The sequence below is a fragment of the Ancylobacter sp. 3268 genome, from assembly GCF_031456575.1.
In the GTDB taxonomy this organism is placed as follows: domain Bacteria; phylum Pseudomonadota; class Alphaproteobacteria; order Rhizobiales; family Xanthobacteraceae; genus Ancylobacter.
The window spans coordinates 1-56,205 of the sequence record NZ_JAVDUX010000011.1 but is presented as its reverse complement, the minus strand read 5'-3'; the positions used below and the strand labels follow the sequence as shown (position 1 = coordinate 56,205).

Genomic DNA, 56,205 nt, shown 5'->3' with positions numbered 1-56,205 from the left:
CGCGCGAGCGGGCGGCGCTGCTGATCCACGACATGCAGGGCTATTTCGTTGCCGCGTTTGCTTCCGCCGAGGCACCGATCGCGCCTGCCATCGCCCATATCGCCGCGCTGGCGGATGTGGCGCGTGCCGCCGGGATACCGGTGTTCTATACGGCGCAGGAGGGCAACCAGGATCGGCGCGATCGCGGCCTGCAGGCCGATCTCTGGGGGCCGGGCATGAGCGCGGCGCCGGAGCACCAGCCGATCATCGCCGAACTGGCGCCGAAGCCGGGCGACTTCGTGCTGGTGAAGCACCGTTACAGCGCCTTCCAGCGCTCCAACCTGGAGACGCTGATGCGCGTGCGCGGCCGCGACCAGCTCATCATCACCGGCATCTATGCCCATATCGGCTGTCAGCTCACCGCCGCCGACGCGTTCATGCGCGATATCGAGCCGTTCTTCGTTGCCGACGCGCTCGCCGATTTCTCCCGGGCGAAGCACGAGGCCGCGCTCAGCTATGTCGCTTCAACCTGTGGCATCGTCACGCCCGCCGCCGCGCTGATGGAGGCGCTGCGATGATCGATCCCACCCAGATCCGCCGTATCGCCGAGCCAAGCGGGCCGCTGACGCTGGAGCGCATGCGCCGCGACATTGCTGCGATGCTGCATGAGGATCCCTCCGAGATTGGCGCGGACGACAGCCTCCTCGATCTCGGCCTCGATTCCATGCGGGCGATGAACTTGGTGCTGCAATGGAGCCAAGGCGGGCTTGATCTCGAATTCTCCGAATTCGCCGAAGACCCGACTCTCGCGGGCTGGTGGACCATCGTCGCACGGCGACAGGCGCAGCGTGGCTGATCGCAATGCCGGTATCGCCCGATAGCCCCGGCTGGCCGCTGACCGAGGCGCAGAGCGGCCTGTGGTATGCGCAGCGGCTCGATCCGGCCAATCCGCTGTTCAATACCGGCCAGTATATCGAACTCACCGGCGCGCTGGACCTCGACGCCTTCCGGTCTGCCGTGGCGACGGCGGTGGAGGAGGCCGAGGCGCTGGCACTGTGCATGGTCGACGCTGTCGATGGCCCGCGCCAGCGTCTCGACCCCGCCCGGCGGCCACAGTTGGAGGTGATCGACCTCTCGGATGCGGTCGATCCGCTCGCCGCCGCCGAGGCCGACATCGCCCGCGACATGGCGACTCCGACCGATCCGACGCGGAATCCGCTCGCGGCCGAGCGCCTGTTCCGCCTCGGCCCGGAGCGCTTCGTCTGGCAACAGCGCATCCATCACCTCGCCATCGATGGCTACGGCATGATCCTGCTCACCCAGCGGGTAGCGGATCTTTACAACGCAGGCCGGCGTGGCTCCGCAGCAGGGCCGGCATTGACGGGGCTCGACGCGGTGCTGACCGAGGACGCCGCCTATCGTGCCTCGGACAAGCGCAAGGCCGATGCGGCCTACTGGCGCGAAGCCTTTGCCGGCCAGCCGGAAGTGGCGAGCCTCGCGGCGGGTGCGCCGGTGAGCGCTTTCAGCTTCCACCGCAAGGCGGTGGAGATCGATTCGTCCGCCATCTCCCGCCTGCACGCCCTGGCGCAGGAAAGCGCCATTCCCTGGCCCGATCTCCTTACCGCCTTCTGCGCGCTCTATTGCCAGCGCCATACCGGCACGGCGGAAGTGGTGCTCGGGGTGCCGCATATGGGCCGGCTCGGCAGCAAGGCGGCGCGGGTGCCGGCGATGCTGATGAACGTACTGCCGCTCCGGGTGGCGCCGGCGCGGGAGGCGACGCGGGCGGATTTCCTCGCCTCGGTGGCACGCAGCCTAATCAAGGCCCGCCGCCATGGCCGCTATCGCAGCGAGCAGCTGCGCCGCGATCTCAAGCTGATCGGTCGTCAGCGCCGCCTGCACGGGCCGTTGGTCAACGTGCTGCCCTTCGACGAGACGCCGCATTTCGAAGGGCTCGATGCCCGTCTGGAGGTGCTGAGCGCCGGGCCGGTGGACGACATCACTTTCACCTTCCGTGCGCATGGCGCCAAGGGGTTGCGGCTCGAAATCGATGCCAATCCCGATCTCTATTCCGCCGACGCGGCGCTCGCTCATGCCCATCGGCTCAAGGCCTTCATCGCGGCGGCGCTTACGGCCGAGCGGCTCGACGCGGTGCCGACCGCCACGCCCGAAGAGGCGCGCCGTCATCTGGTGGAGATGAACGCCACCGCGCACGAGGTGCCGGATGTCACGCTTGTCGACCTGATCGAGGCGACCATGCGCCGGCAGCCGCAGGCGCCGGCCGTGCGTTTCGACGGCATCGAACTCAGCTATGGTGAACTCGACCGGCGCAGCGCCGCGCTTGCCGGGCGGCTGGCGGAGGCGGGCGCCGGGCCGGGTGGCATCGTCGCGGCGGCCCTCCCGCGGTCGCTCGAGCTGATCGTGGCGCTGGTGGCGGTTCTCAGGGCCGGCGCCGCCTATCTGCCTCTCGACCTCGCCCATCCCGACGAGCGGCTCGCCCGCATTCTCGGCTCGGCCAAGCCTTGTGCCGCCCTCGCTCTCGGAAGCGATGCGGGTCGGTTGCGGCCGCATGTGGCCGTGCTCACGCCGGATGCCTGGCCGATCGCACCCAGAAGCCCGCTGCCGAGGCCGCCCGAGCCCGGCGATGCGGCGTATGTCATCTACACTTCCGGCTCCACCGGCGAGCCGAAGGGGGTGGTGATCGAGCACCGCGCCATCGTCAACCGCCTCGCATGGATGCGGCAGCATTACGGCATCGGGCCGGATGCGCGCATCGTGCAGAAGACGCCGGCCACCTTCGATGTCTCCGTGTGGGAGTTCTTCCTGCCGCTCATTTCCGGCGCGCTGCTGGTGGTGGCGCCGCCCGAGGCGCATCGCGATCCCGTGGCGTTGGTGCGGCTGTTCCGCACCGAGAAGGTGACGATCGCGCATTTCGTACCTTCCATGCTGGCAGCTTTCCTTGCCGAGCCCGCGGCGCGGGGGCTGGAACTGCGGCAGGTCTTCTGCTCCGGCGAAGAATTGCCGGCCGATCTGCGCGATCGCTTCCATCGCACCTTGAACGCCGAACTGCATAATCTCTATGGACCGACCGAGGCGGCGGTAGATGTCAGCTACTGGCCGGCAAGCGCCGACGACCGCGCCCGGCCGGTGCCGATCGGCTTTCCGGTATGGAACACCCGCCTCTATGTGCTCGACGAGGCGATGCGTGCGCAGCCGCCGGGCGTACCGGGCCATCTGTTCCTTGCCGGGGTGCAGTTGGCGCGCGGCTATCTCGGCCGCCCGGACCTGACCGGCGAGCGCTTTCTCGACGATCCCTTTGTGCCAGGCGAGCGCATGTATCGCTCGGGCGACCTCGCCTATTATCGGCCGGACGGGGCGGTGGTGTTTCTCGGCCGCTCTGATCACCAGATCAAGATCCGTGGCCTGCGCGTCGAACTCGGCGAGATCGAGGCGGCGATCATGCAGAGCGGGTTGGCCCGGCAATGTGCCGTCATCGCTTCCCTCGATGCGGTGGGCGCGCAGCGTATCCTTGCCTACCTCGTCGGCGTCGCGGATGTGGCGGCTGTGCGCGAGCGGCTGGCGGCGCGCTTGCCGGACTATATGGTGCCTTCCGCCTTCATCGTGCTCGACGCGCTGCCGGTGACGGCGAACGGCAAGCTCGACCGCGCGGCGTTGCCGGCGCCGGAATTTTCCGCCACGCAAGGGCGCTCGCCGGAGACGCCGAGCGAGCGGCTGGTCGCGGGACTGTTCCGCGAGGTGCTGGGGCTGGCCGCCGAACCTTCGGCCGAGGATGATTTTTTCGCGCTGGGCGGCGATTCGCTGCAGGCGGTGGCGCTGCTGCTGCGGCTGCGCGAGGCCGCGGGGTGGGATCCCGGTCTCGGCGCGCTTTTCGCCGCACCGAGCGTGGCGAGCCTGGCGGCGGCGCTGGACGAGCAGGGTGCGCCGGCTGATTTCGGCCTTGAGCCGATCGTTCGGCTCACGGAGGGCGATCCCGATCTGCCGCCGCTCTTCGCCATCCATCCGGCCGGTGGACTTTCCTGGTGTTATGGCGGCCTCGCGCGGATGCTGGCGCCGCGCCGGAGCGTCTACGGCCTGCAGGCGCCGGCACTGTCGCCGGACCAGCCTTTGCCGCCAAGCCTCGCCGATCTCGCCGCCGACTATTCCGGACGTATCCGGGCGGTGCGGCCGAACGGCCCCTATCATCTCCTCGGCTGGTCGGTCGGCGGCATCCTCGCACAGGCGGTTGCGGTGGAACTGCGCCGGCAGGGCGTCGAGGTTGGCGTCGTGGCGCTGCTCGACGCCTATCCGAGCGATTGCTGGCGTGCGGAACCAGAACCCGCGCCCGACGCGGCGCTGAAGGCCTTGCTGGCGATTGCCGGCCATGATCCCGATCGTCTGCCTGGGCTGGCCCTTAGCCGCGCCTCGGTCGTCGCCTTCCTGCGCGCCTCCGACAGCCCGCTCGGCATGCTCTCCGATGCCGCTCTCGACGGCGTGGTACGGGTGGTCGCCGGCAATAATCGGCTGGTGCGTGGCCACCACCATGCCGGTTTCGACGGCACGCTCACTTTCTTCCGCGCCGCTTTGGACCATGAGGGACGCGATCTCACGCCTTCCAAATGGGCACCCTATGCCGCCCATATCGACGTCATCGACATAGCAAGCCTGCACGCGCATCTCACCGGTCGGGAGGCGAGCGCCGCCATCGCGCCGGTGCTGGCTGCCGCACTGGCCACCTGCGAGCAAGCGAAGGAAAACACATGCGCGACAATGGCCTCAGGGGACGCATCGCCTTCGTCACCGGCGCGGGCGGAGGTATAGGTAGGGCGGTCGTCCGGCTGCTGGCGGAGGAAGGCGCGCGCGTCGTCGCCACCGATCACGATGCCGCGCTGCTGGCGCCCATCGTCGAGGAGTTCGGCGCCGGGGTGCGGACGGAACTTCTCGATATGCGCTCCACCGAGGCGGTGGAGGCCGTGGTCGCGCGCATCGAGGCGGAGGAGGGGCCGATCGATCTCGGTGCCAGTGTCGCCGGCGTGCTGTCCTGGCAGACGGTGGTCGAGACCTCCGACGATGAATGGGACCGGGCGTTCGACGTCAACACCAAGGGCGTATTCCGCCTCGGGCGGGCGCTGGCTCGCCGCATGCAGCCGCGCCGGCGCGGGGCCTTGGTGACGGTGGCCTCCAATGCGGCCGGGGTACCACGCCACGCCATGGCCGCCTATGCGGCTTCCAAGGCGGCGGCGGCGATGTTCACCCGCTGCCTCGGGCTCGAACTCGCCCCGCACGGCATACGCTGCAACATCGTGGCGCCGGGCTCGACACTGACGCCGATGCAGACCGGCATGTGGGCGGATGACGATGGTGCGAGCCAAGTCATTGCCGGAGCACCGGAAATCTTCAAGGCCGGCATCCCGCTCGGCAAGCTGGCGACGCCGGAGGACGTGGCGGAGGCGGTGGTGTTCCTGCTCTCCGCCCGCGCCGGGCACATCACCATGTCCGACCTCTATGTCGATGGCGGCGCTACCTTGAGGGCATGAGATCAGCCGCCCGGCGCCGAGCCATCCCTGACCGCGTCGACCATCACCTGCACGAAGCCGTGCGAGCAGCGCTCGACACGGGCCTCTACGCCATATACGCCGGCCAGCATCGCCGGGGTGATGGCCTGGGCCGGCGCGCCGTCGGAGACAATATGTCCCTGAGATAAAACGACAATCCGGTCGCACCAGCGGGCGGCGAGGGCGATGTCGTGCAGCACTACCACCACCACGATGCCCCGCTCGCGGGCGACCTCGCCGGCCAGCTTCATCACGGTGAGCTGGTGGCGGATGTCGAGCGCGCTGGTGGGCTCGTCGAGCAGCAGCACCCGGGGCTGGCGCACCAGGCATTGGGCGAGACCCGCGAGCTGACGCTGGCCGCCGGAGAGCTCGTCGAGGCCGCGCATGGCGAGATCCGCAATGCCGAGACGGCGCAGCACGGCGAGAGATTTCTGTTTTGGATCAGGGTCTTGCGCGGAAGGTGTCGACTGCAGCGCGCTCAGCGTCGCTTCGAACACCGAGAGCGAGACGCGCGGCGGCAGCGTCTGCGGCATATAGGCAACCTCGCGCGCATAGCTGGCCGGATCGAGGCCGGACAGCTCGCGGCCATCGAGCCGGATCGAACCGCGGGATGGAATCAGCCCGGCCATGGCGCGCAGCAAGGTGGTCTTGCCGGCGGCGTTCGGTCCGACCAGTGCGGTGACCGATGAGGCCAGAATGCCGCTCAAGTCCAGCCCGTCGATGATCCGGCGCGCGCCATAGCCGACGGCGAGGCCGGCGAGGTCCAGTCGCGAGGCGGCCGCCATCACAACCGCTCCCGCCGCGACAGGACGAGTGCTATGAAGAAAGGTATTCCGATAAGGGAGGTGACGATGCCGACCGGCAGCAGCGTGCCGGGCACGATCAGCTTGCTGGCGACGGAGGCGAGCGACATCAGCCCGGCGCCGGTCAGCGCGCTCGCCGGCAGGTGGAAGCGGTGATCCTCGCCGACCAGCAGCCGGGAAATGTGCGGAGCGACCAGCCCGATGAAGCCGATGGTGCCGACGAAGGCGACGCAGGTGCCGGCGAGCAGGCTCACCCGCAGCAGCGAGGCGAAGCGCAGGCGGCCGAGCGCGATGCCGAAGCTGCGCGCCCGGTCCTCGCCGAGGCGCAGCGCGGTCATCCGCCAGCTGTCGCGCAGGGCGAAGGGCACGACGATGGCGAGCACCACCGCCAGCACGCCGAGCTTGGCCCAGGTGGCGCGGGCGAGCGAGCCCATCGACCAGAACACCAGCTGCTGCAGCGCTTCCTGGCTGGCGACGAACTGCACCAGCGCCACCAGCGCATTGAAGGTGAACACCATGGCGATGCCGAACAGCACCAGCGTCTCCACCCCGGTGCCGCGCATGCGGGCGAGCGCCTGCAGCAGCAGCACCGAGCCGAAGGCGAGCAGGAAGGCGAAGAGCGGCAGGTTCCAGTTTCCCGGCAGGCCGGGAATGGCGAGGCCGAGCACGATGGACAGCGCGGCGCCGAAGGCGGCGGCAGAGGAGACGCCGAGGGTGAAGGGGCTGGCCAGCGGGTTGTTGAGGATGGTCTGCATCTCGGCGCCGGCAAGCGCCAGCGCCGCGCCCACCAGCACCGCCATCAGCGCCGCCGGCAGCCGCACCTCCCACACGATGACCCGGGTGCCGGCATCGGCGGCGGCGGGATCGAGCAGGGTCTGGATGACGGTGCCGATCGACAGGCCGGAAGGGCCGGTGGCGATGTCGACCAGCATCCCAACCGCCATGATGGCGAGCAGGCCGGCGAGAAGGGCGAGCCGCCGGCGCTGGCGGCGGGCGTAGGCATCGATGGTGTCGCCGAGGGTTGCGCTGCCAAGATTTGCGCTGCCAAGATTTGCGCCGCCAAGAGCTGCGCCGCCAATTGCCGCGGGGGGCGGCGTGTGCGGGAGGCTCTGCCCCGGCGGGGCCTGCGGCGACAATCCGGTCATATCCGTCCCACTTGGCCTCGCCCTTGGCCTCGCCCTCGCCGCATTGCGCGACGCTGCGGGCCATGGGGCGCGGGCGGCCGGGTATCGCGGCGGCGAACCCGGTTCATGCCCGAGCCGTTCGGGCCGGTCAAGCTTCTGGTCCCATTGGATAAATTAGAATCGTTTCAGTGTTGTCGGCCTTGCTTGCAATGGCCGGGCGGTGGTTTAGATGCCCGAGGCGGATCGGCGGAGGCGAATGAGGCGGATGCAACCGGGCATCGTCATCGAGGACAGTTGCTGGTTCGACCTCGCGCCGTCTGGCGGCGGGGCGCCCTATCGCATCTTCCTGGCCCTGCCCAAGGGGCCGGCACCGCCGGGAGGCTTCCCGGTGCTCTATCTGCTCGACGCCAATGCGAGCTTCGCGACGCTGGTGGAGGCGCAGCGGCGCGGTGCCGAGCGGCCGGCCGGGACCGGCATCGGCCCGATGGTGCTGGTGGGCATCGGCCACCCGGCCGAAGGCCTCTATGACCGCGCGCGGCGGACCTTCGACTACACCGGCGGGCCGGGCCGCGAGGCGCCGGGCGACGCCGGCATGGCGGGCAGTGCCGCCGCCGCGGCCGGCGCCACCGGGGGGCGCGACGGCTTCCTGGCCTTTCTCCTCAATCAGCTGAAGCCGGCGATCGCGGCGCGGGCGCCGGTCGATGCCGGGCGGCAGGTGGTGGTCGGCCATTCGCTGGCCGGCGGCTTCGTGCTCGACGTATTCGGCCGCGACAGCGCGGCCTTCGCGGCCTATGTGGCGATCAGCCCGTCGATCTGGTGGGATGAGGCCCGGCTGCTCGCGGGACTGTCGCAGCTGCGCGGAGCGCCGCGGCTCTCCATCATCGTCGGCGAATGGGAGCAGCAGCTGGCGCCCTGGCTCAAAGGGCGGCCGGGCGCTGAGGCGATCGCCGAGCGGCGCGCCCGCCGGGCGATGGTGCACCGGGCGCGGGCCTTCGTCGAACAGGCACGGGCGGCACTTGCCGGGCGCGGCGCAGCCGAGTTCGAATGCCTGGCCGGCGAGGACCATGCCTCGGTGGTGGCGCCGGCGCTGACGCGGGCCTTGCGATTCGCGCTCGCCGATGCCGATGGGTAAGGTGGCCGGCGCGGCGGGCTGGTCGCCAAACTGTGATCGCCGCAGATGCCGCGCCGCAAGCGGCGCGCTGGATTTGCGCGCCTTCCTGGCCATGACGGCGATTTCCCGGCAGCCAAAACGGCTTTAAGGAGAGCGCGCCCAATCGCGGAGCCCCGAGATGCCGAATTCCGATCTGTCCAGCCTCGATGCGCCCGCCGGCTCTCCCCCTCCGCCGGCGCTGGCGGCGCTGATCATCGCCGCCGGCGCGGCGGCGACGCTCGCCGGCGCCTGGTTCTTCCAGCTGGTGATCGGGCTGGCGCCGTGCCCGCTCTGCCTGGAGCAGCGGCTGCCCTATTACGCGGCGGTGCCGCTGGGGCTGGTGGTGGCGATGGTGGCGCGGCAGGGCCATCCGCGGCTGGCGCGCGCGGGGGTGATGCTGCTCGGCCTGCTGATGCTGATCGGCTTCGGGCTGGCGCTCTACCATGCCGGTGTCGAATGGCACTGGTGGCAGGGGCCGACCGCCTGCTCCGGCGGCGCGCCGGCCACCTCGGCCAATCTTTTGCAGGATCTTCAGCAGGCGCGGGTGGTGCGCTGCGACGAGGCGCCGTGGCGCTGGCTCGGGCTGTCGCTGGCCGGCTGGAACGTGCTGATCGCCGCCACCCTGACGCTGGTGGCGGCGTGGGGCGTGAGCCGGCGGGCCTGACCCGGCCGCGAAGGGCCGGCATCCGCCGGCCTCACGGGTCGAGTTCGGTATCCCAGTAGAGATAATCGACCCAGCTTTCATGCAGGTAGTTGGGCGGGAAATGCCGGCCGTTCTGATGCAGATCGAACACCGCCGGCTGGAACGGCTTCTGGCGCGGCACCATCCTCGCCTCCGCCGGCATCAGGCTGCCCTTGCGCAGATTGCAGGGCGAGCAGGCCGCGACCACGTTCTCCCAGGTGGTCTGCCCGCCGCGCGAGCGGGGGATGACGTGGTCGAAGGTGAGGTCCTCGCGCGAATCGCAATACTGGCAGGTGAAGCGGTCGCGCAGGAAGACGTTGAAGCGGGTGAAGGCCGGCTGGCGCGACGGGCGGATGAAGCTCTTGAGCGAGACGACGCTCGGCAGCCGCATCTGGAACTGCGCGCTGGAGACCTGCCGTTCGTAATATTCGACGATGTTCACCCGATCGAGGAACACCGCCTTGATGGCGTCCTGCCACGACCAGACCGAGAGGGGGTAATAGCTCAACGGGCGGTAATCCGCATTGAGCACGAGGGCGGGCCAGGCACCTGGAGACAAAGTCGCCGTCAAGCACTTGCTCCTCTACCGGAGCGACTCACGACGGCTCGGCGCCGTGGGACGCACGGCGATAGTCTATAGGTAGCGTGTCAGTCTTGTGAAGCACCGCAATGCGGCACCGGCTTCACGAATGGCGCCGGCGGGGACGCCGGCCGGGCTTAGCGGAGCGGCGGCAGGCACTCGGCCAGGAAGGCACCGCCGAGCAGCAGGCCCTCGCTGTCGATGCCGTGGCCGAGGCCGCGCGCCAGATGCCCGCGCACCGGGACGCCGGCGGCCTTCAGGCTCTCCAGCGCGCGCGGCAGCGCCTGCGGCGGGATGACCTCGTCGGCATCGCCATGGATCAGCAGCACCGGCGGGCGGCTGGCGATCACCGAGCCGGCAATGTCGCCGGCGCGGCCTTGCGGCACCGCGTGCAGGCCGGAATAGCCGAGGATGCCGGCCAGCGTCTCGCGCCGGGCGAGGCCGGTGTGCAGCGCCATCATCGTGCCCTGGCTGAAGCCGACCAGCGCCAGCCGGCCGGGCGGCAGGCGGTGGCGGGCAAGCTCGGCGTCGAGGAAGGCGTCGAGCGCGGCATGGGCCGACTGCACGCCGGCCCAGCGCTCGCGGTCGTTGCGCTCGACATAGGCGAACCACTGGCGGCCGACCGGCGCGATGCCAAGTGGCTCGGGTGCGTGCGGCGAGACGAAGGCGGTGCGCGGCAGCTTCTCGCCCCACAATTCGCCGAGATCGATGAGATCGCGCCCGTCGGCGCCATAGCCGTGCAGCAGCACCACCAGCGAATCGGGGGCGCCGCCGGATCGGGGGGAAAGGCGCGGGCCGTCGAGGAGGGGCGTGGCGGCCATGGCGAGGCTCAGTTGGTGGCGTCGTCGCCGCGGCCCGTGCCGGCGACCTTGGGGCTGGCGCTGTGGTTCAGCAGCGTGTCGATGCGCGAGCGCTCGCCATCGAAATCGGCGAGGACCTTGCCGTCGAGCGCGCGGCCGCGCGGCAGGCGCACGCGCATCGGATCGACGAAGCGGCCGTTCACCAGCACCTCGTAATGCAGGTGCGGGCCGGTGGAGAGGCCGGAGGAGCCGAGATAGCCGATGAGCTGGCCCTGGCGCACGCGCACGCCCTCGCGGATGCCCTTGGCGAAGCCGGACTGGTGCGAGTAGGTGGTCACATAGCCGTTGGCGTGCTGGATTTCCGTGTGGCGACCATAGCCCGAGCTCCAGCCGGCCTTCTTGATGATGCCGTTGCCGGCGGCATAGATCGGCGTGCCGACGCGATCGGCCCAATCCACGCCGGAATGCATGCGCGAGAAGCCGAGGATCGGGTGGCGGCGCATGCCGAAGCCCGAGCGCAGCGTGCCGCCGGCGATGGGCTTGCGGACCAGGAACTTCTTCGCGCTCTTGCCGGTCTCGTCATAGAAATCGAGCACGTTGTCGTCCGGCGTCTGGTAGCGGTAGTAGCGCCGCTCCTCGCCGCCGACGGTGAGGCCGGCATAGAGCACACCGGCGGTGCCGCCGCCCTCTTCGGGATCGAACAGCACCTCGAAGCTGTCGCCCGCCCGCACCCGGCGCTGGAAGTCGATGTCGAAGGAATAGATGCGGATCAGGTTCTCGACCACCGGGCGCGGCACGTCGTGCCGCAACGCGGTCTCCCAGATGCTCTCATAGAGCGTGATGCCGCCGCGCCCGCCGCTCTCCTCGTCGGCATCGTCGGAGGGCATGTCGGCGACCTCGACCTCGTTGGGCTCCTCCACGGCGAGGAAGGTACCCATGTCGGAGAGCGCGATGGTGCCCTCATGGCCCTGATCGCTGAACACGCCGACGCGCAGCGGCACCGAGGCGCCGGCCGACGGATCGAGCAGCACCCGCAGCCTCAGGCCGGGGGTAAGCTGGCCGCGCAGCTCCGGCGTGGCGAAGGCGGCGGCGGCGGCCTTGGCGGAAACCTCGGCGACCCCGAGATCCTTGAGGATGGAGGCGATGCTGTCGCCCTTCTTGGTGACGACGGCGCGTTCGGTCCACTCATTGCCGCCGGAGGCTTCGGTGGCAGACTTGCCGAAGGCGCTCATATTGTCCGGCGTGTTCGCCTGTGCCGCCGGGTCGGCCGGGGCATTGGCGGGAGCATAGCCGAGGGCGCCGCCGCCGAAGCTCGCCAGCGCCGGCACCGCAGCTTCGGTGAGCGGCATGCTGAACTCGGCGGTTTCCCGCACCTTCATCAGCACGTCTTCCATCGGCAGCTCGGCCGCGAACTTCGTCGAGGGCGGCAGGCTGGCGAGGTCGCGCATCGTCAGGGTGAGCTCGCCGGTGGGCTCGGCCTGCGGCGTGTCGTCGCCCTGGTCGTCCGAGGAGGTGTCGGCGATCAGCTTGGCCGGGTTGAAGCGCGGCACGTCGGACGAGACCGAGGTGACCGACTGGGCGAGATTGGTGTTCACCCGCGTCACCGCCCGCACCTTGATCACCTCGCGGTCGCCATCCTTGGTGGTGGTGGACAGGCGCAGGGTCTGGCGGGCGTTGAAGCTCTCATTGATGATCGACATGCGGTCGCCCTTGCGGGCGACGTTGGACGGCCGCTCGCCGGCGGCCAGCGCCCCGCGCAGGGCGGAACGCACCGTCTCGGGCGACTGGGCGAAGCGGTATTCGTTGTCGAGCGCGGCGTAGACCGCGCCGCCCATCAGCGCGGCGCCGCAAATGCCGGTGAGCAGGGTGGCCATCAGCCAGCGTATGGAGATGCGGCGGCGGTTGATCGGCTCTTCGGTATCGCCATCAACGCCCAGCGGCGGCTCGTCGCCGAGATCGACCGCCGCGCCGCGCCACCGTCGCAGGCCGTTTGGTCCGAGCCGCGTCTCCACCAATAGATTCTATCCCCGTGTCTCGCGGCGCTCCCAGGCCGCCACTCAGAAATCCCGCGTCCGTTGGCCGGACGTCCCTCGCGCCAGACGGTATTCCCGCCATGTCGCGGCGGGCGGGACGATGCCGTCCCGGCAACGCGGCGTCAACCCGGCGCCGCCGAAGCGGCGCGAGGGATGTAAATCGCCGTCTCGCGGCGAAACCATGGCGGGAGCGGCATTTATCCCGTCATTCGGCGCTGGCGGACTTGCGGCGCAGCGGCGACGCCATCGGCAGCGGCACGCTGGCGAGCGTCGCGGCGGGGCGGGCGGTGCCCGGCCGGGCCGCCCCGGCCCCCGTCGCAGCCGGGCGCAGCGGCAGCGGTTCGGCGACCGCCAGCCGGCCGGCGACCCGGGTGCCGGCCGCGGGAGTGCCGGCGATGCCGGGCGCCGCCGCGTCCGGAACCGGCTGGCCGGGCGTGCCATAGCGCTTGAAGAACGACCAGATCTCGTTGGGCGCATCGATGCCGCTGCGGCGCGGCCCGAGCAGCAGCGCGGCGAGGGCGTCGCCGGCATCGACGGACTGGGCGGGCGGCTGGTGGCCGCCGGCAATCTCGTAATAGGCGACCGCCGCCCCGCCGGCGCAGCTGTTGAAGCGGAAGACCAGGGCGTTCGGCGCCTCGCTGACCTCGGGCGACGCGCAGCCGTCGATGCGGGCGAAAAGCTGGGCGCTCTCCCGCGCCGACATCAGCCGGGCGCCGGGGGTCGGACGGCCGAACATCGGCACGATGGGATCATAGGTGCCGTTCATCATCAGGATCGGCACCGGCCGGGACGGCTTGCAGCTTTCCGCATAGCCGACCGGAACGGTCATCATCATGGTGGCGAAGGCCGCGAAGCCATCGGCATGGCGGCAGGCGATGAAGGCGGTGAGGAAGCCGCCATTGGAAAAGCCCATCAGATAGGCGCGGCCGGGATCGGCCAGACCCTCGGCGACGAGCTGGTCGCGCACCGCCAGCACGAAGCCGGCATCGTCGCGGGCGTGGATGATAGGCAGGAAGCCGGCAACGGAAGCGCGGCCGTCGTTCCAGATCAGATTGATGCCCTTGGGATAGGCGACGACGAAGCCCTCGCGATCGGCGACCGCGTCGAGATCGAGGTAACGCTGCATGATGCCGGCCGATTGCAGCGCACCATGCAGGGCGATGACCAGCGGCCGGGGGCCGGGCGGCATATTCTTCGGAACATGCAGGATATAGTCGCGCGTCGTGCCCTGGAAGGCAAGGGAGCGCTGCTGCGCCTGCGCCGCCGCGAACGGGCCCAGCAGGGCCGGAGCCACCAGCAACGCCGCCACCGCGACAACGAATCGGCTTATTCCCGACAGCCGGGCAAATACTGCAAGCCGCATGCCGGCCCTCGCTCGCGCACCATCCGGCGGTCATTGACGCCGCCATTCCGTCAATTAGATGGCAAAGATGGTTAATCGTCGGTGACCGGCGCGATTGCCTCCTGACAAGACCGGCCCGCGACGATAGGTTCCGCTTGCTGCGACGCACCCAAAAACCTATAGACGTCGCCTTTGGAATGATTGCGAACTGCTATCGTTTCCGCTACGCACACCGCATAGACTGAAGGACCCCGCGATGTCCGACATGCAGGGCGCTGCCCGACGGCCGCTTTCGCCGCATCTCCAGATCTACCGGCCGATGCTCACGATGATGATGTCCATCGTGCACCGCATCACCGGCGTGGCGCTTTATTTCGGCACCTTCCTGCTGATCGTCTGGCTGGTGGCGGCGGCAAGCTCCGACGCCGCCTTCGCCACGGTGAACGCCGTCTATGGCAGCTGGATCGGCCTCATCGCGCTGTTCGGCTTCAGCTGGGCGCTGCTGCACCACATGCTGGGCGGCATTCGCCACTTCATCTGGGACATGGGCCACGGCTTCGGGCCGCAGGCCCGCGAACTGATGGCCAAGCTGACCATCGGCGGCTCGGTGGCGCTGACGGTGCTGCTCTGGATCGCCATCTACGCGGTGAAGGGCTGAGGGCATGAGCGGATCTTCCGATTTTCCGGGCTCCTCGCTGCGCACGCCGCGCCGCCGTGTCGCCGGCCTCGGCGCCGCCCATTCCGGCACCCATCATTTCTGGCTGCAGCGCGTGACCGCGCTCGCCAATGTGCCGCTGACCCTTGCGTTTCTCGCGGTGCTGATCTGCGTCGCCGGCGAGAGCCCCGAGCGGGTGCTGGCCACCATCGGCCACCCGGTCGTGGCGATCATCCTCATCCTGGCCATCGTTTCCATCACCACCCATATGCGTGCCGGCATGCAGGTGGTGATCGAGGACTACGTGCATGGGGAGGGCGCCAAGGTGCTCTCGCTCGTCGCCAACACCTTCTTCTGTGCCGCCATGGGCTGCGCCGGGGTGTTCGCGATCCTCAAGATCAGCTTCGGAGGCTGAGTTTCATGGCCGAGACGCACTCTGCAAACGGATCCGCCAATGGCGGCACCCCGCATGCGGCCCATCTGAACGGCGCCTACCCGATCACCGACCACACCTATGACGTGGTGGTCGTCGGCGCCGGCGGCGCCGGCCTGCGCGCGGTGGTCGGCTGCTCGGAGGCCGGCCTGCGCACCGCCTGCGTCACCAAGGTGTTCCCCACCCGCTCGCATACCGTGGCGGCGCAGGGCGGCATCGCCGCCTCGCTCGGCAATATGGGCGTCGACGACTGGCGCTTCCACATGTACGACACCGTCAAGGGGTCGGACTGGCTGGGCGACCAGGACGCCATCGAATACCTGGTGCGCCACGCGCCGGCCGCCGTCTACGAGCTGGAGCACTGGGGCGTGCCGTTCTCGCGCACCGAGGCCGGGAAGATCTACCAGCGCCCGTTCGGCGGCATGACCATCGACTACGGCAAGACGCCGGCGCAGCGCACCTGCGCCGCCGCCGACCGTACCGGCCACGCCATCCTGCACACGCTCTACGGCGCGGCGCTGAAGCACAATGCCGAGTTCTTCATCGAATATTTCGCCCTCGACCTGATCATGGACGAGGACGGCCGGTGCCGCGGCATCGTCGCGCTGAAGATGGACGACGGCACCCTCCACCGCTTCCGGGCGCAGACGGTGATCCTCGCCACCGGCGGCTATGGCCGCGCCTATTTCTCCGCCACCTCCGCCCACACCTGTACCGGCGACGGCAACGCCATGGTGCTGCGCGCCGGCCTGCCGCTGCAGGACATGGAGTTCGTGCAGTTCCACCCGACCGGCATTTACGGCTCGGGCTGCCTGATCACCGAAGGCGCGCGCGGCGAGGGCGGCTACCTCACCAATGCCGAGGGCGAGCGCTTCATGGAGCGCTACGCCCCCTCCGCCAAGGATCTCGCCTCGCGCGACGTCGTCTCGCGCTCCATGACCATGGAGATCCGCGAGGGCCGCGGCGTCGGCAAGAACAAGGACCACATCTTCCTGCACCTCGACCATCTCGACCCGGCGATCCTGCATGAGCGCCTGCCGGGCATCTCCGAGAGCGCTAAGATCTTCGCCGGCGTCGACGTGACCAAGGAGCCGATCCCGGTGCTGCCGACCGTGCACTACAACATGGGCGGCATTCCCACCAACTTCCACGGCGAGGTCGTCACCAAGAAGGACGGCAACCCCGACCATGTGGTGCCCGGCCTGATGGCGGTGGGCGAATGCGCCTGCGTCTCGATCCACGGCGCCAACCGGCTCGGCTCCAACTCGCTTACCGACCTCGTGGTGTTCGGCCGCGCCGCGGCGCTGCGCTGCGCCGAGCTGCTCACGCCGGGCGACAAGCAGCGCGAGCTGCCGGCCAATTCGGCCGAGCTGGCGCTGTCGCGGCTCGACCATTTCCGCAACGCCGCCGGCGGCACGCCGACCGCCGAATTGCGGCTTTCCATGCAGAAGGTGATGCAGAACAACTGCGCCGTCTACCGCACCGGCGAGGTGCTGGAGGAAGGCCGCAAGCTGATCGCCGACGTGTTCGCCGGCACCGACGACATCGACGTCACCGACCGCTCGCTGGTGTGGAACTCCGACCTCATCGAGACGCTGGAATATGACAACCTGATCTGCCTCGCCTCGGTGACGATGGAGAGCGCGGCGGCCCGCACCGAGAGCCGCGGCGCCCATGCCCGCGAGGACTTCCCGGACCGCGACGACGCCAAGTGGATGAAGCACACGCTGGCCTTCGTCGATTTCGACACCCGCGCGGTGCGGCTCGACGACCGTCCGGTGCATACCTACACGCTTTCGAACGACATCCAGTACATCGAGCCGCGCAAGCGGGTTTACTGACAGGCCGGCGGCAGCGGTCGCCGGGATTTACCGACAGGCTTGCGGCAGCGGCCGCCAGCGGAGATGAAGGCCGAACATGGTCCAGCTGACGCTTCCGAAGAACTCCCAGCTCGTCGACGGCACGGTGTGGCCGAAGCCGGAAGGCAGCAACCGGCTGACCGAATACCGCATCTATCGCTGGAACCCGGATGACGGCAAGAACCCGCATGTCGACACCTATTATGTCGACCGCGACGATTGCGGGCCGATGGTGCTGGACGGCCTGATCTACATCAAGAACAAGATCGACCCGACGCTGACCTTCCGCCGCTCCTGCCGCGAGGGCATCTGCGGCTCCTGCGCCATGAACATCGACGGCACCAACACGCTCGCCTGCCTCAAGAGCATGGACGACGTGACGGCGAAGTCGGTCAACATCTACCCGCTGCCGCACATGCCGGTGGTGAAGGACCTGGTGCCGGACCTCACCCAGTTCTACGCCCAGCACGCCTCGGTGGAGCCGTGGCTGCACACCCGCACGCCCTCGCCGGAGAAGGAGTGGCCGCAGGCCCGCCAGGACCGCGAGAAGCTCGACGGGCTGTATGAATGCATCCTCTGCGCCTGCTGCTCGACCTCCTGCCCGAGCTATTGGTGGAACGGCGACCGCTATCTCGGCCCGGCGGCGCTCTTGCAGGCCTATCGCTGGCTGATCGACTCACGCGACGAGGCGACCGGCGAGCGGCTCGACGACCTCGAGGATCCGTTCCGGCTCTATCGCTGCCACACCATCATGAACTGCGCCAAGGCCTGCCCGAAGGGCTTGAACCCGGCCAAGGCGATCGCCGAGATCAAGAAGATGATGGTGGCCCGCCAGTTCTGAGCTTCCGCAGCCCGGAAAAGCGCCTATCCTGATGCCCCGGAATCGCTCACGGATTCGGGGACGTTCATGGATTTTTCGACGCTGCTGGCCTTCGCCTCGGCCTTCTTCATCTTCGCCGCCAGCCCCGGCCCCGACAACATGACCATCGTCGCGCGCACCCTCTCGCATGGCGCGCTGTCGGGCCTCGCCTATGGGGCGGGAACGGTGGCCGGCGTGCTGATCTTCCTTACGTTCGCTACCTTCGGCCTCTCCTTCGTGGCGGCCGAGATGGGCGGGGTGATGACCGTGCTGCGCTATGCGGGCGCGGCGTATCTGGTCTGGATGGGGGTCAAGCTCTGGATGGCAAAACCGGTCGTTCCGGCGTTGCAGCCCGTGCCCGAGCGCAAGGGGCTGCTGTCGATCTTCGCCACCGGCGTCGCCCTCAATCTCGGCAATCCGAAGATGCCGCTCTTCTATGTGGCGCTGCTGCCGAACGTGGTGGGCTCCTCGCTCACGGTCGGCCAGCTCGGGACGCTCGGGGCCGTCATCCTCGTCGTCGAGGCGGTGGTGATCGGTGGCCATGTGGCGCTCGCGAGCCGGGCGCGCAGGTTGCTGCGCACGCCGGCTGTGATGCGGCGGGTGAACCGGACGGCGGGCGGCGTCATGGTGGGCGCCGGCGTTGCCGTGGTCGCCACCCGCTGACGTGTCGGTGCCCGGCGTCCCCGTCTTCCGCTTCGCGCCGAGCCCGAACGGCTACCTCCATCTCGGCCATGCGCGCTCGGCGCTGATCAACGCCCGGATGGCGCGGGAGACCGGCGGGCGGCTATTGCTGCGCATCGAGAATATCGATGCCACGCGCTGCCGGCCCAACTACGAGGCGGCCATCTACGAGGACCTCGCCTGGCTCGGCCTCGACTGGGAGCAGCCGGTGCGCCGGCAATCCGAGCACATGGACGCCTATCGCGCGGCGCTGGAGCGGTTGGAGGCGATGGGCCTCGTCTATGCCAGCTTCGAGAGCCGTGCCGAGATCCGCGCCGAGGTCGCCGCCCGGCCGGGCTGGCCGAGCGACCCGGACGGGGCGCCGCTATTTCCCTTCGCCCGCGGGGCGATCGGAGAAGCGGGGCACCGTGCCGGGCGGGCGGCGGGCGGGTTCCCATCCCTGTCCGATTCCAGGCCGCCCGCCTTGCGGCTCGACATGGCGCAGGCGGTGGCACGGGCCGGCGTGGGGCTGGGATGGCGGGAATGGGGCGCGACCGAGCCGGTCACCGCCGATCCCGGCGCCTGGGGCGACGTGGTCCTTGCCCGCAAGGAGACGCCGACCAGCTACCACCTCTCGGTGGTGGTCGACGATGCGCTGCAGGGCGTGACGCATGTGGTGCGCGGCACCGACCTGAAGGCGGCAACCTCGGTGCATCGGCTGCTCCAGCGGCTGCTCGGCCTGCCGGAACCGCTCTACCGCCATCACGCCCTGGTGCTGGATGCGGAAGGGCGCAAGCTTTCAAAGTCGATCGGCTCGGAAAGCCTGCGCGAACTGCGCGCGCGCGGTGCGAGTGCCGCCGAGGTGCGGGCCATGGCACTCGGCTAGAGCCATTTCGGCGAAGACCGGTTCATCGGAAGGGCTTTCGCTCCTCGTTTCTGCGCCGTTCTTTTCGCAACGTGCTGCGCGCTTCCGCGGGGCTTGCTCCCGGCCGTGCGCCGCCGCTGCGGAAACGGGTGCGTGGCGTCAAGCCGGTGTCATCGGCGGCGGCTATCCCTTCGCCGTCAATTGCCGGGGAAGGGAAACCGCCAATGCCGCTGTCCATGTCGATCCGCCTGCCGCTCGCCGCGCTCGCGCTTTCGCTGTCCGTCGTGCCGCTCGCCGCGCAGGAAGTTAGCCGGCTTGCCGATGTCGGCCCGCGCCCGTTCCATCTGGTCGACACCATGAAGGAAGGCCCGCTCAAGGACCAGCTGGCGCAGTGCAAGGGGCCCTTCACCACCAAGAACTTCTCGATCTCGCATCGTGGTGCGCCGCTGCAATTCCCCGAGCACACCCGCGAGGGCTATCTCGCCGCCGCCCGGATGGGCGCCGGCGTCATCGAATGCGACGTCGCCTTCACCAAGGACCGCGAGCTGGTGTGCCGCCACGCCCAGTGCGACCTGCACACCACCACCGACATCCTCGCCCGTCCGGAACTTGCCGCGAAGTGCTCGCAGGGCTTCCAGCCGGCCGACCCGGCCACCGGCCGCAAGGCCAACGCCAAATGCTGCACCAGCGACCTGACGCTCGCGGAATTCCGCTCGCTGAAGCCGAAGATGGATGCCGGCAACCCCAACGCCACCAATGTCGCCGACTACATGAACGCCACGTCGCGCTGGCGCACCGATCTTTATGTCGATCGCGCGACGCTGATGTCGCACAAGGACTATATCGAGCTGGTCAAATCGCTCGGCCTCAAATTCACCCCGGAGCTGAAGGCGCCGGAAGTGGCCATGCCGTTCGAGGGCAGCTACACGCAGCAGAACTATGCCCAGCAGCTCATCAATGAATACAAGGCCGCCGGCATCGACCCCGGCGACGTCTACGCCCAGTCGTTCCAGCTCGACGACGTGCTGTACTGGCTGAAGGCCGAGCCGGCCTTCGGCGCCCAGGCGGTCTATCTCGACGGCCGCGACGAGACCGACACCGGCTTCGACAACATGAAAGCCGAGACCTGGAAGCCCTCCATGCAGGAACTGGCCGACAAGGGAGTGAAGATCCTGGCCCCGCCGCTGTGGATGCTGGTGACCGCCAAGGACGGCAAGATCGTGCCCTCGCTCTATGCGCAGGAAGCGAACAAGGCGAAGCTCGGGCTGATCGCCTGGTCGCTGGAGCGTTCCGGCCCGCTGAAGGATGGCGGCGGCTACTACTACCAGTCGATCAAGTCGGTCACCGACCGCGACGGCGACACGCTCAGCCTGCTCGACGTGCTGGCGAGGGAGATCGGCGTGATCGGCGTGTTCTCCGACTGGCCGGCGACCACCACCTTCTACGCCAACTGCATGAAGCTGAACTGATCCGGGGCCGGCACCGATCCGGCCTTGCCAGGCGTGGTCAGGCGTGTGACCCCCGCCATACGGCGTCCGATCCGCCGGCGGCGGGCTTTACCCTGGCCGTCCGGTTTTTGTCGGTGGCGCGGGCGGCGTCAGCCCACGCCGAGAATCAGGAACCACAGCGAGACGGTGAAGAGGCTGAGCGCGGTCGACAGCGACACCGCGCTCGCCGAGGCGGTGACGCCGACCTTGTAGCGCTGCGCCAGCAGATAGGCATTGATGCCCGAGGGCATCGCCGCGAACACCACCGCGACGTCGGCCCATACTTTCGGCATCGGCAGCACCTGCACCAGCACGAACACCAGCGCCGGGTGCACCACCAGCTTCAGCGCGGTGATCACCGCCGCCGGGGCGAGGTCGCCGCGGATCGGGTAGCGGTGCAAGGCAAGCCCGAGCGAGACCAGCGCGCAGGGCGAGGCGGAGGCCGCCAGCATGTCGAGCGTCTGCTTCAAGAGTCCGCCCGGCATGTAGCCCAGCAGCTTGGCGATGCCGCCGGCATAGATGCCGAGCAGGATCGGGTTGAAGGCCAGCTGCCGGCCGAGCTTCTTCAGCCCGGTGAGGGAGAGGCCGGAGCCGGCGCCCTCGGTGAGCACCGTCGCCACCACCATCATCACCGGCAGGTGGATGGCGATCAGCAGGAACAGCGGCACAGCGCCTTCCGGGCCGAAGGCGGTGAGGATGAGCGGCACGCCGACGAAGACGGTGTTGGCCTGGCCGGAGGTGAAGCCCTGGATCACCGCCTCGGTATGATCGCGGCCGAACAGTTTTCGCGCGGCGAGCATTCCCAATCCGAACACCGTGAAGGCGCCGGCGAAATAGGCGATCCAGTAGCCCCAGGGCTGGCCTTCGGCCGGCAGTTCGGCCTCGGCCAGCGTCTTGAAGATGAGCACCGGCACGGCGAGGCCGAACACATATTCGGACAGGCCTTCCGCCGCCTTCTCGCGCAGCAGCCCGCCGCGGCTGGCGGCATAGCCGAGGCCGATCAGGCCGAAGACCGGCGCCACCAGGAAAGCGATGCTCCCAAGCTGGGCGCCGAGCTGTGCGAACATGGATGTGTCAGGCCGCCGCTTCCGAGAAGGCGGTGGAGACGAGATGCGAGGAGCGCACCGGCACCATCACGTCGATGCGCGACCACAGCCGTTCCGCGACCTCGACCGGCGCGGTGAAGGCGATCTCGGCGCGCATGTGCCCGAGATCGGCCATGTCGATGACGCCGTCGGCCGGACCGTCCATGCGCAGCCGGGTCGGCTGCACGTCGTGAACGGCGAAGGGTTCGAGCAGGCGGAGCATGAGATTGGGATGGGCATCGGCCTCCACCACGAGGCGATGGCGAAGAAGACCGTGATTCAGGCTGGGGGCTGTCATGGCAGCGGGTCCGCGAATGACGAGGGAAGGGCAGGCGCGTCAGACCTCCCGGCCGATCGGATCGGCAAGCAGGGGTCAGGAAACCCGGCCGATAAAATCGGCCGGGCGGCGAATTCGCCGTCCCTCGCGGATGCACTTGCTGGTCATCGTGGTCGTCATGCCGCTGAAGCTAGGCGCCTGCCGCGCCAAGGTCAATATGACGAAATTGCGCCGCAGCCGCGCTTTGCATGCGCGTTTCGCTTAGGTGCCTTGTCGCGGCCCGGCCGTGTGGCTCAGGGCGTCGCGGGGCGGGCCGGCAGCAGTTCATAGCCGGCCGGATCGTCCGAACAGAGGCCGGCGCCGCATTCGAGCACGGTGGAAACGCCGTTGCCGAAGGTCAGCGCCGCCATCAGCACCAGCGCCGCCATGGCGAGGGTACCGGCGGGCCGGGCGTCCGGAGACGGCATGGCGAACTGGCGGTCGAACAGCAGCAGGACGGCACAGCCGCCGATGACGGCCACATAGAGCAGCAGCGCCCATGAATAGAAATGCAGGCCGAGCAGCGCATCGCCATAGCTGCCGGTGCCGGGCACGATGTGCAGCAGCACCTGCCGCACCGAGACCAGCGCCCCGGCCATCGCCGAGAGGATGGCGACGGCGTAATGGCTCGGCCGCGCCCCGAATCTCAGGTTCAGTACCAGACCGAGGCCGACGCCGCAGAACCCGACCCGCTGCAGGATGCAGAGCGGGCAGGGCAGGTCGCGGTAGAGGATCTGGTCGAGGAAGGCGACGAGCAGCACCGCCGCCACGGCGAACAGGCCGAACGTGTTCAACAGCCGTGAGCGGGCAGGATCAAGCAGCGCGGTGCCGGTGCTCATCGAGGGATCTCACAGCACGATGTTCAGCGCGTCGGTGGCGTGCTGGCGGAACAGCAGCGCCAGCACCGTCATCGACAGCGCCCAGGCCAGCATGGCGGCGCCGCGCCAGCCGGCGATGGCGAGCGCCATCCCGGCGAACAGGCCGAAAAACGGAAGGCTCATCATCGGGGTAGCGTCCCATGCGGCAGAGGCGACGGCTGAGGCGACGGCAGAGACTCGACGGCGGCTGATGCCGCATTGTGTGAGGAAACGCCGCCGCTGTCATGACGCGCTGCGGCGGTCCGGCGGATCACAGGAAGCTTTGCGGATCGATATCGATCTCCACCTTCACATTGCCGCGCGGGCGCGGCGCCGCCGCCATCCAGCCGCGCACATAGGCGGAGAGGTCGAAGGCGCGGGGCGAGCGGGCCAGCAATCGCAGCCGGTGGCGCCCGCGCAGCAGCGAGATCGGCGCCTCGGCCGGGCCGAGCACGCGCACGCCCTCGGCGATCGGCGCCGCGGCGGCCAGCGCCTGGGCGTGGCGCTGCGCCTCGTGCTGCTCGTTCGCCGACACCACGAGCGCGCAGAAGCGGGCGAAGGGCGGCAGGCCGGCCTCTTCGCGCACGCCGATCTCACGGTCGTAGAAGGCGTCGCGGTCGCCGGCGATCAGCGCCTGCATCACCGGGTGCTCGGGCATATAGGTTTGCAGCAGGGCGCGGCCTTCCAGCTTGTGACGGCCGGCGCGCCCGGCGACCTGGTGCAGCAGCTGGAAGGTGCGCTCGGCGGCGCGGGGATCGCCGTGGCCGAGGCCGACATCGGCATCGACGACGCCGACAAGGGCGAGGCCGGGAAAGTTGTGGCCCTTGGCGACCAGTTGCGTGCCGACGATGACGTCCACTTCGCCATCCTCGATGGCCTTGATCTCGGCGCGCAATCGCTCGACGCCGCCGGCGAGATCGGACGACAGCACCTGTATGCGTGCGGCCGGCAGCAGCGCGGCGATTTCCTCATGCAGCCGCTCGACGCCGGGACCGCAGGGGATGAGGCTGTTCGGCTCGTGGCAGGACGGGCAGGCCTCCGGCACCGGCGAGGCATAGCCGCATTGATGGCATTCGAGCCGGCGGCGGAAGCGGTGCTCCACCAGCCAGGACGAGCAGGAGGGACAGCGCAGGCGGTGGCCGCAGGAGCGGCACAGGGTGAGCGGGGCATAGCCGCGGCGGTTGAGGAACAGCAGCGCCTGCCCGCCGCGTTCCACCGTGTCGGTGATGTCGGCGACCAGACGCGGGGCGATCCAGCGGCCCTTGGGTGGCCCTTCCCGGCGCATGTCGATCGGTTCCAGCCGCGGCACGCGGGTGCCGGCGAAGCGCTCGGGCAGCGCGAGGCGGACATAGCGGCCGCGGCGGGCGTTCACCTCGGTCTCGATGGACGGCGTCGCCGAGGCCAGCACCACCGGCGCCCCGGCGAGCCGGGCGCGCACCACGGCCATGTCGCGGGCATGGTAGTGGACGCCGTCTTCCTGCTTGTAGGCGCTGTCATGCTCCTCATCGACGATGACCAGGCCGAGATCGCGGTAGGGCAGGAACAGCGCCGAGCGGGCGCCGGCCACCACGCTCACCTCGCCGGAGGCGACGCCGGCGAAGACGCGGGCGCGGCGCTTGCTGCCGACCGCCGAATGCCATTGCGCCGGGACCACGCCAAAGCGCTTGGCGAAGCGGTCGAGGAAAGCCTGCGTCAGCGCGATTTCCGGCATCAGGATCAGCACCTGCCGGCCGTCGCGGATCGCCTGCGCCACACCCTCGAAATAGGTCTCGGTCTTGCCGGAACCGGTGACGCCGTCCAGCAGATGCACGCGAAACTCGTGCGCCGCCACCGCCTGGCGCAGCACGTCCGCCGCCGCCTTCTGGCCGGGCAACAATTCGGGCACCGCATGATCGGGATCCGGCGGCTCGGCCGCGGGTTCGGGCGGCAAGGTGACGGTCTCGAGCACCCCTTCGTCGATGAGGCCGTCCACCACCGAGGGAGAGACGCCGGCCTCGCGAGCGGCATCTCCCTTGGGCCGCAGAAAACCATCGGCCAGCGCCTCGACGACCTTCTCGCGCGCGCTGGTGCGGCGCTCCGGCCGCTTATCGGTGAGCCGCACGCCGACGCGCTCACGCTGCGGGCCGGCGGCCTCGTCATGCCGGAGCGCAAGGCGCAGCACCATGCCGGGCGGGGTGACGGTGTATTCCGCCATCCAGTCGATGAAGGCGATCATCTGCGCCGACAGCGGCGGGGCGGCATATTTGCGGATCACCGGCTTCAGCTTCGCCGGATCGACCGGCTTCGCCGCGGCGACAGGATCGCGCGGCCAGACGCAGCCGAGAATGTTGCGGGTGCCGAGCGGCACCACCACCACGTCGCCGGGCGCCAGCGGCATGCCTTCCGGCACGCGATAGGAATAGGCCGCGCCGATCGCGACCGGCAGCAGCACGTCGACGGTCTCGATGGCGCCGGAGAACATGTCGGCGGATGGTTCAAAGGCCATTTAATCGGAAGCCATGGCGCTGCGGGCGGCAGGATCGGGGAATCGGAGCTTTCATTAAGCCACATATGGCATGTTTGCCGGGCGAAACGAGGAGGAACCGCGCGCCATGGCGATGACCGACAGCGAGAAGGCGGCGCGGGCGGAGCGGGCGCTGCTCGCCGGCGCGGCACCGGACGTGGCGGCGGCGTTGAAGGGCTGGCTGGCGCGGCTCGGCAATGAGCGGCGGCTCTCGGCCAAGACACGCGAAGCCTATGCCCGCGACATGACCGGTTTCCTCGGCCATCTGGCACGGCATCTCGATGCCCAGCCCGACCTTGCCGCCTTCCAGGCGCTGGCTCCGCGCGACGTGCGGGCGGTGATCGCGGCCAAGCGGGCGGAGGGCATCGAGCCCCGCACGCAGATGCGCTTCCTCGCCGCTGCGCGCTCCTTCGGCCGGCACCTGGAGCGCGAGGGGCTGGGCAAGGTGGGGGCGCTGACAGCGGTGCGCGCGCCGCGCATCGCCCGCACCCTGCCGCGACCGATCTCGGTGGCGGACGCCAAGAGGCTCGCCGATCCCGACCTTCGCGCCGGCGAGGCGCGCGAGACCTGGGTGCTCCAGCGCGACGCCGCGGTGCTGGCGCTGCTCTATGGCTCCGGCCTGCGTATTTCCGAGGCGCTGGGCCTCCGGCGGCGGGACATGCCGGCGCCGGGAGAGGGCGACCACATCACCGTCACCGGCAAGGGCGGCAAGACCCGCATGGTGCCGGTGCTGCCCAATGTGCTGCAGGCGATCGCCGGCTATGTGCAGGCCTGCCCGTTCGCGCTGGAGCTCGGCGGGCCGCTCTTCGTCGGCGAGAAGGGCGGGCCGCTGTCGCCGCGCATCGTGCAGCGGGTGGTGGAGCAGCTGCGCGGGGCGCTGGGGCTGCCGGATTCGGCGACGCCGCATGCGCTGCGCCACTCCTTCGCCACGCATCTGCTGGCGCGGGGCGGCGATCTGCGCTCCATCCAGGAACTTCTCGGCCATGCTTCGCTTTCCACCACGCAGATCTATGCCGCCGTCGATGCCTCGGCGCTGATGGCGAGCTGGCGGGCGGCACATCCGCGCGCGCATCTGGGCGAAAGGGGCGGCAAAGGAGGGTGAGCATGGACGATCAGCCGACGACGACGCTGCAGCCGATCCTGCCGATGATCGACCACATGTCGATCGGGGTCGGCGATCTCGCGCGCTCGGTGGCGTTCTACGATGCGGTGCTGGCGCCGCTCGGCTTCGTGCGGGTACGCTACTACGACGCGTCGCAGGATCCGGGCGGCGGGGCCGCCTGCTGGGGGCGGCCGGGGGAAGCGCCCTCGCCGGACGGCGCGGCGGGGTCGGCGCCGTTCTGGATCCAGCGCCGCGCCGGCATGGTCGCTCCACAGCCCGGCTGCCATTTCTGCCTGCTGGCGCCGGATCGTGAGGCGGTGCGGGCGTTTCACGCCGCCGGCCTCACCCATGGCGGCGGCGACGGCGGGGCGCCGGGGCTGCGGCCGCATTACGGCGAGGGGTATTATGCGGCGTTCCTGCTCGATCCCGATGGCTGGAAGATCGAGGCGCTGACCTACACGCCTGCGTGAGACCGGAGGGATTTGCCTGACTTTAGGTCATCCGGCACCTCCGCCGCGCTTTTCATCAGAGAGATCCCGCGTAAACTGACTGCGGTTAACAGCCAGAGGAGACCTGACATGAAGAAGATCGTGACGGCCCTGTGCGCGCTTTCCCTCACGGTGGCCGTTTCGGGCGCCGCGTTCGCCGACTGCACGCCGGGCCATGCCTCGGTAAAGCAGCCGACGACCAGTTCGCAGGGCACCTGATCCTGCTCGTCCCCGCCAAACGGAACGGCCCGGAGAGTGTCTCTCCGGGCCGTTTTCGTTGAAGGGCCGGGGGCCGGGCCGCCGGCTCACATGTGGATGGCGCGCTTTTCCACCGCCATCGCCGCCTCCTTCACCGCCTCCGAGCGGGTGGGGTGGGCGTGGCAGGTGCGGGCGAGGTCCTCGGACGAACCGCCGAACTCCATCAGCACCGCGCATTCGTGGATCATCTCGCCGGCCTCGACGCCGATGATGTGGGCGCCCAGCACCTTGTCGGTGGCGGCGTCGGCGAGGATCTTCACGAAGCCCTCGGTCTGGTCGTTGGCCTTGGCGCGGCCATTGGCGAGGAAGGGGAACTTGCCGACCTTGTAATCGACGCCCGCCGCCTTCAGCTCCTCCTCGGTCTTGCCGACCGAGGCGACCTCCGGCGAAGTGTAGACCACGCCGGGAATGACGTCGTAATTCACATGCCCGGCCTGACCGGCCAGCAGCTCGGCCAGCGCCACGCCCTCATCCTCGGCCTTGTGGGCCAGCATAGGGCCGGCAATGGCGTCGCCGATGGCGAAGATGCCGGGGACATTGGTGCGGAAATAGTGGTCGGTGACCACCCGGCCGCGCTTGTCCTTCTCGACGCCGAGTGCCTCCAGGCCGAGGCCCTCGGTAAAGGCGACGCGGCCGATGGCGACCAGCACCACATCGGCTTCGAGGGTCTCGGCGGCGCCGCCGGCGGCGGGCTCGATCGACGCCTTCAGCGTGGCGCCGGAGGTGTCGACGCCGGTGACTTTGGCGCCGAGCTTGAAGGCGATGCCCTGCTTCTCGAGGATGCGCTGGAAGCTCTTGGCGACCTCGCCATCCATGCCCGGCAGGATGCGGTCGAGATATTCGACCACGGTGACCTCGGCGCCGAGGCGGCGCCACACGCTGCCCAGCTCCAGCCCGATGACGCCGGCGCCGACCACGATCAGCTTGCCGGGCACCTTGTCGAGCGCGATGGCTCCGGTGGAGGAGACCACGCGGGTCTCGTCGATCTCGATGCCCGGCAGCCTGGCCACGTCCGAGCCGGTGGCAATGACGATGGCCGTGCTCTCCAGCGTCTGCGCGCCGCCATCGGCGAGCGCGACCTCGACCTTGCCGGGCGCCGCAATGGTGGCGGTGCCGTGATAGGTGTCGATCTTGTTCTTCTTCATCAGGAAGGCGACACCCTTGGTGTTGCCGTCCACCGCCTTGTCCTTGAAGCCGAGCAGCGCCGGCAGGTCCAGCTTGGGCTTGTCGACCACGATGCCCATGGCGGCGAAGGAGTGCCCGGCCTCCTCGAACAGCTCGGAGGCGTGCAAGAGCGCCTTGGAGGGGATGCAGCCGACATTGAGGCAGGTGCCGCCGAAGGTGGCGCGCTTCTCCACCACCGCGACCCTGAGGCCGAGCTGCGAGGCGCGGATGGCGCAGACATAGCCGCCCGGGCCGGTGCCGATGACGATCAGGTCGTAGGACATGGAGGTTTCCTTGAATTCCGAAAGCGATCAGCCGGCCTTCTGGGCGGCAAGGCGTAGGCCGAGCAGCACGAAGGTCGCCCCGGTGATCCGGTTGAACCAGCGACCGCCCGCGGCGAAGCGTGCCCGCACGGCGGGATTGGTGAAGAACAGCGTGACACCGGCGAACCAGGCGATCAGCGCCGCCGCCATGCCGATGCCATACAGGAAGGTGACGGCGGCCGGCGTCTCGTGGCTGACCAGCGCCGAGAACAGCGACAGGAAGAACAGCACCGGCTTGGGGTTCAGCGCATTGGTGAGGAAGCCCATGCCGAAGCACATCGGCAGCGACAGGCGGCGGGCCGCCTTGGCCTCGCCGGCGAGCGCCGTCTCGTCGAGGCTGAACGGCTTCTCGAAGAAGGAGCGGATGCCGAGATAGATGAGATAGCCGACACCGCACCACTTGATCAGCGCGAACAGCGCCAGCGACTGCGAGACCACCAGCCCGATGCCGAGAATGGTGTAGCTGATGTGGAAGAGGAGCGAGGCGCCGATGCCGAAGCTGGTGACCAGCGCCGCGCGGCGGCCATGCACCACGCTCTGGCGCACGACGAGGGCGAAATCCGCCCCCGGCGCCACGATCACCACCGCGAACACGGCCATGATGGCCGCGAATTCGCCGAGATAGCTCAACGCCCCCTCCGCCTCAGTGAGTTGCGATCACAGGTCAAGCACGAGGCGGGTCGGGTCTTCCAGCGCTTCCTTGACGCGGACGAGGAAGGTGACCGCGCCCTTGCCGTCGACGATGCGGTGGTCGTAGCTGAGCGCGAGGTACATCATCGGGCGGATGACCACCTGACCCTTGATCGCCACCGGGCGTTCCTCGATGCGGTGCATGCCGAGAATGCCCGACTGCGGCGCGTTGAGGATCGGGGTGGACATCAGCGAGCCGTATATGCCGCCATTGGTGATGGTGAAGGTGCCGCCCTGCATGTCCTCGATGCCGAGCTTGCCGTCGCGCGCCTTGCGGCCATAGCCGGAGATCGTCTTCTCGATGCCGGCGATGGACAGCGCGTCGGCGTCGCGGACCACCGGGACCACCAGGCCCTTATCGGTGCCGACGGCGATGCCGATATTGTAGTAGTTCTTGTAGATCAGGTCCTGGCCGTCGATCTCGGCGTTCACCTCCGGCACGTCCTTCAGCGCCTGGATGACCGCCTTGGTGAAGAAGCCCATGAAGCCGAGCTTCACGCCGTGCTTCTTCTCGAACACGTCCTTGTACTGGGCGCGCAGGCTCATCACCGCCGACATGTCGACATCGTTGAAGGTGGTGAGCATGGCGGCGGCGTTCTGCGCGTCCTTCAGCCGCTTGGCGATGGTCTGGCGCAGCTTGGTCATCTTGACCCGCTCTTCGCGAACCGCATCCCCCGGCGTCGAGGGGGCGCGGGCGACGACCGGCGCGGTTGGCGCCGCGGCCGGCGGAGCGGAGATGGCGGCGAGCATGTCGCCCTTGGTCACGCGGCCGTCCTTGCCGGAGCCGGCGAGCAGGGCCGGGTTGATGCCGGTTTCGGCGGCGAGCTTGGCGACCGCCGGGCCGTTGGCGCCGGCCGGGGCGGCAGCCGCGACGGGAGCCGGAGCGGCCGGAGCCGGCTTGGGTGCCTCGGTCTTCGTCTCGGCCTTGGACGCTTCGGCCTTGGCCGGCGCGGGAGCCGCCGCAGCCGGAGCCGCCGCAGCCGGAGCCGCCGCAGCCGGAGCCGCCGCCTGGGCGCCCGAGCCGGCGCCGATCGAGCCGAGCAGCGCGCCGACGCCAACGGTCTCGCCGTCCTTGGCGACGATCTCGGACAACACGCCGGCGGCGGGAGCCGGCACCTCGATCGTGACCTTGTCGGTCTCAAGCTCGACAATCGGCTCGTCGGCGGCGACGGCATCGCCAGCCTTCTTGAACCACTTGCCGATGGTCGCCTCGGTGACCGATTCGCCCAGCGTCGGAACGCGGATCTCGGTGGCCATGCTCGTTTTCCCTTACCTACCCATTAGCCGACCGCGTGGCCGGCGCTCCCTCATTTGTCAATGCGACCCGTCCAGCCCCGAGGCGCCTCAATCCAGCGCGTCGGCAAGGAATGCCTTGAGCTGGGCGAGGTGCTTCGACATCAGGCCGGTGGCGGTCGCCGCCGAGGCCGGCCGGCCGGCATAGCGCGGCCGCTTCGACACGCCGCCCGCCTGCTCCAGCACCCATTCCAGATAAGGCTGCACAAAGGCCCAGGCGCCCTGGTTCTTCGGCTCCTCCTGGCACCAGACGATCTCCGCCTGCTTGAAGCGCGACAGTTCCTGCACCAGCGTCTTGAGCGGGAACGGGAACAGCTGCTCGATGCGCATCAGGTAGATGTCGTCGATGCCGCGGCGCTCGCGCTCCTCGAACAGGTCGTAATAGACCTTGCCCGAGCACAGCACGACGCGGCGGATCTTGTCGTCTGCCTTCAGCGTGACCGATTCCGGTCCCTTTACCACGTGCTCGTTCTGGGCATCGTCCCACAGCACGCGGTGGAAGGTGGTGCCGGCGCCGAACTGCGCCAGCGTCGAGACCGCCCGCTTGTGGCGCAGCAGGCTCTTCGGCGTCATCAGGATCAGCGGCTTGCGGAAGTCGCGCTTCAGCTGGCGGCGCAGGGCGTGGAAATAGTTTGCCGGCGTCGTCAGGTTTGCGACCTGCATGTTGTCCTCGGCGCACATCTGCAGATAGCGCTCGAGGCGGGCGGAGGAGTGCTCCGGCCCCTGTCCCTCATAGCCGTGCGGCAGCAGGCAGACGAGGCCGGACATGCGCAGCCACTTGCGCTCGCCGGAGGAGAGGAACTGGTCGAACACCACCTGCGCGCCATTGGCGAAATCGCCGAACTGCGCTTCCCAGAGCACCAGCGCGTTGGGCTCGGAGAGCGAGTAGCCATACTCGAAGCCCAGCACAGCCTCTTCCGAGAGCATCGAGTTGATGACCTCGTAATGCGCCTGGCCTTCGCGCACATGGTTGAACGGGGTGTAGCGGTCCTCGTTCTGCTGGTCGATCAGCACCGAATGGCGCTGCGAGAAGGTGCCGCGCTCGCAATCCTGGCCGGACAGGCGCACCGGGTGGCCGTCAAGCTGCAGGGTGGTGAAGGCCAGGGCCTCGGCGGTCGACCAGTCGATGCCGGTGCCGTCCTCGACGATCGCCTTGCGGCGGGAATCGAGGAAGCGCTGGATGGTGCGGTGGACCTGGAAGCCCTCCGGCACCGTAGTGATGCGCCGGCCGATCTCCTTCAGCTCGCCAATGTCCACGCCGGTATTGCCGCGGCGCGGATCGTCGGCGTCGGCGGCGGCCTTGAGGCCGGCCCAGCGGCCGTCCAGCCAGTCGGCCTTGTTCGGCTTGTAGGCCTGGCCGGCATCGTATTCCGCGTCGAGGCGCGCGCGCCAATCGGCCTTCATGCGCTCGAACTCGGCGGTATCGACGACGCCTTCGGCGGCGAGCTTCTTCGAGTAGATCTCCAGCGTCGTCGGGTGCTGCTTGATCGCCTTGTACATCAGCGGCTGGGTGAAGGCGGGCTCGTCGCCTTCATTGTGGCCGAAGCGGCGGTAGCAGAACATGTCGATGACCACCGGCTTGCGGAAGCGCTGGCGGAACTCGATGGCGATCTTGGCGGCGAAGGTCACCGCCTCCGGGTCGTCGCCGTTCACGTGGAAGATCGGCGCCTCGATGGTCTTCGCCACGTCCGAGGGATAGGGCGAGGAGCGCGAGAAACGCGGATAGGTGGTGAAGCCGATCTGGTTGTTGATGATGAAGTGGATCGAGCCGCCGGTGCGGTGCCCCTTCAGCCCGGACAGGCCGAAGCACTCCGCCACCACGCCCTGGCCGGCGAAGGCGGCGTCGCCGTGCAGCAGCAACGGCAGCACCTGGGTGCGCTCGGTGTCGCCGAGCGCGTCCTGCTTGGCGCGGCACTTGCCGAGCACCACCGGGTCGACGATCTCCAGATGCGACGGGTTGGCGGTGAGCGACAGATGCACCTTGTTGCCGTCGAACTCGCGGTCCGAGGAGGCGCCGAGGTGGTACTTCACGTCGCCGGAGCCCTCGACCTCGTCGGGCGCCCAGGAGCCGCCCTTGAACTCGTGGAACAGCGCGCGGTGCGGCTTGCCCATCACCTGGGTCAGCGTGTTGAGGCGGCCGCGATGGGCCATGCCGAACACGATGTCGGTCACGCCGAGCTGGCCGCCGCGCTTGATGATCTGCTCGAGCGCCGGGATCAGGCTCTCGCCGCCGTCGAGGCCGAAGCGCTTGGTGCCGGTATAGCGCACGTCGAGGAACTTCTCGAAGCCCTCGGCCTCCACCAGCTTGTTCAGGATCGCCTTCTTACCCTCGGGAGTGAAGGTGATCTCCTTGTCGACGCCCTCGATGCGCTCCTGGATCCACGCCTTCTCCTCGGGCGAGGAGATGTGCATGAACTCGACGCCGAGCGTCTGGCAGTAGGTGCGCTGCAGGATCGCCACCATCTGGCGGACGGTGGCGAATTCGAGCCCGAGCACGTGATCGATGAAGATCGGCCGGTCGAGATCGGCCTGGGTGGTGAAGCCGTAGGAGGCGGGGTCGAGCTCGGGTGCGGGATGCACCGGCTCCAGACCCAGCGGGTCGAGCTTGGCATGGAGATGGCCGCGCATGCGATAGGCGCGGATCATCATCAGCGCCTTCACCGAATCGCGGGTGGCCTGCTGGACGTCGGCGGCGGACAGCTCGGCGCCGGCCGCCTTTGCCTTCTCGGCGGCCTTGGCCTCGACCTTCTTGCCGACGGCCTTCTCGACCTCGATCCAGTTGCCGTCGAGGGCGGAGACCAGCTCGCCATTGGCGGTGAGCGGCCAGTTGTCCCGCTTCCAGGAGGCGCCGCGGGCGCTCTTCTCGACATCGGCGGGCGAATCCTTCAGCGCCGCGAAGAAGGCCTGCCATTCGGGATCGACCGAGGCGGGGTCGGCTTCGTAGCTGGCGTAGAGCTGCTCGATCCAGGCCGCATTGGCGCCGTAGAGGAAGGAGGTGTTCAGGAAGGCTTCGTTCGTGTCCGCGCGCGACATTGTCGGCTCCTGAGGGACCTTCGTGGTCCGGTGGAGGCGCTTTCTCACCGGCCGGTCTTCCTGCCTGGCGACACAAGGACCGGTCCAGTGCCCCATTCCGGGGACGAAAGCTGTGGTCTTCAGTCTATATAGGCTCGTCTTGACGTCATGAATGCCGCGAGATTGCGGCGCGGGCCTGCAAAAAACGATGATCTCGCCCGATCTTGACCCGAAACAATCCCGGGATACGACCATCTCGGCGCGACCACGTCGCCCGGCCTCACCGGCACAAGCAAGATAGGTACCGCGCTCCCCGGCGACCAGATGCCGTCGGGGAGCGCCAGCGCGTCACGCCGCGAGGCCAGGCGCGATCTTCTGGCATTCGCCGATCAGTTCCTTCACCGAGGCCACCGACTTGTCGAGCATGGCCTGCTCGTTGGCGTCGAGCGCGATCTCGACGATCTTCTCCACGCCGTCGGCGCCGATCAGCACCGGAACGCCGAGATAGAGGCCGTCGAGGCCATATTCACCCGACAGATAGGCGGCGCAGGGCAGCAGCCGCTTCTTGTCGCGCAGATAGGACGCCGCCATCTCGATGGCCGAGGCCGCCGGGGCATAGAAGGCCGAGCCGGTCTTGAGCAGGTTGACGATCTCGCCACCGCCCTTGCGGGTGCGCTCGACGATGGCGTCGACCTTCTCCTGCGTCGTCCAGCCCATCTTGACGAGGTCCGGCAGCGGGATGCCGGCGACGCCGGAATAGCGCACCAGCGGCACCATGTCGTCGCCATGGCCGCCGAGCACGAAGGCGGTGACGTCCTCCACCGAGACCTTGAACTCATCGGCGAGGAAGTAGCGGAAGCGGGCGGAATCCAGCACGCCGGCCATGCCGACGACCTTGTTGGTCGGCAGGCCGGAGGCCTTCTGCAGCGCCCACACCATGGCGTCGAGCGGGTTGGTGATGCAGATCACGAAGGCGTCGGGGGCATATTCCTTGATGCCCGCGCCGACCTGCTGCATGACCTTCAGATTGATGTCGAGGAGGTCGGAGCGGCTCATGCCCGGCTTGCGCGGCACGCCAGCGGTGACGATGATGACATCGGCGCCCGCGATCGCCTCATAGCTGTTGACGCCGGTATAGGCGGCATCGAAGCCGAGCACCGGGCTCGCTTCCGCGATGTCGAGGCTTTTGCCCTGCGGAACGCCTTCGACGACGTCGAAGAGGACGATGTCCCCGAGTTCCTTGAGACCCGTGAGGAGGGCGAGCGTGCCCCCGATCTGACCGGCCCCGATCAGTGCAATCTTTGCTCGAGCCATGAGATTTCCTGACGTTCCGTGGGATAGGGCGGCGAAGTGCCGCGCCGGCTTCCGATAACCCTTCTCGCCTGAGGGTTCAAGCGAGGATGGACGGTAGTGTAAACATTGGCGTCTACGACTTTACGACGATGTTCCTGGCATATGGCATGCCGAATACCTGCCCTCTGTTTTCCGCATAACTATCGCGTGATCGCGCGACGATCATCGCGCCACGGCAAGATGCCATGACGTGTCGATGACAGACCCATGGCCGCCGCCCGCGGAGACTTGCGGCAACGGTGCGGGCGGGTCAGCGGCGGCGCTGGAGCACTTCTTCCATCAGCTCGATCTGGATCGACTGGATCTCGGCGAGGCGCTCCCACTGGCGCGTCAGCATGTGGTCGATCTTCTCCTGCAGATGCCGGATCTCCAGCTCCGCCTTGAGGTTCACCCGGTAGTCGTTCTCCGAGCGCCTGCGGTCCTTCGCCTCCTGCCGCTTCTGGCTCATCATGATGACCGGTGCCTGCAGGGCGGCGATGCAGGACAGCACGAGATTGAGCAGGATGAACGGGTAGGGATCGAAGGCGCCGGCGGCGAGCAGCACGGTGTTGACGATCATCCACACCACCAGCAGCCCGCAGAAGCCGATGATGAACGTCCAGCTGCCGCCGAAGCTGGCAATGTGGTCGGCGGCGCGCTCGCCGAGGGTGCGGTTCTCGTCCAGCTCCTCCTCGACGTTTTCGGCGAGGGTCTCGTGGCGGGCCAGGCTCTCGATGACATCGCGCTCGATCTGCGAGAGGTCGCCGCGTTCGGCCTGCAGCGTCTCGGCGATCATGCCGGCGCGCTCGGCCGCCAGCGCCTCGCGGGAGATGAAGGCGTCGTCGGCGATGTCCGGATGGGCGGCGCGGATATGGGCGGCGAGCGCCGGGCGCAGCATGTCCAGCCGCTCGCCATCATGCTCGGAGACGACGGCGCCGGTGATGGCGCAGTGATGCCGGATGTGGCGCCGGTCCGGTGCGCTGGCGGGGCCGTGATGCTTCATTGCTGCGCTCCTGCGATCCGCCGTCCGGTTGGCCGCCCCGTCGCTCAGGTCTCGACGAGGCCGGTGGTGTCGCCGCTCGCCTGGGAATCGCCGCGTCCATGCGGACGGGCGAGATAGTCGGCCGAGCGCATCTCGTGCAGGCGCGAGACGGTGCGCGCCCATTCGAAGGCCTCGGCGCCCTGGGTGCCGCGATAAAGGTCCTCTGGTTCGGCCTCCGCCGAGGCGACCAGCTTGACGCCCTTGTCATAGAGTTCGTCGATCAGGGTGATGAAGCGCTTGGCCTCGTTGCGCCGATCCTGCTCCAATATCGGTACATGCTCGATGACGAGCGTGTGATAGCTGCGGGCCAGCCGCAGATAGTCGGAGGCGCCGAGCGGGGCCTCGCACAGATCGGCGAAGGTGAAGCGCGCCGCGCCGCCGCCCGCCCTGGGCACGCGCAGATTGCGCCCGCCGGAGGCCAGCACGGCCGGTGCGCCGCCATCGGCGCCGGCGAGGCGGTGCCAGATCTTCTCGACCTCGCGATCGACCTCCGCCGGGGTGCCGTGCTCGCCCGGCACGTACCAGATGCGGGCGCCGCCGAGTTTCTCCATGCGGTAATCGGTGGGCGAGTCGATGCGCACCACGTCCATATGCGCTTCGATCAGCTTGATGAACGGCAGGAACAGCGCGCGGTTGAGCCCGCCCTCATAGAGATTTTCCGGCGCCACGTTGGAGGTGGCGACGATGACGACGCCGGCGTCGAACAGCTTCTCGAACAGCCGGCCGAGGATCATCGCATCGGTGATGTCGGTGACGTGGAACTCGTCGAAGCACAGCAGCCAGGCCTCTTCCGCCAGCGCCCTGGCGACGACGGAAATGGGATCGGCGTCTTTGAGCCTGCCGGCCTTCATGTCGTTGCGTACCTGGAAGATCCGGGCGTGGACATCGGCCATGAATTCATGGAAATGCGCGCGACGCTTGCGCTTGCGCACGGCGACGCTTTCGTAGAACAGATCGACCAGCATGGTCTTGCCGCGCCCGACCGCGCCGTGAATGTACAGCCCGCGCGGCGGCGGCTGCTGCACGTCGCGCTTGGCGAACAGCCAGCCCAGCGCCGACGACTTGCGGGCGAGGCGCCGCGTCGCGATGCGCTGCTCCAGCGCGGCGAGCGCCGAGACCACCTTGGCCTGGCCGGCATCGGGGTCGATGTCGCCCGCGGCCATGCGGGCGACATAGCGTGCCGCCAGCACCGACCCGCCTGCTTCTGCCGCAAGCTCCATCTGGCCGATCTCCTCAATTTGTGCCGCGCACACCTAGCGAGGCGTGGACGGTACAGCAAGGAGGCGTGACGCGGTCTTGGACGAAGGTTCGGTTGTTTTCGTGCGGGGCTGCAATGGTGAGCGCGGTCAGCCGATGATGCGCGGGATTATCCGCAAATCCGGCCGCTGCCGGCGTTGGAGCCACGGCTTGCGCAGTCTTCCCGACTTGACCCCTCCCGCCGGGTTGCGCAAAGTCCAAAGGCGGGTTCGCAGCCGGGCGTGCCGGATGAATGGTGCGACGACACCACAGGCGCGCACATGCCGCATGCGAGCCATGCAGGGCTGCCGGTTGTGTGATGTTGCGGTGCGAATATTTATATCGCGCCGCAATGTAGCGGTGGATGCGATGCCCGGAACCCCGATGATCGATACGCTCGAGCCCCGGAAGACTGCCGGCGAGGCAGCTGCCTCGCGGGTCCCCTCCGTTGCCGAGGGGGCGATCCGCAAGATCGTGCCCGCCGAGCGGCAGGCATTTCTCGACCATCTGCTGCGCCTGGATCCGCTGAGCCGCTTCATGCGCTTCGGCGGCGTGGTTTCCGACGCCGCGCTCGCCCGCCATGCCAGCCGCGCGGTCCAGGGCGACAAGCTGCTGGTCGGCTATTTCCACGACGGCGAATTGCGTGCCGTCGCCGAGCTGCATCCGCTGCCGAAGCGGGCCGGCAAGCCGGTTGCGGCCGAGGCCGCGTTCAGCGTCGAACGCGACTGGCAGGGCAAGGGCATCGGCTCGGCGCTGATGCGCCATCTGGTGCTGCTGGCGCAGAATCGCGGCATCGAGGACCTCGAAGTGGTATTCCTGCCCAGTAACGGGCGGATGAAGAGCATCGCGCTGCGTCACGACGCGGATTTCTCGCTCGACGAGACCGAGATGGTCGGCCATATGCGCACGCCGCGTGCCACCCCGTTCTCCTGGGTGCGGGAAATGATCGGCGATATTTCCGCCGTGTTCTCCTCGGCCTTCGAATTGCAGGATCGCCTGCTGCCGCGCCAGCATCGCGGCCATTGAGGCCGGTGGGCGGATACCCGCGGCGGGCGCGGCGATGTTCCTCGAAGCCGACGACGTGACGGCCGGCGCCGCGGGATGGGTTTGACGCGCTGCCTTGACTTGCCGCCTTGACTTGGCCGTGATCGGGCGTGAGACAGGGCCGTCCTCATCAAATGCGCCTGTTCATGGTTATTTCCCGTCGCCTTGCTCCTGATGCCGCGATCGGCATTTTCCTGCACGCCGTGGCGGCGTCGCTGCTTCTCGCCCTGCTGTTCGTCGCCGGTGCCCATGCCCAGGCGGCGCTCGACGTAAAGACCGTCCATGACCGCCTGGAAGGGCAGCGGGCCGTGGTCGACAGCGTCGAGGGCGGATTGGGGCGCGACGGGCTGCGGTCGCAGGATCTGGACGAGTTGCGCGGGCGGCTGGACCCGGTGCGCTCCGACCTGACCGCCGCGATCGCGCTGCTCGAGCCGATGCTGGCCGACCTCAACCACCGCATCCAGGAACTCGGGCCGAAGCCGGCCGCCGACGCGCCGCCGGAAAATGCCTCCATTACCACCCAGCGCGACGAACTCACCGCCCAGGCCTCCGAGGTGGAGGGGCTGACCAAGCAGGTGCGGCTGCTCAATTCCCGCGGCGACCAGCTTTCGGACCGCATCACCAGCCGCCGCCGGGCGCTGTTCACCGACCAGCTGCTGGCGCGCTCCTATTCCATTCTCAATCCGGAACTGTGGCTGGCCTCGGCCAGCGCCCTTGCCATGGAGGCGCGGGGCATCCGCTACCTGCTCAGCGACTGGCAGGCCTATGCCAGCAGCCGCGTGCCGCTCTGGGGCCAGCTGCTGCTGGCGCTCGGCGTCGTCGGCATCGGCGTGCTGGCGACGATGCTGCGCCGGCTGCTGGCGCGGCCGCTGCGCCGGCTGAAGCGGGAGATCGGCGAGGAGCCGCTGCCGCGCCTCAAGGCCTGCACCGCCTCGATGCTCACCGGCATCGTCGGCGTCGTGCCGGCGATCCTTGCCGTTTTCGCGGCGATCGCGCTGCTCGACGGCTTCGACGTGCTGCCCCCCCGCATGCTCGAAGTGATGCAGGGCGTGCTGCTGGCGGTGTCGGTCGTCTCGGCCGGGCGCGGCATGCTGCTCGCCGCCCTGGCGCCCGACGAGCCCTGGCGGCGCGCCGTGCCGCTGAGCGACGAGGTGGCGACGCTGCTCTACCGGCATATCGTCACCGGCGTCTGGCTGCTCGGCCTCGCCGCCTTCCTCGGCAATCTGCACCGGGCGCTGGTGACGCCGGTGGCGCTCACCGTCACGACCAATGCCCTGCTGGCGCTGGGCCTTGCCGCGATCGCGATTTCGACGGTGCGCGCGCTGGCCGCCGGCGACGAGCCGGCGACGGAGGAGGCCGCGGCGGGAAGCGACAAGCCGGAGGGCGCGCTCGCCGCCGCCTCCGCCACCGCGCTGCAATGGGCGCGCTTTCCGTTCTGGGTGCTGAACTTCGTCGTTCTCGGCGCGCTGCTGGCCGGCTATGTCAGCCTTGCCAGCTACCTCGCCACCCGCTCGCTGCTGGCGGTGGTGTTCGCGCTGTTCGTCTATGTGCTGCTGGCTTTGATCAACGCCTTCTTCATCGAGGGCATCGCCCAGGGCCACAAGGCGCGGATGGCCGCCCGCACGCTCGGCGTGCGTCCGGCCAGCCTGGAGCTGATCGCCGTGCTGGTTGCCGGCGTGCTCAAGGTGGTGGTGGTGGTGTTCGCCGTCGTCATCGTCGTGGGCACCTGGGGCACCTCCACCGCCGACCTGCGCGACGTGGTCAGCCGCGTCACCTTCGGCTTCACCATCGGCACCTCGACGGTGACGATCGGCGATATCCTCTATGCCGTGCTGTTCCTGGTGGCGGGCATCGTCATCGCCCGCGCCATCCAGCGCTGGTTCTCGGTGGCGATCCTGCCGCGCACCGCCTTCGATCCCGGCCTGCAGAACTCCATCGCCACCATCATCGGCTATGTGATCTCGCTCGCCGTGATCGCCATGGCGATGGGGCAGATCGGGCTCAACCTGCAGAACATCGCACTGGTGGCCGGCGCGCTGTCGGTCGGTATCGGTTTCGGCCTGCAATCGATCGTGTCGAACTTCGTCTCCGGGCTCATCCTGCTCGCCGAGCGGCCGATCCGCGTCGGCGACACCATTTCGGTGAAGGGCGAGGAAGGCTATGTGCGCCGCATCTCGGTGCGCGCCACCGAGATCGAGACCTTCGACCGCGCCGCGGTGCTGATCCCCAATTCCGACCTGATCACCGGCCTCGTCAAGAACTATACCCACGCCAATACCACCGGGCGCATCATCCTGCAGATCAACGTCGCCTATGACGCCGACGCCGAGGAGGTGCGCGACCTGCTGATCGGCTGCGCCTGCGACCATCCGCAGGTGCTGCGCTCGCCGCCGCCGCGGGTGTTCCTGGCCAAGTTCGGCGACAGCTATCTGCAGTTCGAGCTGCGTTGCGTGGTCGCCAATGTCGACTATGCGCTGACGGTGAAGAGCGACCTGCATTTCGCGGTGCTCGACCGCATGAAGCAGGCGCGCATCGGCATTCCGTTCACGCCCTGGAACATCTATCGCGGCGGTTCGCTGGACGCTCCCGATCCGACCGCCGGCGAGGACGGCTAGTCCCCCCGGCCGGCTGACCGGCGGCGTTTCCGGTTTCCACTGTGCCGCTGGCGGGGGCTCGCAAAGATCTCTCAACCTTTGCGGCACATGCTCCAGCCTCCCGTGCCGATTCGCGCCTTCCTCCTCCTGCCCCGAGAGGCACCCATGCCTGGTTTTCCGATCCCGCGCCGTGCGATCCCGCGTCTGCTGGCCGGCGCCTTGCTGCTGCCGCTGGCGCTGGCGGGATGCGCCTCGCCGCCGCCGGTGGCGACCGACCCCACCTTCTATGCCGATCTCTCCAAGGGCGGGCGGCTGGACCCGGATGCGGCCGCCTCGCTGGTGAGCGACTATCGGCGCGGCCGCGGCCTGCCGGCGGTCAGCCTCGACCCGGTGCTGATGCGGGTGGCCGAGCAGCAGGCCAGGGCGATGGCGGCGGCGGACGAACTCTCCCACTCGGTGGGCGGACGCGGCTTCGTCACCCGGCTGAAGGCGGCCGGATGGACCGGGCTGACCGCGGTGGAGAATGTCGGCGCCGGCTACCACACGCTCGCCGAGGCGTTTTCCGGCTGGCGGGATTCACCCTCGCACAACAAGAACATGCTGACCCCGCGGGCCACCCGGATCGGCATCGCCGCCGTGGCGGTGCCGCGGAGCCGCTACCGCGTCTACTGGGCGATGGTGCTCGGCACGCCCGATCCGAGGGTCGAGGCGGCCGCCGCGGCACAGGCGCAGGCCGCCACCGCTGCTCCCGCCGCCGCGCCGGCGGATTCGGTGACGATCAATGGCGCACCGCTGCCCGGCCAATGAGACACGGCCAATGAGACACGGCCAGCGAGCCGCTTCCTGCGAGGCTCGCCGGCTAAGCCCGGCGCCCGGTGAGGGCTTGGCTCAGCGCCGCATCGTCGCCGGGGCGAGCGGGTTGTCGGTGAGGGCGGCGCCATCCGGCTGATCCGGCGCGGGCAGGCCCATGAAGGCGTCGAACAGCCGACGGATCACCGCCGGCTCGACATCGCGCACGATCATCACCAGGCGGGTGCGGCGGTCGTCGTCCGGCCAGCCGGGCAACTGGCTCGGCGGGTGCAGCACATGCTGGACGCCGTGCAGCACCACAGGGCGCGCCGGATCTTCGACGAGGCGCACAATGCCCTTGAGGCGCAGCAGCTTGTCGCCGTGCATGCCGCGGACCAGTTCCAGGAACATGTCGAGCGCCGCCGCCGGCACCGCCGCCTCGGTGGCGACGGTGAAGGCCCGGATGCGGTCGTCATGCCGGTTGGCATCGTGGGCAGATCCATGTTGGGAGTGGCCGCGCTGCGCGGCTTCCGCCGCCTCGACCGCCTCGGCGTTCAGCCAGCGTTCGACATCGGGGATCTTGTTCGCCGGATTGTAGAGGCCGGCATCGAGCAGCGCCGCCGCCGTCGCCTCGCCCTGTGCCGCGTCGAGCCGCGCCGCGCCGGGAGCCAGGCGGTCGAGCCGGGCGTTCATCGCGGCGAAGGCGCCCTGCCTTTCCGGTGTATCGAGCAGATCGGTCTTGGTGAGGACGATGCGGTCGGCGATGGCCGCCTGCTTGACGGCTTCCGGATGGGCGTCGAGCGTCGACAGCCCGTTCACCGCGTCGATCACCGTCACCACCCCGTCGAGGCGGAAGCGCATGACGAGATAGGGGTGCATCATCAGCACGTGCAGCACCGGCGCCGGGTCGGCGAGGCCGGTGGTCTCGATCACCACCCGCCGGAACGGCGGGATGACGCCGTTGTCCATGCGGCGCAGCAGGTGCTCCAGCCCCTCGACGAGATCGCCGCGCACCGTGCAGCACAGGCATCCCGAGGCGAGCAGCACGGTGGCGTCGTCGAAATGCTGCACCAGCAGATGATCGAGCCCGATCTCGCCGAACTCGTTGATGAGCACGGCGGTGTCCTTGAGATCGGGATCGGACAGCAGGCGGTTGAGCAGCGTCGTCTTGCCGGCGCCGAGAAAGCCGGTGAGCAGCGTGACCGGGATCGGGTCCGGCTGCCGGCGTGTCTGGTCGGTCATGCGGGTGCCGGGCTACTGCGCCGCGGTGGCGGGATTGGGCGCCGGCACCGGCGCCAGGATGATGGTCGGCTGCGAGGCGGACGCCGCCGCCGGCTTTGCCGGTTTCGCCGCGGGTTTGGCGGCTGGCTTGGCGGCTGGCTTGGCCTGGGCGGAAGCGGCTGGCTTCGCTGCGGGTTTGGCCGCGGCGGGTTTGCTGTCCGGCTTGGGCGCCGGCGCGGCGTCGCCGGTGGGATCGGCCATCACCGTCGCCTCCGGCTTGGTTGCCGGCTTGGCGGCGGATTTGGAACCGGGCTTGGGCGGCGCGACCGGGATGGCCACCTGCTTGGCGCCGGTTATCTTCTTGTCCTTGGCGGGCGTCTTCTTCTGCGGCGGCGGCGGATAGGCGGCGGCCAGCGCGGCCGGATCGGGCGTGGGGCCGACGAAGACCTCGACCGGCGGCATGGACGGCGGCAGGTTCTGCAGCAGGCTGGCGCCGGTTACCTGGGCGCCGAGACCGCCCATGCCGGCGGCGGCGAAGCCGGTCGGCGTCGGGCCGCTGTCGTCTTCGGATTCCGAGGCGGTGTTCTTGCGCTTGCCGCCGCAGACCTGCGCGCGCATGTCGGTCGGCGGGCCGCTCTGGTTGCGCAGCGAATCCACCGTGGGGGCGACGGCGCCGAAGATCTGCCAGGAGTGGTTGAAGCCCCGCTCCAGCAGCAGCGCCGCCTGCTCGGTGCGTTCCTTGCCGGAATTGGTGCCGAGCACGATGGCCAGCAGCCGCTTGTCGCCGCGATGGGCGGTGGCGACGAGATTGAAGCCGGAGGCGCAGATGAAGCCGGTCTTCATGCCGTCGGCGCCGGGATAGCGGTCGATCAGCTTGTTGTAGCTGCGCACCACCGCCGGGCCGATCTTCATTGCCGGGATACGGAACAACTGCTCGTGCTCGGGGTATTCCAGCGCGATGGCCCGCACCAGCACCGCGAGGTCGCGGGCGGTGGTGACGTTGTTCGGATCGGGCAGGCCGTTGGGATTGGCGAAATGCGACCCGGTCATGCCGAGGTCGCGCGCGGCCTGGTTCATCTCCTCGACAAAGGCCGGCACCGAGCCGGCGACGCCTTCCGCGATCACCACGGCGATGTCGTTCGCCGACTTGATCAGCATCATCTTCAGCGCGTTGTCGACGGTGACGCGGGTGCCCGGCACGAAGCCCATCTTGGAGGGGGCCTGCGAGGCGGCGAGCGGGGAGACGGTGATCAGCGTGTTCTCGGTCAGCCGCCCGGCCCGCAGGGCGCGGAAGGTGACATAGGCGGTCATCAGCTTGGTGATGGAGGCCGGGTACCAGGGCTTGGTCGCCTCCTCCGCCAACAGCACCTTGCCACTGTCGATCTCGACCACCAGCGAGGGGGTGGCGCGCGCGGCGGTGAGGCCGGCCATCGGCAGGAGCGCCGCAAGGACGAGAGCAAGGGCTGCAGCGCGGATGCGGCGGGAGGGGCGGTTCGACACGCGGCACGCTCCGTTTTGGCTGGCGGACATCGATTGCGATCTTCCATACCCCTTCCTCCGCCCGGGAGCAAAAGGGGGCAAAGCCGGAGGCGGCAATTTTTGCCGTCGCGACCGGGAAAGGGAACGGGAAACAGGCCAGCGGCACGGGCGGCCCGCTGCCACGCAATATTCATCGAAGCCGCGTTAAACTTAAGCAAATGAGTGATTCGATCCGCCGTCTTCACGATGCTGTGCGTGCGGCGCGCGCCGGGCAGGTCGCCTCGCCGCGTACCGCTAAGCTGTTTGCCCGCGGCCGGGCCTTCATCGCCAAGAAGGTGGCGGAGGAGGCGGTGGAGGTGGCGCTGGATGGCGTCATCGGCGATACGCCGGGCACGGTGCGCGAGAGCGCCGATCTTCTCTACAATCTGGTGGTGCTGTGGGTCGAGCTCGGCATCGAGCCGGAAGACATCTGGACGGAGATGCGCCGGCGCGAGCAGATGATGGGCATTGCCGGGAAGCTGCCGAAGTCCGGCAAGCGCGACAAGCATGCGGCGCCGGCGGTCCCCCTTCCGTCGCAGGGCGTGCTGCCGCTCCCGGCGCGGGCTCCGCTAAGGAATCGTGACAGCACCGGGCTTTCCGGCTATGCGGGTCCAGCCGAGTCCGCCGCCATCCGTGTCGGGGATGCGGATGAGGATGCGGCGCTGGATGCCGCGCCCGGCACGGCCGCGCTCGTCGCGCCACCGCTGGTCCCCAATCCGCGTCGCCGCTCCGGCTGAAGCGGGTTCTCCCGTCCTCCGGAGCCCTCATGCTGCGCCGCCTCTATCAATGGGTGATCGCTCTCGCCGAGCGCCCCTCCGCCACCTGGGCGCTTGCCGGCGTGTCGGCCGCGGAGAGCTCGTTCTTTCCGGTGCCGCCGGACATCATGCTGGTGCCGATGTGCATCGCCCGCCCGGATCGGGCCTGGTGGTACGCCTTCGTCTGCACGGCCGCTTCCGTGCTCGGCGGGTTGGTCGGCTACGCCATCGGCGCGCTGCTCTACGAGACGGTCGGGATGTTCCTGATCCAGCTCTATGGCTATGGCGACAAGGTCGACGCCTTCGCCCAGGCCTATGCCGAGTACGGCCACTGGATCATCCTGATCAAGGGGCTGACGCCGATCCCCTACAAGGTGGTGACCATCACCTCGGGCTTCGCGCATTACAGCCTGTTCTGGTTCGTCGTGCTGTCGATCATCACCCGCGGCGCCCGCTTCTTCCTGGTCGCCGGCCTGCTCTACTGGATCGGCCCGCCGGCGCGGGTCTTCATCGAGGAGCGGCTGGGGCTGGTGACGTTCGTCTTCGCGCTGGTGGTGGTCGGCGGCTTCATCGCGGCGGTGTACCTGTTCTGAGAGCCGGCCGTCTTTCTTGAGCCTCTCCCCCGCGGGGAGAGGGAGCAGGTTGCACCGGTCCGCTCCGGTGCCCGCGTGAGCGGTGCCGTCTGCGGCACCCTGTCCGTCCGGGCGCCTCCGGACGGGCGCCCGCCGTCCTTCAGTGCCCGCCCTTGCGGCTGTGCACGCGGCTCTCCAGCACCGTCTTGGCGAACAGCGTCACCACGGCGAGAAGCGCCAGCAGCGAGGCCACCGCGAAGGACGCCTGGAACTGGTATTCGTTGTAGAGGATCTCCACCTGCAGCGGGATCGTGTTGGTTTCGCCGCGCACATGGCCGGAGACCACCGACACCGCGCCGAACTCGCCCATGGCGCGGGCATTGCAAAGCAGCACGCCGTAGAGCAGCGCCCATTTGATGTTGGGCAGCGTCACCTGCGAGAACACCCGCCAGCCGGAGGCGCCGAGCGTCACCGCCGCCTCTTCTTCGGTGGTGCCCTGTTCCTGCATCAGCGGGATCAGCTCGCGCGCCACGAAGGGGAAGGTGACGAAGATGGTGGCGAGCGCGATGCCCGGCCAGGCGAAGATGATCTTGTAGCCATTTTCGATCAGCCATCCGCCGAAATAGCCCTGGGCGCCGAACAGCAGCACGAAGACAAGGCCCGCCACCACCGGCGACACCGAGAAAGGCAGGTCGATCAGGGTGATGAGGAAGCTCTTGCCGGAGAAGCTGAACTTGGTGATCGCCCACGCCATGACGAGGCCCATCACCGTATTGGCGACCACCGCGATGGCGGTGACGATCAGGGTCAGCTCGATGGCGGCGAGCGCATCCGGTTCCACCAGCGCCGCGGCATAGGCCTCCCAGCCCTTGGTGAAGGCCTGGGCGAAGACGTTGATCAGCGGCAGCACGATGAACAGGCCGATGAACAGCGCCGCCACCACGATGACCGTCCATTTGACGGCGGCCGGCTCGGAGCGGATCTCCTCGGCGCCGGGATTGGTGCGGGGATCGCTCATGACGCCCTCCCGGTGCGGGCCTGCGACCAGCGCTGCAGGCCGTTGATGACGAAGAGCAGCGCGAAAGAGGCCACCAGCATGGTGGCGGCGATGGTGGTGGCGTCGGCGTAGCGGAACTCTTCCAGCCGGATGACGATCAGCAGCGGGGCGATTTCCGACACATTGGGCAGGTTGCCGGCGATGAAGATCACCGAGCCATATTCGCCGACGGCGCGGGCGAAGGCGAGGGCAAAGCCGGTGAGGAAGGCCGGCAGCACCGCCGGCAGCACCACCTTGCGGATGGTGGTCCAGCGGCTGGCGCCGAGCGTGGCGGCGGCCTCCTCCAGCTCGTGGTCGAAATCCTCCAGCACCGGCTGCACCGTGCGCACCACGAAGGGCAGGCCGATGAAGATCAGCGCCACCAATATGCCGAGCGGGGTGAAAGATACCTTGATGCCGAGCGGCGCCAGCCATTGGCCGAGCCAGCCATTCTCGGCATAGAGCGTGGTGAGGGCGATGCCGGCCACGGCGGTGGGCAGCGCGAAAGGGATATCGACGAGGGCGTCGAGCAGGCGCCGGCCGGGAAAATCGTAGCGAACCAGCGCCCACACCACCACGGCGCCGAGCACGAGATTGATCGCGGCGGCGACGAGCGACAGGCCGAAGGAGATCTTCAGCGCGTTCAGCGTGCGGGCGGCGGTGAGAATGGTCCAGATGCGCTCGGGCGTCAGTTCGGCGGTCTTGAAGAACAGGCCGGCGAGCGGAATCAGCACGATCAGCGACAGCCACAGCAGCGTCAGCCCCATCGTCAGGCCGAAGCCGGGGATCACGCCGTTGCTCCGGCGTGGCGGGGCCGCTCCCGCCATTTCCGCTGCGCTCATCGTCGTCTCGGCCATGTTCCGGTTCCGCGGTCGCCATCATAAGAGCGGCGCCGGACCTGGCGAAAGGTCCGGCGCCCAGTTAGCCCGGCGGGTCCGCCGGCCTCGGGAACCTAGTTGGAATAGATCTGGTCGAAGACGCCACCATCGTCGAAATGGGTCTTCTGCGCCTTGCGCCAGCCGCCGAAGGCCGGATCGTCGATGGTCACCAGATCGACCTTGGGGAACACCTTGTCATACTGCTTGGCGATCTCGGGATCGCGCGGGCGGTAGAAGTTCTCGGCCGCAAGCTTCTGGCCTTCCTTGCTGTAGAGCAGCTTCAGATAGGCCTCGGCGACGGGGCGGGTGCCTTTCCGGTCGACCACCTTGTCGACCACCGCCACCGGCGGCTCGGCGAGGATGGAGAGCGAGGGGACGACGATGTCGAACTTGTCGTCGCCGAATTCCTTCTTCGACAGGAACGCCTCGTTCTCCCAGGCGAGCAGCACGTCGCCCACGCCGCGCTCGGTGAAGGTGACGGTGGAGCCGCGGGCCCCGGTGTCGAGCACCGGCACGTTTTTGAACAGGCCGGCGAGATATTCCTTCGCCTTGGCCTCGGAGCCGTACTTCTTCAGCGCATAGGCCCAGCCGGCGAGGTAGTTCCAGCGGGCGCCGCCGGAGGTCTTCGGGTTGGGGGTGATGACCTGCACGCCCGGCTTCACCAGATCGTCCCAGTCCTTGATGCCCTTCGGGTTGCCCTTGCGCACCAGGAACACGATGGTCGAGGTGTAGGGCGAGGAATTGTCCGGCAGGCGCTTCTGCCAGTCCTGCGCCAGGAAGCCCTTATCGGCGATGGCATCGATGTCATAGGCGAGCGCCAGGGTGACCACGTCGGCCTCGAGCCCGTCGATCACCGAGCGGGCCTGCTTGCCCGAGCCGCCATGCGAGGTCTTCAGCTCGACCGTCTTGCCGGTCTCGGCCTTGTACTTCTCGGCGAACAGCTTGTTGAACTGCTGGTACAGCTCGCGCGTCGGGTCGTAGGACACGTTGAGCAGGGTGACGTCGGCGGCGCGCACCGGCGCCGGCGCGGCAAGCGGCGCGATGAGCGCGGCGGCGAGGCCGGCGATCGCCAGAGGCTTGAAACGAATGGACATGATCGATCTCTCCCGGACGGCGCGCCCCCGCACCGTCAAAACCATTGATCGAAGGGTTCCACGGCTGGTCTCTGGGGTCAATCAAAAAATACAGAGTATATAGAAAAATAGATAAAATAACGGCGCTCCCCTGTGTTATTTGGGCGCGCCGTGGGGATTTTGCATGCGCGGACAATGAATTAAGGCGCGGGCAAGAGGGGTATGATCGGTCAGTGCGCCGAGATCAGCGTGTGGATACCGCACTCGGTCTTGGCGCGACCACGCCAGCGGCCGGCGCGGGCATCCTCGCCGGGAGCGACGCGGCTGGTGCAGGGCAGGCAGCCGACCGAGGGGAAGCCCTTGGCTTCCAGCGGATGCGGCGGCAGGGCGAAGCGCTTATGCGCGGCTTCCACCTCGGCCCGTTCCAGGCTGGCCAGCGGGTTGAACTTCAGCCGCTCGCCATCGCGCTCGGCCACCGGGATGGCGGCGCGGGTGGAGGCCTGGTAGCGCTTGCGCCCGTTCAGCCAGCCGTCGAAGCCCGACAGCGCGCGGGCCAGCGGTTCGACCTTGCGGATGCGGCAGCAGGCATCGGGGTCCGAATACCACAGGTCGTTGCCGGCATCCTGCGCGGCGAGGCGCTCGGCATCGGGATGGAAGGAGCGCACATCGGTGAGGCCGAGCTGGGCCGCGAGGGTGTCGCGATAGGCCAGGGTCTCCTCGAACAGCCAGCCGGTGTCGAGGAACACCACCGGGATCGAAGGATCCACCTCGGCGGCGAAGGCGAGCAGCACGGCGGACTCGGTGCCGAAGGAGGAAACGAGGCACAGCCGGTCGCGCCCGACAATGGTCTGGGCAGCGGCGATGATCTCGGTCGGCGAGCGGCCTTCCAGGGTGCGGGCGATCTCCTCCACCGCATCGAGCGGGGCAAGGCCGGTGAGAGTGGCGTCGAGATTGAGGGGGGAGGTCATGCGGCGGCCCCCCTGTCCTTCGATGCCTGGTCTTCCAAACGCGTCGCCGCACGGCCGAGCCGCGCGCGCAGCAGGCTCTTACGTCCGTCGCCGGTCGGCTGGTAGAACACCGTGTAGCTGTGCATCGCGTCGTCGAAGGCCTGAGCGTCGGCCTCCTTGGACGGCACGATCTGGTCGAAGCCGGCGCGCGACATGATCAGGAACTGGTCGCGCAGCACGTTGCCGGTGGCGCGCAGCGGCCCCTTCCACCCCAGCCGCTCGCGCAGCAGGCGGGCCTGGCTGTAGGCGCGCCCGTCGCGGAAGGTCGGGAAATGGAGCGCCACCAGCGCCAGGCGCGGCAGATAGGGCGCGATCTCGGCGATCGGCTTGTTGTTCGGCCAGATCAGGCCGACCTCGACATAGGCATTGGCCAGCGCGTCCGCTTCCTTGAGGTAGCGGTCCAGCGACAGCAGCACCGGCGTGGAAGCGGGGAGGGGCGGCACCTGTCCGGCCTCGTCCTGATCGGCAACCCGCGTGAAGCGGTCCTCGACCAGCTTGCCGTTCTCAATGAGTGGCATAGACACGTTCCTTGAAGGGTTCGACGCCGAGGCGGTGAACGGTGTCGACGAACAGCTCCTTCGGCGAGGAGCGCAGTTCCAGATAGGCGTCGACGATGTCCTCGATCAGCCCGGGCACCTGGTCGTAGGAGACCGCCGGGCCGAGCAGCGTGCCGAGCTGGGCATGCTCGTCGGCGCGCCCCCCCAACGTGATCTGGTAGAATTCCTGGCCGTTCTTCTCGACGCCGAGAATGCCGATATGGCCGACATGGTGGTGGCCGCAGGCATTGATGCAGCCGGAGATGTTGACGTGCAGCCGGCCGATGCCGCGCGAGCGGTCGAGATCGGCGAAGCGTTTGGAAATCTCCTGCGCCACGGGAATGGCGCGGGCATTGGCCAGCGCGCAGTAATCGAGGCCGGGGCAGGCGATGATGTCGCTGATGTGGTTGACGTTGGGCGTGGCCAGCCCGGCGGCGTCGAGCTGGCGCCACAGCTCCGGCAGGTCCATCTGCGCCACGTTGGGCAGGCAGAGATTCTGCTCGTGGCCGACGCGGATCTCGTGGAAGCCATAGGCGTCGGCAAGGTCGGCGACCACATCCATCTGGTCGGCCGTCGCATCGCCCGGAGGCGCGCCCACCGGCTTCAGCGAGATGGTGACGATGGAATAGCCGGGCACCTTATGCTTGTGCACCGAGTTGCGATACCAGGCGGCGAAGCGCGGATCCTCCAGCGCTGCCGTCAGCTCGGCGGGCTGGTCCTCCAGCTTCGCGAAATCCGGGTAGAGGAAGCGGGCGCGGATGTCGTCGATGATCTCGTCGGTGAGCTTCAGCGCGCCGTCGCGGATGTTCGCCCATTCGGCCTCGACCGCCTCGGCGAAGGCCTCGGCGCCGATCTCGTGCACCAGGATCTTGATGCGCGCCTTGTAGATGTTGTCGCGCCGGCCGAACTGGTTGTACACGCGCATGATGGCTTCGATGTAGCTCAGCACGTGCCGCACCGGCAGGAACGGGCGGATCGACTTGCCGACAAAGGGCGTGCGGCCGAGACCGCCGCCGACCAGCACCTCGAAGCCGAGCTCGCCCTCCGCATTGCGGTGCAGGCGCAGGCCGACATCGTGCACCTTGGTGGCGGCGCGATCCTTGGGCGCGGCGGTGATGGCGATCTTGAACTTGCGCGGCAGGTAGGTGAACTCGGGGTGGAAGGTCGAGTACTGGCGCAGGATCTCCGCCCAGATGCGCGGATCGTCGAACTCCTCCGGCGTTGCGCCGGCCCACTGGTCGGTCGTCACGTTACGGATGCAGTTGCCGGAGGTCTGGATGCCATGCACGCCGACCTCGGCGAGATCGGCCATAGCCTGCGGCAGATCCTCAAGCTTGATCCAGTTGAACTGGATGTTCTGGCGGGTGGTGAAATGGCCGTAGCCGCGGTCATAGACGCGGGCGACATGCGCCATGCGCCGCAGCTGGTTCGACGACAGCGTGCCATAGGGGATGGCGATCCGCAGCATATAGGCGTGCAGCTGCAGATAGACGCCGTTCATCAGTCGCAGCGGCTTGAACTCGTCCTCGGTGAGGGCGCCCGACAGGCGCCGCTCCACCTGGTCGCGAAAATCGGCGACCCGTTCGGCGAGGAAGGCGCGGTCGAATTCGTCATAGACGTACATGATCGGTGTCTTCTGCAGTCGCGGCTTGAAGAAACGGCGTTCAGGCCGCGGGAAGGGTGGAGGCGGGCGGCTCGCTGGCCGGCAATTCGAAGGTGACGCCGTTGACGCGGATGCGCTCGCGCAGATTGCCGGGGAGGATGGCGCCGTTTTCGCCGAGGATGACCGGGGCCACATAGGCGCCGACCGCATCGGTGTCGCGCTTGTGGGCGCCTTCCAGCAGGGCGATGGCTTCCGGCGCCGTGGTGACGACGGCGGCATCGCCGAGCGCGGTCGACCAGCCGCCAGCGGCCGTGCGCCAGACCACCGCGCCATCGGTGAGACGGTTGGCGGTGACGGCGACGGTGCCGTTGACTTTCAGTTTCTGCTGCTGCGGCGCGGCCATTCCCGGCAATTCCCTGTGTTTTAGTCGTTCCAAATATATAACACAACTTCGCATGTGCAAATTGGATAAATGCACAAAATTCATGTGTGATATGATATTTGACAATAATTGTAGACTGTTAGGCGGCCTTCACGCCTGTATCTGGATCGGCAGGCCCTCGCCGTCACGTTCGGCCGGGGTGGGGAAGCCGATCGCCTGTCCATGGGCGATGCGCCGTGCGGTCCATGCGGCGGCGCAGGCATCGATGAGATCGTCCTCGCCCACCTTGAGTGCGCGGGCCCGCAGGGCAGAGGTGAGGGCCTCCTCGAAGCCTTGCGCCGCAAGGAGCTGGCGCCGCAAGGCGAGGCCCGGCTTGTGCGGGGCGTTCTTTACCTTCTTGGCGAGATCGAGGGCCGTCTCGCCGTTCATCGCCCAGAAGCTCACCTCGGGATGGCATTCGTGGATGCGGCCGGCGAGGGCGGGCCGCTCGCGCAGCAATCCGTCGATCTCGGCGATCTTGCCGAAGATGTGGAAGGCCTGCCGAGAGACTGCGCGGGGCGGTTCGGAGGTTGCGCGGGCGACAGAGCAGGCATGCCGGTAACGCTCGGCTTCGTCGGGAAGGCTCGGGTCGAGGGCGGCGTAGACGGCGGCCCGCGAGGGCATGGAGAAGACGCTCGATTGGCGCATGCCGAGCCGGGGGCGCACCAGCCGTTCCGGTGCCCGCCCGTTGGGGCCGGCGCGTTCGGGCAGGCCGATCGGCATGTCGACGGCGATGATCTGCGGCGCTTCCGGCCGGTCGACGAGCTCGGCGAGACGGTCGATGCGCTCGGCCTTCATGGCGTTGCCGGGCTCAACGATCACCGCGATCCAGCCACCCTTGCAGCCATCGACGCCGGCCACCCGAAGCCCGGCGCTCATATGATGTTCAGCTCGGCATGCGGACGGTTGGCGAGGATGCGCTCATAGCCGAACACGCCGAGGTCGAGCGACAGCGAGCGGCCATGCACGATCCATTCGGCGATGGCGCGCCCGGCGGCGGGCGCCTGCTGCAGGCCGTGGCCGGAGAAGCCGTTCATGAAGTAGAAGTTCGCCACCTCGGGATGCGGGCCGATGACCGCATTATGGTCGAGCAGGTTCATCTCGTAATGCCCGGCCCAGGCGCGCACCAGCTTCACCTCTTCCATCGCCGGGATGCGATGCGCGAGGTCCGGCCAGGTGGTCTCCTCGAACAGCGGCCAGTCGACCTCGAAATCATCGTCGGGGTCGGCGTCGTCCGGCGGCGCCGCCGCGCCGCAGATCTGGTAGGCGCCTTCCGGGCGGATCCAGAAGCCGGTGGGATCGACCAGCAGCGGCAGGCGCGGCAGCTCGGTGCGGCAATGCAGGACATAGATGCAGCGCTTGCGCCCCTCGACGGGGAGCGGAATGCCGGCCAGTCCCGCCACGCGTCCGGCACGCGGCCCGGCGGCGTTGACGAGGCTGCCGCAGGCGATGCGCCGGCCATCCGCGAGCGTCACGCCGGTCACCCGGTCGCCGGCGCGGGCGACCCCGGCGACCTCGCCGGAAATCAAATGGACGCCCTGCCGCCGCGCCGCCTTGCGCACGCAATCCAGCAGCGCATGCGCATCGAACCAGCCCTCGCCGGAGCGGCCATAGGCGCCGGCGGCGAGGCCTTCCGTATTGAGATAGGGAAAGGTCGCGGCAAGCGCGGCCGGATCGAGCAGGTCGATATCGGCGCCCTCGGTCTTCTGCACCCGGTGATTGGCCTTAAGGATCGGCAGGCCGGCGTCGCTGGCGAGGATGAGATAGCCGCCCTCATGCCAGGAGAGATCGGTCTCGGCGCCGAAGCGCTCCTTCGCCGAGCGCAGGAATTCCAGCCCGAACAGCGACATGCGGATGTTCTCGGGGATGGAGAACTGCTGGCGCAGCGAAGCGGCGGAGAGGGTGGTGGAGGAGCGGGCGAAGCTGGCGTCGCGCTCGATCACCGCCACCGTGCCGGAGAAGGCGGGATCGCGGGTGAGGAAATAGGCGGCCATCGCCCCCATGATGGCGCCGCCGATGATGACGACGTCATAGCGTTCTGCCGTCCCGATAGCTGCGCTCATGCCCTGCGATCCGATAAGACGTTGCATGGTGGGGCCGCCGCGCGCAACAAAGCTGCGGAGCCGCCGGCCGGCGCGGTTGGCGTGCCGCCGCTCGCCCGGATAGGCTGCTTTCCCGATCTTGCCAACCCAGCCGAGCGAATCATGTCCGGAGTTGCCTTCCACGCCATCCGCCCCCGCCGCAGCGTGCTCTATATGCCGGGCGCCAACGCCCGCGCGCTGGAGAAGGCGCGCAGCCTTCCCGCTGATGCCATCATCATCGATCTGGAGGACGCGGTGGCGCCGGATGCCAAGGCGGCGGCACGGCTGCAGGTGGCCGAGGCGCTTGCCGCCGGCGGCTATGGCACGCGCGAGGTGGTGGTGCGGGTCAACGGCTTCGACACCCCCTGGTTCGAGGCCGATCTCGCGCGTTTCGCCGAAGCGGCGGCCGGCGGCGCCGGCGCCGACGCCCTGTTGATCCCCAAGATCGCCAGCGCCGAGACATTGCGCGCGGTCGGCACCCGGCTCGACGCGCTCGGCGCGCCGGCATCGCTCCGGCTGTGGGCGATGATCGAGACGCCGCAGGCGGTGCTCGGCGTGGCGGGGATCGCGGCGGCGGCGCGCGATCCGGTCAGCCGGCTGGCGGCGTTGGTGCTCGGCACCAACGATCTCGCCAAGGAAACCGGCGCCCGCATCGTGCCGGGCCGGGCGCCGATGCATACATGGCTGTCCATGTGCGTGCTGGCAGCCCGCGCGGCCGGCGTCGAGGTGCTGGACGGCGTGTGGAACGATTTCCGCGATCTCGACGGCTTTGCGCGCGAATGCCGGGAAGCCGCCGAGATGGGCTTCGACGGCAAGACGCTGATCCACCCGACGCAGCTGGATCGCTGCAACGCCACCTTTACGCCGCCGGACGACGAGGTGGCGGCGGCGCGGACGCTGATCGCGGCGTTCGACCGGCCGGAGCATGCCGGCAAGGGCGTGATCCAGATCGAGGGGCGCATGTATGAGCGCATGCATGCCGACATCGCCCGCAAAACCGTGGCGCTGGCCGAGGCCATCGCCGCGCGCGGCTGAATTTTCCGGACAGGACGAGACGGATGACCGAAGCGACCAAGACCATGAAGCTCTACCGCTACCTCACCGGCCCGGACGACGTGGCCTTCTGCAAGCGCGTTTCCGCGGCGCTGAACCGGGGATGGCAGCTCGCCGGCGATCCGACGCTGACCTTCGACCCGATAAAGGGGAGGGTGATCTGCGGCCAAGCGATCATGAAGGAGGTCGAAGGCGAATGGTCGGACGAGGTCGTGCTCTCCGATCACTGAATTTACGGCCGCTTTTCGAGCTATCCACAGGGCTGTGGAAAGGTCAATAAGTCTAACCTATTGAAAGGTCAGCCTTTCTTCCTGAACGATCGCGCCGGGGCCGTTTCGTCGCCGCCCCGTCATTTTTCTGAAAACGAGGCTGTTGACACCCGGAACGGCCCCCCCTATAACGCCGTTCATCGACGGGGCGCGCCGCTGACGCGGTGCTGACGCTCCTCGGTTGATCCCGACAG

51 protein-coding genes and 1 pseudogene (1 of these 52 only partly in view) are annotated in these 56,205 nt (G+C 68.7%); 23 read left to right on the top strand and 29 right to left on the bottom strand.

What is annotated here, in order from left to right:
* The 4 genes in view from J2X65_RS16230 to J2X65_RS16215 are tightly spaced (at most 5 nt apart) and all read left to right on the top strand, a layout consistent with a single transcriptional unit that may run on beyond the window.
* Positions 1 to 557: the 3' portion of an isochorismatase family protein gene (locus J2X65_RS16230; protein WP_310202865.1), read on the top strand. It extends 91 nt beyond the left edge of the window; only the last 557 of its 648 coding nucleotides appear in the window; its start codon lies beyond the left edge, outside the window; the stop codon is at positions 555 to 557.
* Positions 554 to 835 (top strand): phosphopantetheine-binding protein, encoded by a 282-nt coding sequence (locus J2X65_RS16225; protein ID WP_310202863.1) that lies wholly within the window; start codon positions 554 to 556, stop codon positions 833 to 835. The genes J2X65_RS16230 and J2X65_RS16225 overlap by 4 nt, the downstream gene beginning before the upstream one ends.
* Positions 836 to 840: 5 nt before the next feature.
* The gene (locus J2X65_RS16220) at positions 841 to 4,794 is read left to right on the top strand and encodes an amino acid adenylation domain-containing protein (RefSeq protein WP_310202861.1); all 3,954 of its coding nucleotides are present in this window, start codon (positions 841 to 843) and stop codon (positions 4,792 to 4,794) included.
* The gene (locus J2X65_RS16215) at positions 4,734 to 5,510 is read left to right on the top strand and encodes a 2,3-dihydro-2,3-dihydroxybenzoate dehydrogenase (protein WP_310202859.1); all 777 of its coding nucleotides are present in this window, start codon (positions 4,734 to 4,736) and stop codon (positions 5,508 to 5,510) included. Before J2X65_RS16220 ends, J2X65_RS16215 begins: the two co-directional genes overlap by 61 nt.
* A 2-nt stretch (positions 5,511 to 5,512) precedes the next feature.
* Here the strand turns inward: J2X65_RS16215 and J2X65_RS16210 are convergent, their stop codons facing one another.
* The gene (locus J2X65_RS16210) at positions 5,513 to 6,313 is read right to left on the bottom strand and encodes an ABC transporter ATP-binding protein (RefSeq protein WP_310202857.1); all 801 of its coding nucleotides are present in this window, start codon (positions 6,311 to 6,313) and stop codon (positions 5,513 to 5,515) included.
* A complete protein-coding gene (locus J2X65_RS16205; protein ID WP_310202854.1) occupies positions 6,313 to 7,476 on the bottom strand; it encodes an iron ABC transporter permease in 1,164 nt (387 codons plus the stop codon). The genes J2X65_RS16210 and J2X65_RS16205 overlap by 1 nt, the downstream gene beginning before the upstream one ends.
* 235 nt (positions 7,477 to 7,711) lie before the next feature.
* On the opposite strand from J2X65_RS16205, the gene J2X65_RS16200 reads away from it, so the two are divergent.
* Together J2X65_RS16200 and J2X65_RS16195 are read left to right on the top strand one after the other, a co-directional pair.
* On the top strand, positions 7,712 to 8,587 hold the full coding sequence (locus J2X65_RS16200; RefSeq protein ID WP_310202852.1) for an alpha/beta hydrolase-fold protein: 876 nt from the start codon (positions 7,712 to 7,714) through the stop codon (positions 8,585 to 8,587).
* A 157-nt stretch (positions 8,588 to 8,744) separates the two neighbouring features.
* Positions 8,745 to 9,269: a disulfide bond formation protein B gene (locus J2X65_RS16195; protein WP_310202850.1), complete on the top strand. Its 525-nt coding sequence runs from the start codon at positions 8,745 to 8,747 to the stop codon at positions 9,267 to 9,269.
* A gap of 31 nt (positions 9,270 to 9,300) precedes the next feature.
* Here J2X65_RS16195 and J2X65_RS16190 read toward each other — a convergent pair whose 3' ends face one another.
* From J2X65_RS16190 to J2X65_RS16175, 4 genes are all read right to left on the bottom strand, one after another.
* A complete protein-coding gene (locus J2X65_RS16190) occupies positions 9,301 to 9,858 on the bottom strand; it encodes an HNH endonuclease (protein ID WP_310202848.1) in 558 nt (185 codons plus the stop codon).
* A gap of 146 nt (positions 9,859 to 10,004) precedes the next feature.
* A complete protein-coding gene (locus tag J2X65_RS16185) occupies positions 10,005 to 10,688 on the bottom strand; it encodes a dienelactone hydrolase family protein (RefSeq protein ID WP_310202846.1) in 684 nt (227 codons plus the stop codon).
* Between the two features lie 8 nt (positions 10,689 to 10,696).
* On the bottom strand, positions 10,697 to 12,679 hold the full coding sequence (locus J2X65_RS16180; RefSeq protein ID WP_310202843.1) for a M23 family metallopeptidase: 1,983 nt from the start codon (positions 12,677 to 12,679) through the stop codon (positions 10,697 to 10,699).
* A gap of 226 nt (positions 12,680 to 12,905) precedes the next feature.
* Positions 12,906 to 14,063, bottom strand: coding sequence for a PHB depolymerase family esterase (locus tag J2X65_RS16175; protein ID WP_310202841.1), 1,158 nt, complete (start codon positions 14,061 to 14,063; stop codon positions 12,906 to 12,908).
* 235 nt (positions 14,064 to 14,298) lie between these two features.
* Between J2X65_RS16175 and sdhC the strand changes: the two genes are divergently transcribed.
* From sdhC to J2X65_RS16140, 7 genes are all read left to right on the top strand, one after another.
* Positions 14,299 to 14,700, top strand: coding sequence for a succinate dehydrogenase, cytochrome b556 subunit (gene sdhC / locus J2X65_RS16170; protein WP_404977732.1), 402 nt, complete (start codon positions 14,299 to 14,301; stop codon positions 14,698 to 14,700).
* Between the two features lie 4 nt (positions 14,701 to 14,704).
* Positions 14,705 to 15,112, top strand: coding sequence for a succinate dehydrogenase, hydrophobic membrane anchor protein (sdhD, locus tag J2X65_RS16165; protein ID WP_310202839.1), 408 nt, complete (start codon positions 14,705 to 14,707; stop codon positions 15,110 to 15,112).
* A gap of 5 nt (positions 15,113 to 15,117) precedes the next feature.
* The gene (sdhA, locus tag J2X65_RS16160; protein WP_310202837.1) at positions 15,118 to 16,971 is read left to right on the top strand and encodes a succinate dehydrogenase flavoprotein subunit; all 1,854 of its coding nucleotides are present in this window, start codon (positions 15,118 to 15,120) and stop codon (positions 16,969 to 16,971) included.
* A gap of 76 nt (positions 16,972 to 17,047) precedes the next feature.
* A complete protein-coding gene (locus tag J2X65_RS16155) occupies positions 17,048 to 17,830 on the top strand; it encodes a succinate dehydrogenase iron-sulfur subunit (protein WP_310202835.1) in 783 nt (260 codons plus the stop codon).
* A gap of 66 nt (positions 17,831 to 17,896) precedes the next feature.
* A complete protein-coding gene (locus tag J2X65_RS16150; RefSeq protein WP_310202833.1) occupies positions 17,897 to 18,511 on the top strand; it encodes a LysE family translocator in 615 nt (204 codons plus the stop codon).
* A gap of 7 nt (positions 18,512 to 18,518) precedes the next feature.
* A complete protein-coding gene (gene gluQRS / locus J2X65_RS16145; RefSeq protein ID WP_310202830.1) occupies positions 18,519 to 19,394 on the top strand; it encodes a tRNA glutamyl-Q(34) synthetase GluQRS in 876 nt (291 codons plus the stop codon).
* A 203-nt stretch (positions 19,395 to 19,597) separates the two neighbouring features.
* Entirely contained in the window at positions 19,598 to 20,842 is a 1,245-nt protein-coding gene (locus tag J2X65_RS16140) for a glycerophosphodiester phosphodiesterase family protein (RefSeq protein WP_404977731.1), read from the top strand.
* A gap of 128 nt (positions 20,843 to 20,970) precedes the next feature.
* On the opposite strand, the gene J2X65_RS16135 is transcribed toward J2X65_RS16140, so the two are convergent.
* From J2X65_RS16135 to J2X65_RS16115, 5 genes are all read right to left on the bottom strand, one after another.
* Complete coding sequence (locus J2X65_RS16135) at positions 20,971 to 21,927, bottom strand: AEC family transporter (RefSeq protein WP_310202828.1); 957 nt, start codon at positions 21,925 to 21,927, stop codon at positions 20,971 to 20,973.
* A gap of 7 nt (positions 21,928 to 21,934) precedes the next feature.
* Positions 21,935 to 22,243 carry a hypothetical protein gene (locus tag J2X65_RS16130; RefSeq protein ID WP_310202827.1) on the bottom strand — a complete coding sequence of 103 codons (309 nt, stop codon included), beginning with the start codon at positions 22,241 to 22,243 and terminating at the stop codon, positions 21,935 to 21,937.
* A 272-nt stretch (positions 22,244 to 22,515) separates the two neighbouring features.
* Positions 22,516 to 23,100 (bottom strand): disulfide bond formation protein B, encoded by a 585-nt coding sequence (locus tag J2X65_RS16125; RefSeq protein WP_310202825.1) that lies wholly within the window; start codon positions 23,098 to 23,100, stop codon positions 22,516 to 22,518.
* A 9-nt stretch (positions 23,101 to 23,109) separates the two neighbouring features.
* Positions 23,110 to 23,265 (bottom strand): DUF5993 family protein, encoded by a 156-nt coding sequence (locus tag J2X65_RS16120; RefSeq protein ID WP_310202823.1) that lies wholly within the window; start codon positions 23,263 to 23,265, stop codon positions 23,110 to 23,112.
* A gap of 124 nt (positions 23,266 to 23,389) precedes the next feature.
* The gene (locus J2X65_RS16115) at positions 23,390 to 25,603 is read right to left on the bottom strand and encodes a primosomal protein N' (protein WP_310202821.1); all 2,214 of its coding nucleotides are present in this window, start codon (positions 25,601 to 25,603) and stop codon (positions 23,390 to 23,392) included.
* A 106-nt stretch (positions 25,604 to 25,709) separates the two neighbouring features.
* Here J2X65_RS16115 and J2X65_RS16110 point away from each other — a divergent pair, with 106 nt between their 5' ends.
* From J2X65_RS16110 to J2X65_RS16100, 3 genes are all read left to right on the top strand, one after another.
* Positions 25,710 to 26,723, top strand: a complete 1,014-nt coding sequence (locus J2X65_RS16110) for a tyrosine recombinase XerC (RefSeq protein ID WP_310202818.1) — start codon at positions 25,710 to 25,712, stop codon at positions 26,721 to 26,723.
* A gap of 44 nt (positions 26,724 to 26,767) precedes the next feature.
* Positions 26,768 to 27,193, top strand: coding sequence for a VOC family protein (locus J2X65_RS16105; RefSeq protein ID WP_310203135.1), 426 nt, complete (start codon positions 26,768 to 26,770; stop codon positions 27,191 to 27,193).
* 108 nt (positions 27,194 to 27,301) lie between these two features.
* Positions 27,302 to 27,430, top strand: coding sequence for a hypothetical protein (locus J2X65_RS16100; protein WP_271180500.1), 129 nt, complete (start codon positions 27,302 to 27,304; stop codon positions 27,428 to 27,430).
* Between the two features lie 86 nt (positions 27,431 to 27,516).
* Here J2X65_RS16100 and lpdA read toward each other — a convergent pair whose 3' ends face one another.
* From lpdA to zapE, 7 genes are all read right to left on the bottom strand, one after another.
* Positions 27,517 to 28,917, bottom strand: a complete 1,401-nt coding sequence (gene lpdA, locus J2X65_RS16095) for a dihydrolipoyl dehydrogenase (protein ID WP_310202816.1) — start codon at positions 28,915 to 28,917, stop codon at positions 27,517 to 27,519.
* Positions 28,918 to 28,944: 27 nt separating this feature from the next.
* Complete coding sequence (locus tag J2X65_RS16090) at positions 28,945 to 29,586, bottom strand: LysE family transporter (RefSeq protein ID WP_404977730.1); 642 nt, start codon at positions 29,584 to 29,586, stop codon at positions 28,945 to 28,947.
* 27 nt (positions 29,587 to 29,613) lie between these two features.
* Positions 29,614 to 30,903 carry a 2-oxoglutarate dehydrogenase complex dihydrolipoyllysine-residue succinyltransferase gene (gene odhB / locus J2X65_RS16085; RefSeq protein ID WP_310202814.1) on the bottom strand — a complete coding sequence of 430 codons (1,290 nt, stop codon included), beginning with the start codon at positions 30,901 to 30,903 and terminating at the stop codon, positions 29,614 to 29,616.
* A gap of 87 nt (positions 30,904 to 30,990) precedes the next feature.
* Entirely contained in the window at positions 30,991 to 33,972 is a 2,982-nt protein-coding gene (locus tag J2X65_RS16080) for a 2-oxoglutarate dehydrogenase E1 component (protein ID WP_310202812.1), read from the bottom strand.
* Between the two features lie 327 nt (positions 33,973 to 34,299).
* Positions 34,300 to 35,265, bottom strand: coding sequence for a malate dehydrogenase (gene mdh, locus J2X65_RS16075; protein WP_310202810.1), 966 nt, complete (start codon positions 35,263 to 35,265; stop codon positions 34,300 to 34,302).
* A gap of 289 nt (positions 35,266 to 35,554) precedes the next feature.
* Complete coding sequence (locus tag J2X65_RS16070) at positions 35,555 to 36,286, bottom strand: DUF1003 domain-containing protein (RefSeq protein WP_310202808.1); 732 nt, start codon at positions 36,284 to 36,286, stop codon at positions 35,555 to 35,557.
* Positions 36,287 to 36,330: 44 nt separating this feature from the next.
* Positions 36,331 to 37,545 carry a cell division protein ZapE gene (gene zapE / locus J2X65_RS16065; protein WP_310202806.1) on the bottom strand — a complete coding sequence of 405 codons (1,215 nt, stop codon included), beginning with the start codon at positions 37,543 to 37,545 and terminating at the stop codon, positions 36,331 to 36,333.
* 76 nt (positions 37,546 to 37,621) lie between these two features.
* Here zapE and J2X65_RS16060 point away from each other — a divergent pair, with 76 nt between their 5' ends.
* The 3 genes from J2X65_RS16060 (at position 37,622) to J2X65_RS16050 (ending at position 42,006) form a co-directional block, all read left to right on the top strand.
* Positions 37,622 to 38,587 carry a GNAT family N-acetyltransferase gene (locus tag J2X65_RS16060; protein WP_310202804.1) on the top strand — a complete coding sequence of 322 codons (966 nt, stop codon included), beginning with the start codon at positions 37,622 to 37,624 and terminating at the stop codon, positions 38,585 to 38,587.
* A 164-nt stretch (positions 38,588 to 38,751) separates the two neighbouring features.
* Complete coding sequence (locus J2X65_RS16055; RefSeq protein WP_310202802.1) at positions 38,752 to 41,220, top strand: DUF3772 domain-containing protein; 2,469 nt, start codon at positions 38,752 to 38,754, stop codon at positions 41,218 to 41,220.
* A 144-nt stretch (positions 41,221 to 41,364) separates the two neighbouring features.
* Positions 41,365 to 42,006, top strand: coding sequence for a CAP domain-containing protein (locus J2X65_RS16050; protein ID WP_310202800.1), 642 nt, complete (start codon positions 41,365 to 41,367; stop codon positions 42,004 to 42,006).
* 81 nt (positions 42,007 to 42,087) lie between these two features.
* On the opposite strand, the gene J2X65_RS16045 is transcribed toward J2X65_RS16050, so the two are convergent.
* Positions 42,088 to 43,230 carry a GTP-binding protein gene (locus tag J2X65_RS16045; RefSeq protein WP_310202798.1) on the bottom strand — a complete coding sequence of 381 codons (1,143 nt, stop codon included), beginning with the start codon at positions 43,228 to 43,230 and terminating at the stop codon, positions 42,088 to 42,090.
* Positions 43,231 to 43,242: 12 nt separating this feature from the next.
* A complete protein-coding gene (locus J2X65_RS16040; RefSeq protein WP_404977729.1) occupies positions 43,243 to 44,739 on the bottom strand; it encodes a D-alanyl-D-alanine carboxypeptidase family protein in 1,497 nt (498 codons plus the stop codon).
* 167 nt (positions 44,740 to 44,906) lie between these two features.
* Between J2X65_RS16040 and hisE the strand changes: the two are divergent.
* A pseudogene (gene hisE, locus J2X65_RS16035) lies at positions 44,907 to 45,251 on the top strand (phosphoribosyl-ATP diphosphatase); the annotation flags it as partial.
* A 242-nt stretch (positions 45,252 to 45,493) separates the two neighbouring features.
* On the top strand, positions 45,494 to 46,075 hold the full coding sequence (locus J2X65_RS16030; protein WP_310202795.1) for a YqaA family protein: 582 nt from the start codon (positions 45,494 to 45,496) through the stop codon (positions 46,073 to 46,075).
* Between the two features lie 139 nt (positions 46,076 to 46,214).
* On the opposite strand, the gene cysW is transcribed toward J2X65_RS16030, so the two are convergent.
* From cysW to J2X65_RS15985, 9 genes are all read right to left on the bottom strand, one after another.
* Positions 46,215 to 47,072, bottom strand: coding sequence for a sulfate ABC transporter permease subunit CysW (gene cysW, locus J2X65_RS16025; RefSeq protein WP_310202793.1), 858 nt, complete (start codon positions 47,070 to 47,072; stop codon positions 46,215 to 46,217).
* Positions 47,069 to 47,917 carry a sulfate ABC transporter permease subunit CysT gene (gene cysT / locus J2X65_RS16020; RefSeq protein ID WP_310203131.1) on the bottom strand — a complete coding sequence of 283 codons (849 nt, stop codon included), beginning with the start codon at positions 47,915 to 47,917 and terminating at the stop codon, positions 47,069 to 47,071. The genes cysW and cysT overlap by 4 nt, the downstream gene beginning before the upstream one ends.
* A gap of 125 nt (positions 47,918 to 48,042) precedes the next feature.
* Positions 48,043 to 49,062, bottom strand: a complete 1,020-nt coding sequence (locus J2X65_RS16015; RefSeq protein ID WP_310202790.1) for a sulfate ABC transporter substrate-binding protein — start codon at positions 49,060 to 49,062, stop codon at positions 48,043 to 48,045.
* A gap of 209 nt (positions 49,063 to 49,271) precedes the next feature.
* Positions 49,272 to 50,009 (bottom strand): phosphoadenylyl-sulfate reductase, encoded by a 738-nt coding sequence (locus tag J2X65_RS16010; RefSeq protein ID WP_310202788.1) that lies wholly within the window; start codon positions 50,007 to 50,009, stop codon positions 49,272 to 49,274.
* Positions 50,006 to 50,566: a DUF934 domain-containing protein gene (locus J2X65_RS16005; protein WP_310202786.1), complete on the bottom strand. Its 561-nt coding sequence runs from the start codon at positions 50,564 to 50,566 to the stop codon at positions 50,006 to 50,008. Before J2X65_RS16005 ends, J2X65_RS16010 begins: the two co-directional genes overlap by 4 nt.
* The gene (locus tag J2X65_RS16000; protein ID WP_310202784.1) at positions 50,553 to 52,208 is read right to left on the bottom strand and encodes a nitrite/sulfite reductase; all 1,656 of its coding nucleotides are present in this window, start codon (positions 52,206 to 52,208) and stop codon (positions 50,553 to 50,555) included. Before J2X65_RS16000 ends, J2X65_RS16005 begins: the two co-directional genes overlap by 14 nt.
* A 40-nt stretch (positions 52,209 to 52,248) precedes the next feature.
* Positions 52,249 to 52,590, bottom strand: coding sequence for a DUF2849 domain-containing protein (locus J2X65_RS15995; protein WP_310202782.1), 342 nt, complete (start codon positions 52,588 to 52,590; stop codon positions 52,249 to 52,251).
* A gap of 129 nt (positions 52,591 to 52,719) precedes the next feature.
* Positions 52,720 to 53,487, bottom strand: a complete 768-nt coding sequence (locus J2X65_RS15990; RefSeq protein ID WP_310202780.1) for a DUF429 domain-containing protein — start codon at positions 53,485 to 53,487, stop codon at positions 52,720 to 52,722.
* Positions 53,484 to 54,671: an FAD-binding oxidoreductase gene (locus J2X65_RS15985; RefSeq protein WP_310202778.1), complete on the bottom strand. Its 1,188-nt coding sequence runs from the start codon at positions 54,669 to 54,671 to the stop codon at positions 53,484 to 53,486. The genes J2X65_RS15990 and J2X65_RS15985 overlap by 4 nt, the downstream gene beginning before the upstream one ends.
* A gap of 141 nt (positions 54,672 to 54,812) precedes the next feature.
* Between J2X65_RS15985 and J2X65_RS15980 the strand changes: the two genes are divergently transcribed.
* Together J2X65_RS15980 and J2X65_RS15975 are read left to right on the top strand one after the other, a co-directional pair.
* The gene (locus J2X65_RS15980) at positions 54,813 to 55,724 is read left to right on the top strand and encodes a CoA ester lyase (protein WP_310202776.1); all 912 of its coding nucleotides are present in this window, start codon (positions 54,813 to 54,815) and stop codon (positions 55,722 to 55,724) included.
* Between the two features lie 44 nt (positions 55,725 to 55,768).
* A complete protein-coding gene (locus J2X65_RS15975) occupies positions 55,769 to 55,972 on the top strand; it encodes a DUF1737 domain-containing protein (protein WP_310203129.1) in 204 nt (67 codons plus the stop codon).
* Positions 55,973 to 56,205: the final 233 nt, after the last annotated feature.

Coding starts and splice junctions, on each gene's coding strand:
- J2X65_RS16225 (WP_310202863.1), top strand. CDS start 554: ATGATCGATCCCACCCAGATCCGCCGTATCGCCGAGCCAAGCGGGCCG.
- J2X65_RS16220 (WP_310202861.1), top strand. CDS start 841: ATGCCGGTATCGCCCGATAGCCCCGGCTGGCCGCTGACCGAGGCGCAG.
- J2X65_RS16215 (WP_310202859.1), top strand. CDS start 4,734: ATGCGCGACAATGGCCTCAGGGGACGCATCGCCTTCGTCACCGGCGCG.
- J2X65_RS16210 (WP_310202857.1), bottom strand. CDS start 6,313: ATGGCGGCCGCCTCGCGACTGGACCTCGCCGGCCTCGCCGTCGGCTAT.
- J2X65_RS16205 (WP_310202854.1), bottom strand. CDS start 7,476: ATGACCGGATTGTCGCCGCAGGCCCCGCCGGGGCAGAGCCTCCCGCAC.
- J2X65_RS16200 (WP_310202852.1), top strand. CDS start 7,712: ATGAGGCGGATGCAACCGGGCATCGTCATCGAGGACAGTTGCTGGTTC.
- J2X65_RS16195 (WP_310202850.1), top strand. CDS start 8,745: ATGCCGAATTCCGATCTGTCCAGCCTCGATGCGCCCGCCGGCTCTCCC.
- J2X65_RS16185 (WP_310202846.1), bottom strand. CDS start 10,688: ATGGCCGCCACGCCCCTCCTCGACGGCCCGCGCCTTTCCCCCCGATCC.
- J2X65_RS16175 (WP_310202841.1), bottom strand. CDS start 14,063: ATGCGGCTTGCAGTATTTGCCCGGCTGTCGGGAATAAGCCGATTCGTT.
- sdhC (WP_404977732.1), top strand. CDS start 14,299: ATGTCCGACATGCAGGGCGCTGCCCGACGGCCGCTTTCGCCGCATCTC.
- sdhD (WP_310202839.1), top strand. CDS start 14,705: ATGAGCGGATCTTCCGATTTTCCGGGCTCCTCGCTGCGCACGCCGCGC.
- sdhA (WP_310202837.1), top strand. CDS start 15,118: ATGGCCGAGACGCACTCTGCAAACGGATCCGCCAATGGCGGCACCCCG.
- J2X65_RS16155 (WP_310202835.1), top strand. CDS start 17,048: ATGGTCCAGCTGACGCTTCCGAAGAACTCCCAGCTCGTCGACGGCACG.
- J2X65_RS16150 (WP_310202833.1), top strand. CDS start 17,897: ATGGATTTTTCGACGCTGCTGGCCTTCGCCTCGGCCTTCTTCATCTTC.
- J2X65_RS16140 (WP_404977731.1), top strand. CDS start 19,598: ATGCCGCTGTCCATGTCGATCCGCCTGCCGCTCGCCGCGCTCGCGCTT.
- J2X65_RS16135 (WP_310202828.1), bottom strand. CDS start 21,927: ATGTTCGCACAGCTCGGCGCCCAGCTTGGGAGCATCGCTTTCCTGGTG.
- J2X65_RS16130 (WP_310202827.1), bottom strand. CDS start 22,243: ATGACAGCCCCCAGCCTGAATCACGGTCTTCTTCGCCATCGCCTCGTG.
- J2X65_RS16125 (WP_310202825.1), bottom strand. CDS start 23,100: ATGAGCACCGGCACCGCGCTGCTTGATCCTGCCCGCTCACGGCTGTTG.
- J2X65_RS16120 (WP_310202823.1), bottom strand. CDS start 23,265: ATGATGAGCCTTCCGTTTTTCGGCCTGTTCGCCGGGATGGCGCTCGCC.
- J2X65_RS16115 (WP_310202821.1), bottom strand. CDS start 25,603: ATGGCCTTTGAACCATCCGCCGACATGTTCTCCGGCGCCATCGAGACC.
- J2X65_RS16110 (WP_310202818.1), top strand. CDS start 25,710: ATGGCGATGACCGACAGCGAGAAGGCGGCGCGGGCGGAGCGGGCGCTG.
- J2X65_RS16105 (WP_310203135.1), top strand. CDS start 26,768: ATGATCGACCACATGTCGATCGGGGTCGGCGATCTCGCGCGCTCGGTG.
- J2X65_RS16100 (WP_271180500.1), top strand. CDS start 27,302: ATGAAGAAGATCGTGACGGCCCTGTGCGCGCTTTCCCTCACGGTGGCC.
- lpdA (WP_310202816.1), bottom strand. CDS start 28,917: ATGTCCTACGACCTGATCGTCATCGGCACCGGCCCGGGCGGCTATGTC.
- odhB (WP_310202814.1), bottom strand. CDS start 30,903: ATGGCCACCGAGATCCGCGTTCCGACGCTGGGCGAATCGGTCACCGAG.
- J2X65_RS16080 (WP_310202812.1), bottom strand. CDS start 33,972: ATGTCGCGCGCGGACACGAACGAAGCCTTCCTGAACACCTCCTTCCTC.
- mdh (WP_310202810.1), bottom strand. CDS start 35,265: ATGGCTCGAGCAAAGATTGCACTGATCGGGGCCGGTCAGATCGGGGGC.
- J2X65_RS16070 (WP_310202808.1), bottom strand. CDS start 36,286: ATGAAGCATCACGGCCCCGCCAGCGCACCGGACCGGCGCCACATCCGG.
- zapE (WP_310202806.1), bottom strand. CDS start 37,545: ATGGAGCTTGCGGCAGAAGCAGGCGGGTCGGTGCTGGCGGCACGCTAT.
- J2X65_RS16055 (WP_310202802.1), top strand. CDS start 38,752: ATGGTTATTTCCCGTCGCCTTGCTCCTGATGCCGCGATCGGCATTTTC.
- J2X65_RS16050 (WP_310202800.1), top strand. CDS start 41,365: ATGCCTGGTTTTCCGATCCCGCGCCGTGCGATCCCGCGTCTGCTGGCC.
- J2X65_RS16045 (WP_310202798.1), bottom strand. CDS start 43,230: ATGACCGACCAGACACGCCGGCAGCCGGACCCGATCCCGGTCACGCTG.
- J2X65_RS16040 (WP_404977729.1), bottom strand. CDS start 44,739: ATGTCCGCCAGCCAAAACGGAGCGTGCCGCGTGTCGAACCGCCCCTCC.
- J2X65_RS16030 (WP_310202795.1), top strand. CDS start 45,494: ATGCTGCGCCGCCTCTATCAATGGGTGATCGCTCTCGCCGAGCGCCCC.
- cysW (WP_310202793.1), bottom strand. CDS start 47,072: ATGAGCGATCCCCGCACCAATCCCGGCGCCGAGGAGATCCGCTCCGAG.
- cysT (WP_310203131.1), bottom strand. CDS start 47,917: ATGGCGGGAGCGGCCCCGCCACGCCGGAGCAACGGCGTGATCCCCGGC.
- J2X65_RS16015 (WP_310202790.1), bottom strand. CDS start 49,062: ATGTCCATTCGTTTCAAGCCTCTGGCGATCGCCGGCCTCGCCGCCGCG.
- J2X65_RS16010 (WP_310202788.1), bottom strand. CDS start 50,009: ATGACCTCCCCCCTCAATCTCGACGCCACTCTCACCGGCCTTGCCCCG.
- J2X65_RS16005 (WP_310202786.1), bottom strand. CDS start 50,566: ATGCCACTCATTGAGAACGGCAAGCTGGTCGAGGACCGCTTCACGCGG.
- J2X65_RS16000 (WP_310202784.1), bottom strand. CDS start 52,208: ATGTACGTCTATGACGAATTCGACCGCGCCTTCCTCGCCGAACGGGTC.
- J2X65_RS15995 (WP_310202782.1), bottom strand. CDS start 52,590: ATGGCCGCGCCGCAGCAGCAGAAACTGAAAGTCAACGGCACCGTCGCC.
- J2X65_RS15990 (WP_310202780.1), bottom strand. CDS start 53,487: ATGAGCGCCGGGCTTCGGGTGGCCGGCGTCGATGGCTGCAAGGGTGGC.
- J2X65_RS15985 (WP_310202778.1), bottom strand. CDS start 54,671: ATGAGCGCAGCTATCGGGACGGCAGAACGCTATGACGTCGTCATCATC.
- J2X65_RS15980 (WP_310202776.1), top strand. CDS start 54,813: ATGTCCGGAGTTGCCTTCCACGCCATCCGCCCCCGCCGCAGCGTGCTC.
- J2X65_RS15975 (WP_310203129.1), top strand. CDS start 55,769: ATGAAGCTCTACCGCTACCTCACCGGCCCGGACGACGTGGCCTTCTGC.